A 57,671-nucleotide genomic window follows, 5' to 3' on the forward strand; every position below is an offset into this window, starting at 1 on the left:
CTGGCGCTTGAGTTTCAGCGCTGCTTCAGGATCAATTTGCGGGTCACGAATGATGTCTTCATAATGCCACTGCACGGTATCAATCCACGCTTTGCGATAAAGTAAGTGTTCTAAAAAGTCAACCTCGGTATCGTATGGATTGGTAAAAGGTTGATCAACGCGGTCTTTGATATGGTAATCGTCGACAGCACTTTGAAATATACGTTTTGCGGTATGAGTAATCATTTCTGGTGTTTTTCTAAAATGTGTAAATATTCGGTGGTGGCGTTTGCTTTATGATTTCTGTTTTCGGTTTTATCTGCCTTAAAACGTTGATATTCTTTGGTGACCAAATCATATTTTCCGTAGCGCTGCATAATTTCTTTAACTGTTGCAGCAGGCATCAAACCCTCGTTGTTATAACTTAAAAACAGGGTTTTAAAGCGTGCTTTTGCGATGAGTTCTTCGAAGCTTTTTTCAACTTCAAGCTTACTGCAAAAAGCACTTTTTGTGTACGCCCGTAAACCGGTTTTTCCTTTGGGTGCAAAGGTATCTTTTTTTGCAATAGTATTGAGCACATGATAGTTGGCTCCGTATTGGCGGGCATTGTACGGCGGGTCGAGATAGAGGATATCTCCCTCAATATCATTGATTAACACATTGCTATTGGTATTATAAACCGAATGACTTCCCGAAGTGATCTCAAAATTAGCCGGTACTAATTCTAAGGTTTTTTGTGCAGATTTTTTAAGCTTTTTAAGGTAAGCGCCATAAACCGAAGCAGTATTGGCAACCTTATCGGCACTTTCTAACAAACTTGCTAAAAGGAAAAAATAGGTGTCCTCGTTAATTCTAGACTGCTCTAACCACTCCTCGATTTTAGCGCGAATTGCATCAATTTTCTGACCGTTTTCTGCGGAAAAATAAAGTCGGTTTTCTGAACCGGTCTCGCTGTAATTATGAAAGATAAAATCCTTTCTCGGCGGAATTTCATTGAGTTCTTCAATCAAAGCAGAAGCATCAAATATCGAATTGTTCCCGATGTAATTTCGATTTAAGACATAACTATAAAACTCCAAATCGTTGGCAATAACCCTTTTTACATAAGGTTTAAACGTACGTCCCACGGCACCGGTTCCCGCAAAAAGATCACAAAATACCAACTGAGAAAGATCATCGCCGCACACGGCTTTGATATTCTCGAGCAGCCAATCTGAAAGTTTATGTTTTGAACCGATATAATTCATCGTGTCGCCCAGATGATGTCTGAAAGGGCCGTTTTATTTGTTGCGGTGGTAACGCTAATTAATTTTTCGGGCTCAAAAGTACTCACATAATTTTCAATTAAAGCTTTAAGCCAAGAAATTTCAGCTTTCAATTTATAATGCTCGCCGTTGGCGGCAAACACCACCAGAAACAGTCTGTTTTCCAAATGGAAACGGCGGCCTTTACTTTGATTTTTATAAAGCCACCTTATAAGCGCTTCAGGATGCTTTTGTGCAAATGCAAAATCCTTCTGAAAACCTTTGGGGAATTTGGTGGTTTTTAGGTCAAAACTAATTCCTTGGATACTAAAATCTTTAAGTCGGTCTCTTTCATTTAAAACCGCAATAACATTCGGTTGATCGATAAAAAGCTGCTCTACCGCTCGTGCGCTCCAGTAATTATACCATCGATTTAAACTGTAGTAGAAAAACTCCTTTTTATCAAACTGATTGTGTTGTAGCTGCATTTTGATACGTTCTATGAGCTCGTCAAAATCTTGTATGTTGTAAATAAAATTGCTCTGATTATCCCAGATGTTATTTTGCCTTCTAAACCAAACATCTCTGTAGGGCCAGCGCTTTTTGAGTTCGTTTTCTATATGTTCTAAAACTACACGCGCCAAAATATTAGAAGGATTGGAATAAGTAATGCCAGCCACATCATCATCTCTTTAAACCAAAAACTCTTGCTGGTTTCAATGTAGGTGGCCGTGATGATCGCCAGAGGTCCAAACAAAAAATACAGCTCGCTACCATCGCGTAACGGAGCTACAAAAATCGCAATGAACAGCGCTACAAGTGAACTAATGATGATTAAAATGAATGAAGCTTTTAACTTTTGAGGTACATCAGAAACCTGTTTGATATAGCGCGATCCACACCAAATGTAAAGTGCCAGAAAGAAAGATGTGGGCAACAGTAGCTTTAAAGAGCTATAGGCTCTGAAATCAAGCGTGGGCAACTCAAAATAACTTAAAGCAAACTCCTTTGCGCCTTCATAATACAGACTGAAGGTAAACGTAAGCAGCAGCACGACAAAGATTCCGCCGAGTGGCATCAGCCAGTTTCGGTATTCGCTTCGGCCATAAAATAAAATCGAAAAATAGAGCACCAAAAGAAACAAGATGCTCCAAAAGAAAAATAAAGAGGCAATGGTAATCCAAAAAGCCGCATCAAAGATTTTCTTTTTAAAATCTTTTTCTGTTTTCATGCTGATGATACGTCGCAATGCCAAGAGTATAAAAAGCCCTGAAAACACAATATCATAATTGAAAAAAGAAACCGGCACGGCAAAGGTAAAACACACAAAAAAGTACAAAATATAGGTCGTACGCTTAGAGAGCGTATTGCGTTTTACCACAAAATTGAGAACTCCTAAAGAGAATAAATAGGCCAATAAAACAAAAAATTGTCCTAAAGCCTCGAGTGTCGTGAGCTCATAAAAGTCTGATGCCAGATAAATTCCGGTGAAGTAAACGATGACTGCCAATACAATCATCGCAAAATTTATTGGTTTTGAACCGCCAAAAAAGCTTGTTAGCATTCTAGTTTTTTCTATTTTTGCACTGCACACCCTAAAATTTAAAGTGTGACCGTGGTAATCACGTTGTAAAAGTATACAATTATGGAATTGAAAGATTTATTTTACGGCATTCAAGATTTTTTTGTCAACGTTGCTTTTGCACCGTTAGATGCAATTCGTGAATTGCAAGACAGCAGCTGGGTTGCCGCAAACCTTCTTAACTTTGTTTTTATTATCATCGTATCGGTAGCATTTACCTACTGGTGTGTACAACTTAATAAATTTGACAAAGACGAGCATCACAACATTCACGGTTAATCAACAACCGTTTTAGATATAAAAAAAAGCCTGCTGAATAGCAGGCTTTTTTTATGGGTAATCTTTTAAAGATCAAAGCCTATGTCGGTACGATAATTCATTTTATCAAACTTAATCTTCTCAATATTTTTATAAGAATTTTTAAGTGCAGCTCTAAAGTCGGCATCTAGTGATGTCACTGCCATTACACGGCCTCCGGCTGTAACCACCTCTCCATCTTTCAAAGTCGTTCCTGCGTGAAATACCAAAGCATCCTCAACATCTTCAGTCCCTGTGATCACTTTTCCTTTTTCGTAAGCTTCAGGATAACCGCCACTCACAAGCATAACTGTAGTTGCAGCACGCGTGTCAAGGTCTAAAGTAATTTCGTCAAGCTTTTGCGCTGCTACTTTTTCAAAAACCTCAACAAGATCATTCTTGATGCGTGGCAGCACCACTTCGGTCTCAGGATCGCCCATACGTACATTGTATTCGATCACTTTAGGCTCGTCACCCACTTTGATCAAACCAATAAAAATAAAGCCTTTATAATCGATGTCTTCGGCTTTTAATCCGTCTACCGTTGGCTTAATGATTCGGTTTTCTATTTTTTCCATAAAGGCATCATCGGCAAAAGGCACGGGAGAGATCGCTCCCATTCCGCCGGTATTTAAGCCTTTATCTCCTTCGCCAATACGCTTATAATCTTTTGCTGTTGGCAGTGTGATGTAGTTTTTACCATCGGTCAATACAAAAACGCTGAGTTCGATTCCGTCAAGAAACTCTTCAATCACCACAGTTTCACTAGCCGCACCAAACTTTTTGTTGGTCAACATATCTGTCAATTCCGCTTTTGCTTCATCGAGATCATTCAGGATAACCACGCCTTTTCCGGCAGCAAGACCATCAGCTTTAAGAACGTATGGCGCATTAAGTTTTTCTAAAAATGCTTTTCCCGCCTCAAGACTTTCGGCTTTGAAACTTTCGTAAGCAGCAGTTGGAATGGAGTGCATCGCCATAAATTCTTTAGCGCGCTCTTTGCTTCCTTCGAGTAAAGCGCCGCGTTTTGAAGGACCGATAACTGCTATTTCGCTTAATTCCTTATCATTTTGAAAAAAATCGTAAACCCCTTGAACTAATGGATCTTCAGGACCTACAACCACCATTGTGATTTGCTCATCCAGAACCAGTTTTTTGATCGCTTCAAAATCGGTCACACCAATGGCAACATTGGTTGCTATAGCCGCGGTGCCGGCGTTTCCGGGAGCTACAAAAAGACGCTCACATTTTGAACTTTGTGCAATTTTATAGGCAAAAGTGTGCTCACGGCCACCAGAACCCAGAATGAGGATATTCATCGTAATAGCTTAAAATTTGTTTAAGCGTCAAAAATAAATGTTTGTAAATTGACCTACTAATTTTAGTCTTGTGAATTTAATCAACCTCAGCCTGCAACTTAATGGTTATGCTATCGCTACTGCGCAAAAGCAACTTCAGGAACTCAGACAGCAGGTTGAGCATAATTATGCCGCTTATACGGAAACAAAAAAGACCGAAATTTTAAAGCATCATCTACACAACACCCCTTTTTACAGGAACTTAGTAAATGATCAATATCAGACTTGGGAAGACTTGCCGGTTTTGACGAAGCCGGATTTACAACAAGCTTTAGAGAATAGATTATCTCAGGGCTTTTCAGCTAAAAATGTACACGTTCATAAAACTTCGGGATCTTCAGGGACGCCTTTTATTTTTGCAAAAGATAAGTTTTGTCACGCGTTAACCTGGGCTTCTATCACTCAGCTTTATTCAACTTCGGGAATTGATTTACAAAATTCGTACGAAGCACGGTTTTATGGAATTCCTAATCATGGCGCTGCCCGATTGAAAGAACGTTTGAAAGATCGTTTGAGCAATCGCTATCGATTTTCAATTTTTGATACTTCAGCAGCCAATCTTGAAAGCTTCATCTCAAGATTTAAAAAAGAGCCATTTGGTCATTTAAATGGCTATACCAGTGCTTTGGTCCTTTTTGCACGCTATCTCGCAGAAAAAAAGCTCGTTTTAAAAGACCTCTGCCCGAGTCTTACGCATTGCATTGTTACTGCCGAAATGCTGTTTAAAGAAGATCTTGAAGTGCTTCAGCAACAGTTTGGCGTGCCGGTGATCAACGAATATGGTGCTTCAGAAACCGGAATCATTGCTATTGGAAAAGCCGGAGACGTCCTTCATATTGACTCGAGTTTGCTCTATGTCGAGATTCTTGATGAGGCCAACAAACCAGTCACTCCCGGCACTTCGGGGAAAATTGTGGTTACTTCGTTATTTAATGAAGCGCATCCATTTATCAGGTATGAAATTGGCGATCTTGGGGTTTTAGTGTATCAAAATGGTTTACCTGTTCTCTCACAATTAGAAGGTCGTGTGGGTGATTTTGCGCTGCTTCCTGACGGAAGAAAAATTCCGGCTTTGGCATTTTATTATGTGACCAAAGAAATAATGAACGATACCGCGAGCGTAAAAGAATTCAAGATCATTCAGAATGCACCGAATCATTTCAGCATCAATTATGTTGCAGATGCTGAATTTTCTGCTCAGGATGTTGAAAAGATCAAGCGCGCTATGCTGAATTATTTAGGGATGGAAATTCAACTTTCTCTCAATAAAAAATCCATTCTTGACCGAAGCAAGCGCGGAAAATTAAAACAGTTTAGCAGAACGTTTTAACTACGGTATTTCACAAAGCCTTTATACGCCCAGCACGTCAAATAGTAGGCAGACGCCAATACTGATAATTGCTCAACCTCGCGATAAAATTGCCATTGATATTTGATCAATCCGGTTTTATTGCGCGAAAGTGAATTCCGTCGAATACGGTAAATCGCTAAGGGTTCTTGAATACCGTATGCATAATCGATTTTCTTCAAATACTGCAGCCACAAGCCCATATCCTGACGCTTTTTAATGAGCGGCATATACTTTTTACCTAAAACTTCGATATTGATAAAAGCCGTCAAGCAACTTATAGCATTGCTTTTTAAAATATCGGTATAACTCACCTTATCAGGAACGATAAAATCTGAGAGATAAGGCTGTAGATTTTCATCCAGACGTTTGTAAGAAGCAAACACAAACGAATGCTTTTTTGCTTCGGTGATACTTCGCTCTAAAAATTCGGGAAACCAGAGATCATCAGCATCCAGAAAAGTTAAATACTTCCCTTTGGCCTTTTGAATCCCAAGATTACGGGCGTGTGCAGGACCTTTATTTTCGCTAAGCGGAATACAGTGAATGCGGGAATCTTTTTCTCGTAATTTTTTTACACAGGCAACGGTATCGTCTGAAGAAGCATCATCGATAATGAGCAATTCCCAATCAGTCACGGTCTGTTTTTGAACAGACGCAATGGTTTCTGCAATAAACTTTTCAGAATTATAACTGGGTGTTACAATAGAAACTAACGGCCGGGCATCAATAGGCTTTTTTATCGCCATAAATCACTTGAAAAAATGTTTTTGCTATAATACGCAGATCCATCAGGATAGACCAGTTTTCGACGTAAAATATGTCAAATCGCACTCTGTTTTTTATATCAAGCTTTGTTTCTATTCCGCCTCGATACCCGCTTACCTGAGCAAGACCTGTGATTCCCGGTTTCACCAGATGGCGCACCATAAACTTATCAACCTGGTTTTTGAACGAATTGGTATGGCTAATCATATGAGGTCGTGGCCCAACAACAGACATATCGCCGAGTAGCACGTTGTAAAATTGTGGGAATTCATCTATGCTCGTACGCCTTAAGAATTTACCTAGTTTTGTCGTTCGCATATCATTTTTACCGGCTTGTTGATCGTTTGCCTCGGTATTGATCGTCATCGACCTGAACTTATAACAGTAAAACTCTTTCCCGTCTATACCGTTGCGTTTTTGCTTGAAAAACAACGGCCCTTTTGAGGTTGTAGGAATGATAATCGCCAAAATTGGCGTTAACCAAGAAAGAATGCCCAAGACGACCAGCGACGCAAAGAATATATCTAACGCGCGTTTTAAAAACAGATTTACTGGTGTGTCTATAGGAATCGTGCGCAGCGCCAAGATGGGTGTAATCCCATAGTATTGAAAATCCATTTTCTTTGTAAAGATATCTTTATTGTCCGGTAAAAATTTTAGCGTGACCAAGTTGTTATCTGCAAAGTTGATGAGTGCTTTGATCTCTTTATTTTTCAATTCGGCTACAGAGCAATACACCTGATGTATTTTATGCTCGATCACAAATGCAGTGATATCATCGATCGTGGTTTTTCCCCCACGCAAATCAAAATGCGCTATAAACTGAAACCCATACGCCGGATTGTAACTGAAGAAATTCTTGAGTTGTTCGGTTTTGGCATTTTCACCCAAAATGATCACGCGTATGGTATCGCGACCAAATTGTTTTCTGTATTTCTTCCGCAGGTTAAAAACAACAATTTTCAACAGCGCTATAAATCCCATACTCAAAAAAGCATATTCAAGTACAGCTAATGTTACTACATCGATTTCGTTATAAATTCCAAAAAAAGTAAAGGTGCAGATGGTAAGTAAGAAGGTCTGCTTAAACAGTAATGCCAGGATTTTTACAAGCGGTGTGAATCTATACACTTTATAAAATCCTATAACAAAAGTCGTGATAATCCAACTGAAAACCAGAAAAGGAACGAAATGCGTGTATTCTTCAGTTGACAATTGAAATAATAAAGCACAAGACAGCAATATCATTAAATCACAAAAACCCACTAGCGGCTGTAGTACAAAACTATGTTTCGTTCCGTTTTCGTTCATATATTTTTGGTTAGTTGATCTTCATGTTGAGGAATTGCCAACCTACCAAAGTTAGTAAATAATTTAGGAGTTAAAACCTTGATCGATCAAATACAACATTTAGAAAAACGTCTTGAGGTTGGTCTATTTCAATTCATGATGTTATCTTTCACAACTTCAGCGTCTTTTGATGCGCCGCAGACAAAATTTCATGAGTACTATTAAAATCGTTCACGTTGTTGAAGCCTTGGGAGGCGGTGTTTACACCTATTTTAAAAATCTTACCCACGTACTTTGCGAGCATCCTGAACTGGAGGTTACAGTGATTTATAGCGCAAATCGTACAGAAATAGATCCTCAACGCGTCGCAACAGATTTTCATCCCAAAACCCAATTGATCGAACTCTCCATGCAGCGCGAAATACGTTTAAAAGATGATATCAAGGCTTTTAAGCAACTGCGCAAACTTTTTAAAGAGCATAAGCCAGATGTACTGCATTTACATTCCTCTAAAGCGGGTATTCTGGGCAGATTTGCTTACCGCCTTTCTTGGTTACCTAAAACCAAACTGTTTTACACTCCGCACGGGTTTTCTTTTCTTCGGAAAGATATAAGCGCTCTAAAACGTTTTGCGTTCTGGAGTATCGAGTTTTTAAGTCAAAAATTTTCTGGCGGAACTTTTATTGCTTGCGGAGATACGGAATGTTTATATGCTAAAAAATTAGGCCCGGCGGTATTGGTACGCAACAGTATCGATCTAAATACGGTAAAACCGAATCTGGAAGAGAAAAATAAACACATCAAACGTATAGGAACCTTAGGCAGGATCACCTATGCCCGAAATCCCAAGCTTTTTAATGCGCTGGCGCTTAACCACCCAGAACTAGAATTTATCTGGATTGGCGACGGTGAATTGAAGCACCTGCTTACAGCTCCCAACATTACCATCACCGGTTGGTTTACGCAATATGCTTCAGGAATTGAAGCTTTAAAACAATTGGATGTTTATGTGCAAACTTCATTATGGGAAGGCCTGCCTATTGCCGTCTTAGAGGCTTCCGCCAGAAAAATACCGGTACTTGCAACCCATATTATTGGCAACAAAGACATTATCGCTCCGGGAAAAACAGGCTATTTATTTAAAACTACTGAAGCGTTTGAAGAGGTGCTTGAGAAACTAAAACCGCTTGAGGTACGTCAAAAAATGGGAATTAACGCTGCCAATCGCACTACCCGATTATTCAATAGTCGCGTTAACTTTGAAAAACTCATAGCGATTTATCGCTCCTGATATCTAGTGCGTTCTTAGTAAATATTGAAAGCCATAGTCCGCTGAAGACTATCCCATCAAAGCGTATTAGAAAGTCATCTACTAAGTTGGCGCTTAGAAATATTACAAAGAAAAACACACATAAAACCTGCTTTGAACTCCAGCCTATATATGCAAATAAGCCTATGTAAACAGCGACGACAAGTAAGCCTAGAATTCCAAATTTGATCCAAAAGTCTAAAAATTGATTGTGTACTGGAAATTTATATTTGGCTAAAAAGTGTTGGTTGGTTTCTTCAAATCGATCTATGACTGCCTGTTTTCCGTCGGCTGCTCCTACTCCAATAATCGGATGCTCTAAAGCCACTTCAAGACTGGATTTCCAAATGCTTAAACGCGTAACCAAACCATTATATGCAGAAGCCTCCGGATTGTCCAGTTCGTCGAGTTTTCCCACTTTATCTAAATGAGCAAAAGTCACTTCTGAAAACTTCTCAATGCTGTATGGAAAAATCTTTACAAAACCATAGCTCAACAAGGCAAACCCCAAAACACCCACAGCCAATAGTTTCAGCACCTTTTTTGAACGGAGTTTACGCACGTCTGCCAAGCTCACCAAAATAATCCCGATAAACGCATTGGCGATGGCAAGTCTGGTATTGATGTATAAGAGAATCACCACCGACAATACAAAAAACACAAAGCGCCAAACCACATGCGTTTTTCGTATTTGACCTAAAGCTTCTTTAAAAAAGTAAAAGTTGATCACCGCCACAAAAGCAACGTGCATATTAAGCGCCGGAGCATGTATATTGATAGATCGAGAAAAAGCATACCCCATTTCCCAAAGGTCAATTCCATTGAGGTATTTGTTGAAAAGCTCAGGATAAAAAATAACGAAACGCACTAAGCACAAAACTAAAATTGAAGTCGTTGCCAGTGCATAGTAGCGTAAAATAAGCACCGTATTAAACCGATGGTTTTGACTTAAAATAAATAGCGGAAGTAAAACTAAACTCAGTCGCTTTTCTCCGTGTTTTACAGCTTCGTTTAGCGTTGAGCTATTCCAAAAAAACAACAGGTCCAGAAGAAATGGAGCTGCGATAAGCAGCATAAAAAAGAGGCGTCGTCGGGTAAATTTCAGTTCTCTAAAAAAGAACACATTATACGCTGTAAACAATACAAGTAACACCGTAGCCGGAATCCTAAACGGAATCGAAACTGCCAAAATGCTAAGCCAAGCGTTGTAACTAAACCGGTATGTTCTTTCTGAGACTATCATAGTACAGCACAAAATAAATCAAAGGCAAGATGCCAATTTTATGTTTAACCGCCGAACCTAGATCGGGTTCAAACACCCCTTGGATAATGAAATAAGCAAAAACCAAGTAAAATCCCCAAAGTTCGTAGCGATACTTCTTTCGCTTTGCGAGACAATTTTTAAACAGAAACAAAAGGTAAACCGACAACACAAGCTGCCAAAAGACAAAAGCGATGATTTGAGGCTGTAATACGTGTTTTAAGCCGTTTACAGGCACATTCACTGAAACAAAACCATAAAGCACCCCAAAGGTCTCGCCATACCAAGTATCGGTCTTTAGCGGTGATCTAATTGCAGAATTGGTTGCTTCTTCTCCCAAACGCTCTTCGTTGAGCGCTTCGCGCGTACTTTGTGATAAGAATTCGCCTTTTACAACTCCGTACGACAAGCTTAAAAAGATGACGACAAGCAATCCTGAAAAAATTCCTGTGAGCACTTTCCGCTTAAAGTTGATCAAACTCGTTAGATAGATCACTCCGGCAATTATTGGAATAAGAACATAGTAAGGGCGGTACCAAATTCCAAAGAAGAGCAGTCCTGAGAAAATGAGAAGTAAAGTGTATTTTAGACGTAGTTTCTTTTTCAACAGCAACCACGGAATCCAAGCTATAAAGAGAAACGTTATAAACTCTTTTGAAGGCATTGACACAAAAAAGGCCAGCATTAGTAGTAAAGAATACGCTAAAAGATTGCGTACCGAAACTTTAGCGAAACGCTTGGGAACTCCCAATTTGTATAACACCCAAAGTAACAGGGGTAATTGAATTAAGGCTACCAGTGAAAATGAGAGTCGGTTTAAACCGGTTACCTCATAAAAAAGCATCGTCACGGGATAACTACGCCAAAAACCTTTCTCGTTATAGAAATCTTCGGCGATCACGATGGCATCGTTAAAAAAACGCTCGGGAAGATAAAACGGCGCCAAAACACCCAATATCAAAACCACCAGCCCCAAAAGCAAGAACAGCAATTTTGATTTAGATATGAGGAGCTTCATCAATGTAAAAATAGTTTTATTCGATCTTTTTTATAAACCCAGACCACCGCGGCAAAATTCCAAAACAAAACACTTATGGCGGAAGCGGTCGCAGCACCTTCGATCCCGTAAGACGGAATGAGCTTCCAATTGAGAAGGCAATTTATTATAACCGCCAGAATCAAAATATACTGAAGCACCACTTGCTTTTTTGTCATGTTGAGATATACTTGCGTGGTTCCGCAAAGGGTAGCCATAAAATGCCCTAAAATTAAGATGCGTAGTGCCAGAGTTGCCTGTTGGTATTCAGCACCAAAAATGCTTAATATTTCAGCAGAAAAAACAAAAAGCACCATTGAAAGTAAGGTTGAAAAAACTACGATTACCCGAACTCCGGTTTTCAATAACCGCTGCAGCTCTTGGTGATTGCTTACATACAAATCTGCAATACGCACAGCTAAAAATGAACCGATAACATTGATCACGGTAGAGATTAAAAAAATGATTTTTATCGAAGTCCCGTAATACGCCAGCGTTTCAAAATTGGTATACCGTTTCAGGAAAAAAACATCAATGCTGATGAGTAAATAAAAACCTAAAGCACTCATTGCAATGGGTAGGGTTGCTCTCAACACCGTACGTAATTTAATCGCCGGCATTTTAAATTTGGGAACCGCAAACCTTTTATAATTCAAAAAAACTTCAAGCGAAGAAACGACTGCACAAAAGAAGAATCCGCCTAAAAAAACCTCAACGAGGTACTGCTGTTGCTTCAACACAAACAAAAACAACACGCCTATTCCAAAAAGTAATTGTTTGATGATTCCGCGATATAATTCTGATTTGGCGTGCTGATTAAAAGCCCTAAAGAATTCGGTATTAAAAAGCGTTACCGCGTAAAAAAACAGGCAACATCCCACTTTCACGAGTAAGCTTCCGGATCGTGCATCATTAAATACAGCTTGATAGCTAGAGGAAGGAACACTTAAAATAATGACCAAAAACAGCAGAGAAACGACAAAAAGCAATAGCAGCATTTTGAAATATACCTTGAACAAAGCGCCCACCTGATCTGGTTTTGAGAATCTTCCTGAAAAAAACAAAATGGCTTGATCTGTTCCCAGCATGGTAAATCCTCCAATCAAAAAGAGTGCAGAGCGCACAAATTCGTAGGTTCCTACTTGAGACGCACTGTAAAAGTTGGTTAAGAAAAGGGTGATCCCAAAGAGAAAAGCAACTCCGGCGATTCGAAGCGCTATAACTTGAAAAGCCCCGCGCATCAAGTTGCCGGTTTGTAATCTATTGAATTGTTCGCTAAGTTTTTTGAACATAAGTCTTCTTCAATAGGTTGCCTGTACTAATTAAATGCTATTGTATCTCTTTGCTATATCGGTTTTTGAAGCGTAAAATAAGGTGATATAAAATAAAAATCGAGATCAGTAAAATGGGTAATATATAGATCAAAAGACTTCGTAATGAAGTTTTGTTGACCCAATTGGATTGAGAATACACTTTAAAAACACGGTCAAGCGCAGCTTCAGTTTGTTCTAAATATGCATTGCGCTTAAGAAGCATAGATTTGGTATTGACTATGGCGCTTAGCTCTGAATTTTCATTGCTTCCCATTACCGTAATTGCACCTCGATCTTGCTTCAGCGCATTAGGAACTGCACCCAACGTGCTGTCTATTTGTGTAATGGTAAATTTATTTGCTTCCAATTCTGTAGCAATACTTTTAAGCAAGGCTTTGCGCTTATCTTGAAAGTATTCTTGGTTCTCCAGGTAGTTTAAAAATAATTCAATAGCGATCGTATCTGAAGCTACAAGGGTAATTTTATGTACATCATAAGCCGGCGCATATAGCGGTTTGTCAAAAAAGTTAGACTTATCATCATAATTTTCTGAAATCCTCGGCACAATATCTACAGGAAACTCCTCAAGATTTTTGAGCACACTCGTGATATCTTCTACCGGCTCGATAGAGATTTCCTTTAAATTTACTATGGAAAAATGCTTGTTTAAGACTGACTCCTGGTCTGAAGCGCTACGGTCTAATTCTTCAATTTTACCATAGAGATACGAAGTGCTTTTTACATTAGGCGCAACCAGTATTTCTGCAGTTTTTAGCGGATTTAAAAGTTTTGATAAGCCATAGCCTGCTACAATACCAATCACAAAAAGCAGAAGAATTATTAGAATATTTCTAAAAACAAATTGAAAAAACCGCAACCCATAAATCAGGAACTTTTTAAGTTGGCCTTTGAGCCACCTAAAAAGGTCAAAAACATCAATATCCTGATTATAGTTTGTACTCATTAGTCTTTAAAGATTTGTTCTAAAATTTGCTCTGTGATCAAATATGTAGGTTTTACACCTGTAGTTCCTAATCCTCCAGAGGCAAGTGTGCTTCCGGTTTCTAAAGGGTTGTCTGAAGCGTAATATGCATAACGTACCTTCACGCTATCACTGATGCTTCCGCGTAGTTTTGCAGCAGCTTGAATCGCTTTTTGATAATGCGCACCTTCCATCTCAAGCCCGATAACATTCCACGTACTCTCATAGAAAAAGCGCAAGATGTCTCTGTTTTGCAATGAGGTACCCAAAACCGTGATCATTGCACCATCGTAAACTGAAATTCCGTGTCCTTCAAGATCCTCTTTCTTCAGTTGGTTTTCAAACGGATAATTATCTGCCGTACCTTCAAAAAGATGTGCAGAAGGTATCATAATATCGCCTTTTCCGCCTTCAAGAATTCCCGCTTTACCCATAATCGAAACCGATTTTACATCAAGATGCACCGTTTCTCTTTTATCCTCATACGGCTTCAGTAATTCTTCCATCGTTTCGTAGGCTTGCTCTCCAAAGGCATAATCCATCACGATGATCACTGGCTCTTTACCTTCAGGATATGAGGTTTTAGAACAAAAGTTATTCTGCTTAAGATCAAGCTTAGCGGTATCAAAAATTTGAACGTCAATATTGGTTCCGCTTTGATCAGGAATAAAAAGCATTCCATGTTGCTGCGCCGTTTTTTCAACGCGTGCGCGTAGTTTTCCGCTACTTGCACTGCTAAGCGTCTCATAGATCTCAAGGTTTGACTTTTTGGTCATCTCTTTTTCAAGCGCCACCGGAGCAAAAAGGGTATTCATCACACTATGCATATTGGCACTTATGATGTGTATAGGACGTCGTAAGAGACCTTTAGCATCCAATTCCTTTTTGATCGCATCTGCCCAAACTTCGCCGTGAATATGATGTCCCAAACGCTCTCTTAAAACGGGAGAAAAAGTTACCAGACGCTTATCGTTTTCTACAATCTCTTCGATCGCTCGTTTTCCTAACCAATACACTAATTTTAAAAAGCGCTTCTCATTTTTTGGCGCAGAAAACTTACTGTAGATCGTAGAAACCTCATGAAACGTACGTCCCAAAATATTTGCTGTATGCGTTAACGCAATCTCGCGTTCGGTTTGAGAAAGAGGTTCTTCGGTAAGTACTGCTTTCTCTAATTTTTGCCAGTCACGAGTTGTATGGCCTTCTTCGTTGATCACCACACGTTTCATAATCTTGTGTGATTCTACAAATAAAAACGTCAAATGCGTTAGAATATCATAGATCTCAGAGCGCCCGCGTGTGATCTCAATGTTCATCTGTTCTTCATCAATACGATAGCAATTGCGACGCCGCTTAGGTGGAACTATGGGTTTAAAATGAGAATCTTTATAGCCTTCATCGCTCGTAAGGTTGATGTATCTACACTCTTCGATACCTTCCGGAAGTCGATCGATCACGTATAATAACCCATTGAGTTCTACTTTTTCTTCGGCAATGGTACCATAAATTTCAGGGCGCAAAATAAGCAGTGCCTCTCTCAAGGTTTCGCCAGAAACGCCCATGGGTTTATAAAAGCCGCGGTTAAATAAATGGCGCATGGTAATATACATACGCTCAATCGCCGCTGAACTTTCTTGTGATCGGGTTCTATTTTGTTGTTTTATTAAACTCATTAAATCAAATATACTTTTTTAAAAATCAAGTTGATACAGCACATCTGCAATACTGCGATCATTGGCCAACCTCGGCAGCTTGTTTTGACCGCCCAGTTTCCCTTTAGATTTCATATATGCTGTAAAACCGCCCTGCGGAATTACTTTGATTTCTAATCTTTTTAAAATTTTTCCTGTTATCAAATCTTTATAATAACTGTTCTGTTGTTGCAGCGCTTCATCAATGGCTTGCGCAAAAGCGTCTAAATCTTCTGGCTGTGTGTCAAACTCGATAAACCACTCATGAAACGGAAGCCCTTCTGAAGGATTGATTTGTGGCGCCACGGTAAATTCACTCACCTGGGCCTTAAATTGGCTTGCTGTGCTCGCTAAAGCTTCTTCCACCTCCTTGCCTATCACATGTTCGCCAAAAGCCGAAATAAAGTGCTTTATACGCCCGGTAACCACCACGCGATGCGGTTTTGTTGAAGTAAACATCACGGTATCTCCTACATTATACGCCCAAAGACCGGCTGTTGTAGAAATGACCATCACATAATTAACACCAACAGCTACCTCGCCAATGGTTAAACGTTGTGGATTTTCGGTAAAAAATTCGTCTGCTTTTATGAATTCATAGAAAATACCAGAATTTAAAAGCAGCAACATGCCTTTCTCTTTCTGAGAATCCTGAAATGCAAAAAAGCCTTCACTCGCGGGATACAATTCTATGCTGTCTACACGACGCCCGATGAGGTTTTCAAACTTTTTGCGATAAGGTTCGTAATTAACTCCGCCGTAAATAAACAGATTGAAATTTGGAAAAATTTCACCTACCGGTTTGCCTGTTTTTGCCTGCAACTTTTCAAAATACATCTGCACCCACGGCGGAATCCCGCTGATTACGCTCATGTTTTCAGGCAAGGTTTCTTCAACAATGGCATCTACCTTGCTTTCCCAATCTTCGATACAATTGGTTTCCCAACTTGGCATTCTGTTTTTTTGAAGATATCCCGGCACATAATGCGCAACGATACCCGATAATCTTCCGGTTTTAATGCCGCTTTTTATTTGCAGTTTGGGACTTCCTTGCAAGAAAATCATCTTTCCATCTACAAAGCTGCTGTTTCCGCTTTCTGCGATGTAATGCAAAATGGCATCGCGAGCCGCGTTGACGTGCATCGGCATAGATTCTTTAGTAATTGGAATATATTTTGCACCAGAAGTGGTCCCGGATGTTTTTGCAAAATACTCGGGTTTTCCCGGCCATAAAATATCTTCTTTACCAGCAACTGCTTCTTCTACATAATTCTTTAAAGCCTCGTAATCCCTTACTGGAACTGCTTTTGCAAAATCTGCCGCCGTTTTTATATTTTCAAAATTATGGTCTTTTCCAAATTTTGCCTTCGCGCCTTTTTTGATCAAATACTGAAAAACCGCATCCTGAGTGGCAACGGGATTAGCGCTCCATTTTTGGGTTTTACCAGCGATATACTTAGCAAATAGTTTTGCCGAAAACGACTTAATAGACATTATTCAAACGAAATATAATTAGTAGGATCTACAGGATAACCGCTGTTCCATAACTCAAAATGCAAGTGCGGTCCTGTAGAAAATTTACCGGTAGAACCGGCAGTGGCGATAACTTCTCCTGCCTTTACCAGATCTCCCTGATCTTTGGTCAGTGAGGCGTTATGCTTATAAACCGAGATCAAATCGTTACCGTGATCTAAAATGATCACATACCCAGTTTCTGCGGTCCATTCAGAAAAAATAACCGTACCATCTGCAGCTGCTTTGATCGCCTCATTTTTAGGTACTACGACGTCTGTGCCATAGTGTTTTTCTTCGGTATCAAAACCTTCGGTAATGTTTCCTTTAACCGGCGGAAACAAAGAAAAACTTACAGTTGAAGAAGCCGGCTCAAACAGGTTATAACGATCTTCATTAGCGACCTGTTCCCGCAACAAACTATCTTCTCTTGAGATTTTCATATTGAGCCCGCTTGTATCGCGCGGCTCGAGCAACAAAATAGAATCCCGATTAAAATTTACCTCATCAACATCACCGGTAAGTACTTTTCTAATACTCGCGTAATACTGTTGATTGATGTCGAGTTGACGTTTTAAAGAATCGGTTTCAAACATCAACTCCGTCGCTTGTCGTTTTAATTTAACCGAAGAATACCCGGGAATATACTCGCGTAACGGGGTATAAGCAATGAGTAGCGTAGTTAAGGCGATTAAAATAATTATTGAAAAGCCTACAACGATAAATACATTGAGTCGCGTGAGTTTAAAAGAGATACGTTCTTCAAAAGTGTCCTCGTTTAAAATGAGCAACCTGTATTTATGTAAAAGGCGCTTTTTAAGCTTCTTTTTTTCCTTAGGTTTTGCCATAAAAATCAATGAATAAGCAAATATAAAATTTAAAAGGCGTACGCCGACTGCTAAAGTTTTACATGGAACGGTCTATTCTTATGATTTCTTGTTATATTTACCATCTAAATTATCATGATATGAATGCATTAGCAATATTTTTAGGAATGGTAGGACCCTGGCAAATAGGGCTTATCGTGGTTGTAATTCTCTTACTTTTTGGAGGTAAGAAAATACCAGAGATGATGAGAGGGCTTGGTAGCGGTATTAAAGAATTTAAAGATGCCTCTAAAGATGATGAAGCATCTCACAAATCTGACGAGACTCTAGAAGAGAAAAAATCATAAGTAGTTCTTTTAAAAAGAAATTAAAAAAGCGCTTTAGAAATCTAAAGCGCTTTTTTAATGCATTATACTGAGCTAGATTATTCGGTTTTGTCCACGAATTTGACAGATCGCAGAATAGATTCCAGCTCAAAAATATTATCTCTTTTATTTGCTGAAGGTTTGAAAACAAAGCCTTCTAATACCAAATAACGATCGTTTTCTTTATCGTCTACAGTGAAGTTTACAAATGGTCCCGCCATATATCGCCCTTTTACTTCCCACATTCCTTTCATTTGATACGCCGGTTTACCGTCTATTGTAGTTTCAGAAAGATATGGTGCAAAAGCGGCTTCTGTAATAAAACGCATTCCTTCACTTACCGTAATATTATCGCCTCCTATTGAATCACGCATTTTGATCAATGAACCAATAGTATTGGAATCCCGATCGATCATATTGTACGGAACTTCGTAAACCGTGATGTTCATATCCCCATTGGGAATGTCTTTTCTGATCCAGAAAAACCCATCATCGTCTTTAGCATAACGGTATGCAGAAGGAAATTTCATAGTGATTCCAAAAGCATCTGTCAACGGCTTATCTTCTTTAAGAGAAAGACTTACGCGTCGTATTTTCTCTGTAAATTCGGTTTCTTTAATCGTATTTACGATTTTGGCACTATCCTGCTGAATGATATTAATAATCGCACTTTCGGTAGGGCCTTTAACCAAAATACCGGTTTGAGGTCGCGCGTACTCATCGTTCACGACTTCTATTGAAGCCGAATCTGCTTGTTCAATTTTTAAAAAAGTACGTTGCTTACGCATAAAGCCAGAAAAAGCTTCGCTAGGCATTTGATTAATTGCAAACATAGGTTCTACCTGTGGCAAACCATTTACAGGTCCCGCAAGTTTCTCACGAATACTCTCTCCTACCGGTCCTTCCCACATATCATTTGGCATTACCACCGTAAGGTTATTCAGAGCCCCAGAAGAAGCCGATAAAATTTTGCCTGAAGGCTTGTCGTCACAGGCTATAAAAGCAAATAAGACAAAGGCAAGAATTAGTTTTTGCATAGCATAAAATTGTTTAGTGTTAGTTAGCTATAACCAGAGTCATTCCCGGTTTGAGTTTATTACCGCTAATATCGTTCCAAACTTTAAGGTTCTCTGCACTTACGCCGGGAAATTTGCGCGCGATCTTCCATAAACTGTCGCCTTTCTGAACAACATATTTCTTTTGACCTTCTCCGGAAGTTGATTTTGACGCACTTGAAGAGGATGCCGAAGCTACTGGTTTGCTGGGATATAAGGTGAGCCGCTGACCGATACGCAAATTATTAGAGCGTAAATTATTCCAACGTTTAATCTGAAAAACTCCTACACCATAACGCTCTGCAATTTTTCCTAAATAATCGCCACTGCGTACGCGATAGGTAATACTTGTAGGTACTTCAAGATATTTTGGTAAGGTTTCTTCGTCCCGCTCAAGCTCTTTTTTTGCGCGTTGATAGATATTATCTTCATTGGCAACAAAAGGTCCAACAGCGGTTACCGGCAAGCGCAAATAATAATTTTCATCTTCAACATACGGTATGATATCTAATTTATATGCCGGATTTAAAAACTGAAGCTCTTCAAGCGAAACCCCGGTATATGCTGAAACTTGCTGTAATGTGATGGTTTCTTTTACTTTGATCGTATCGGTTTCAAAATAATTTACATCGGGTTGTGCCGGGTGATACCCGTGTTCTTCAGCATATTCAAAAATATACATCGTTGCTAAAAATGCCGGAATATAGCCTGCCGTTTCCCGTGGAAGATGATGTCTGATATTCCAGTAATTGGTTCTTCCGCCACTGCGACGAATGGCTTTACTTACATTTCCCGGTCCTGAATTATAACTTGCCAAAGCCAAATCCCAATCCCCAAAAATCTCGTGAAGTTTAGATAAATATTGCGCAGCAGCTTCGGTAGAAAGGATAGGATCCATACGCTCATCTACATACGAACTAATGTCTAATCCGTATAATTTCCCGGTATTGAACATAAATTGCCACATCCCCGTAGCTCCTACTCTAGACTTTGCGCGCGGTCGCAATGCAGATTCTACAATGGCCAGATATTTTAGTTCCAGAGGCATATTGTGCTTGTCTAAAGTCTGCTCAAACCCGGGAAAATAGAATTGAGATAATCCCATCAAGCGTTCTAAAGTAGGTTTGTGGCGCTTTAAATAGCCTTTGATGACATTCTCTAAAGAAGGATTATACTCAACGTTAAACGGAGTGCGTGCATCAAGAGCTGCAAGGCGCTTTTTAAGCACTTCTGTGGTGAGTTCTGGGTATTCAACGTCTTCATAGTTGGTATCATCAACTAAAGACGCCATATCGTCGTAAAGTGTGTTTGTAGTAAGTTCTTCTAGCCAAAGTTTATCAACTTTAGCAGGAAATTTACGATCGTTGAGTTTTTTTGAAGTACTGTCCCATTTTACCTCTTTAAATAAGAAAGGTTCAGGAACCTTTTGTACCACATGCCCGTTAGCACTGTTAAGCTCGCGCATGAGTTGTTTGAGTTCTACCGTATCGACGATAGGTAGCGTCTGAGAAACCTGCAGCGTTGCTGCCTTAGGATTTTTCTTCTGGGCATAAGATGCCAACGAGGTCATGACTACAAATGCATAACCGAGACAATAGCGTTTTTTCATATGTGTTTACAACGATGCAAACGCTAAAGTCGTATTTTTTGTTCAAAATCTAAAACACCCAGAAGAAAGTCCTGAATACTAATTTTTATTCACGAATTGCTGCAATACCCGGAAGCTCTTTACCTTCAAGCATTTCTAGCATTGCACCACCACCGGTAGAAACGTAACTTACTTTATTTTCAAAGCCAAATTGTTTTACGGCAGCTACGCTATCTCCTCCTCCAACAAGTGAGAAGGTTCCGTTGTTTGTTGCTTCTGCAATTGCATCACCAAGAGCGATTGTTCCTTTAGCAAAAGGTTCCATCTCAAAAACACCTAAAGGCCCGTTCCAAAGAATGGTCTTGCTATTTTTTACCACTTGAGCAAAATTCTCTAGTGATTTTGGTCCTGCATCAAGTCCTTGCCATCCGTCAGGAATTTCATTGATCGGTTCTACTTTAGTATTTGCAAATTCTGAAAAGCTATCTGCTGCAAGAACATCAACCGGCAAATGAACGTTTACATTCTTTTCTTTAGCTTTTTTCAATATATCTAAAGCGAGTTCTTGTTTATCATCTTCACAGATCGAACTCCCAATTTGACCTCCTTGTGCTTTGATAAATGTATACGCCATTCCACCTCCAAGAATCAAATCGTCAACTTTATCAAGAACATTCTCGATCACGGTGATTTTTGAAGAAACTTTTGCGCCTCCTAAAATGGCTAAAACCGGACTCTCATTGTCATTAAGCACTTTATCAATGCTCTCGATTTCTTTAGCCAGTAAGTAACCAAAACATTTTTTCTCCGGGAAAAACTGCGCTACAATGGTCGTTGAGGCATGCGCTCTGTGCGCCGTACCAAAGGCGTCATTTACATAAATATCTCCCAATTGAGATAGCTGTTCTGCAAAGCCTTTATCTCCGGCCGTTTCCTCATCGTGATAACGCAGGTTCTCAAGCAATAAAATTTCGCCAGGCTCCAATTCTGAAGCTGCTTTTTCTGCTGCAGCACCTACACAGTTCTCTACAAATTTCACCTGAACGCCAATGATTTCAGAAACTTTGGCTACAATGTGCTTCAAAGAAAACTCAGGCTCATTGTTTTTAGGTCTTCCTAAGTGAGACATTAAAATCGCCGAACCACCATCTTCTAAAACTTTTAAAATTGTAGGTTTTGCGGCTTCAATACGCGTAGTATCGGTAACCTGATGATTCTCATCTAAAGGCACATTAAAATCTACACGGATTAATGCTTTTTTATTTTCAAAATTAAAATCGTCGATGGTTTTCATGTAATCTGTATTATTTGTGATTTTGGTAATTAACTAGTTGGTTAACGGCCTAACACGATATCGCTGTTAAGCCAATACTGAACAAACAAATATAACGGATAGCGCCAAAAAATACGTTACATTTCTGTTATATTTGGCGCATGCAATTTCAATCAATTCTCGGGCAAAATTTCATTAAAAAACATCTTACAACCAGTGTAGACCGCGGTCGTGTCGCACATGCACAACTCTTTGTAGGTGCTAGTGGTAGCGGTGTTTTACCGTGTGCGCTCGCCTATGCGCAATACCTTATTTGCAATAATACCGAAGGTGAAAATACAGGCGGATCTGCAGCTTGCAATCTAAAGTTTGATCATCTAGCGCATCCCGATTTACATTTTGCATATCCCGTGGCTCCTAATGACACGGTAAAATCACATCCTGTTTCTGATAATTTTGCTAAGGAATGGCGCGCATTTATTCAGGAAAATCCCTACGGAAGTTTGTACGACTGGCACCGACACATCGGTATTGAAAAAAAACAGGGAAAAATTGGGGTTGATGAAGCTCAAGATATTGTAAAAAAGTTATCACTTAAATCGTACGAAGGGGGCTTTAAAGTAATGATCATTTGGATGGCTGACAAGATGAACAATGCTGCGTCCAACAAGCTTCTAAAACTGATTGAAGAACCACCGCAAAAGACCATTTTCCTCCTTATTGCCGAAAATGAAGATCAAATAATTGACACCATCAAATCGCGTTGTCAAGTCTTGCGCTTCCCTCCTCTTGCAGCCGAAGCTTTAGAAAATGCCTTGATCAACGAGCATAATTGCGATGCTGCTGAAGCGAAAAAGTTGGCTATTAAAGCACACGGAGATTATAATCTTGCTCTACATTTATTGGACCATAGCAGCGATGAAGAAGAGTTTGAAACTTGGTTTGTAAGTTGGGTGCGCACAGCTTTTAAAGCACGCGGAAATAAAAAAGCCATCATTGATCTGATCGCGTGGAGTGAGAATATTGCTTCAAAAGGTAGAGAAACACAAAAGAGTTTTTTAGGCTACTGTGAAGATTTTTTTAGGCAAGCCATGTTATTGAATTATAATGCTAAAGAATTGGTGTATTTACAGCCGGTAACCCAATTTGAACTGGCTAAATTTGCCCCATTTATACACGGTAACAACATCAATTCACTTATCGAAGAATTGCAAACTGCAGCGTATCACATTGAACGGAATGGTAATGCCAAGATCGTTTTAACTGATCTCTCTATAAAACTCACTCGTTTATTACATACAAAAGCATAAAAAAAGGCAGCTCTTAAGAGCTGCCTTTTTAAAACCAATTGGTTCAAATATTATTCTGCAGAAGTTGTGTCTTCTACTTCTGTTGCAGGAGTTTCTGCAGGAGCACCACTGTAAGCAGTATTTAAAGCTTTTAAAACTTCATCTGTGATATCTAATGCTGCTTTTCCGTAGAGAATATTTCCGCTATCATTTTTTCCGTAGATATAATCATAACCGTTCTCTTCTCCGTAAGTGTCGATAAAATCGCGAACCTTTGTAATTACAGAATCAACAGCCGCTTGACTCTCTTGCTGAATTTGTCCACCACGCGCTTGTTGCATTTGCTGAATTTCTTGCTGTAATGCTCCCAATTCTTGCTCTTTGGCCTGGCGCTCTGACGGACTCATAGATTGTGCATTTTTCTGATATAAATCGACTTTTATTTGAAATGCCTGAATTTTAGGCTGAAGCTCTCCGCGGATCTCTTCGCTCAATTTATTGTACTTATCCTGAACTTCGGTCATCTCGGTGTATTCTTCAAAAAGTTTCTGCGTATCGACAAAACCAGATTTTGATTTTGAACAACTCGCCAAAACAAGGGCAATTAATAAAAGACTGAATTTAGTTTTCATATTAGATTTTTAGATTTTGTTGCAAATGTAATTAGTTGGTTCAGATAAGTACCATTTTACTGCAAAATCTTAGTTATTGTAAAAACAAATAGTAAAACTCCTTGTAATAATTAAATCTTATTATTTTTAGGTTTAAATAAGATGATTTAAGCTGTTTTAAGAATTTCCACATATAAATAGTCGTATTAAAGCACAGAAAGCCCTAAAAACGCTTTATTTTGATTATTTACTCAATTTTAAGACATAAATCAAGGAAGAATACTCACCAGAGCGTCTTGCACTCCAATTTGATCGTAAACCGGTTAAAAATGCTGACCAAGGTTGAAAGAAAGAAGATGCCTTATATTTTTCAGATAACAGACTTACATAAAACGAATCAAAAACTAACGGCTTACTTTCTTCTAAAATAAATCCGTGTGCTTCAAACAAGCTTTTTATACTCTTTGCAGAAAAATGATGTAAGTGTCTTGGTACGTCCCAAGCAGCCCAAAAATTTTTATAATGTTTCGCGTCTAAAGAATTGAAATTGGGAACAGCAACAAACAAAACACCATTTTTATTTAAATGATTTTTTAACCATTCGATTTGATGTTGTAAATCTGGAACATGTTCTAAAACATGCCACATCGTGATCGCATCAAATTTTTGCGTGCTTACCGCATCTATATTTTGAAAAAGCGCGATTCCTTTTTCCGAAGCTTTTTTTCTTGCATCTGGCGAAGGTTCAATTCCGGTTACCTTCCACCCTTCATTTTTTGCTTGTTTTAAAAAATCACCGGTTCCTGCTCCAATATCTAAAAGTGCTCCTTGAGCTACTCGAGAAGAAACTAATTGCAATTTTTTCTTCAGCATAAATCGCTTAATGAAGTGATATGCTTTTTCAAAAAGACCTTTTTTTGAATCGGTGTGCGAAATGTAATCCTCACTTAAATAATACTGATCCAAATTTTCTGGAACAGGAAGTGTAGCATACTTATCTAACTTTTCATCATAAATCAAATCAAATTCTTCTTTAGAAACAGAATAATCTTTGATTTTTAAATTGGTCTTTTTAGTCAACGAATGAGATTTTTGAAGAAATAAATGAAAAGTGTTTCACGTGGAACTAAAAAATTAGCGTCCCATATAAACGAGCATTACCGAAATATCACTCGGAGAAACACCACTTACCCGTGAAGCTTGAGAAATAGTTGTTGGCTGAATTTTTGTCAACTTCTCACGTGCTTCATACGAAAGCGATTTTAGTTTAGTATAATCAAAATTGTCTGGAATCTTGATATTTTCTAATCGCTGTAATTTATCTGCGTTCGCCTTTTCCTTTTCAATGTAACCCGAATATTTGATTCGGATTTCGGCTTGTTCTAAAACTTCAGTCTCGAGATTGTTTTCAGCAACGTATTCCTTTACATCTTTAAATGAAAGCATATCCTCTAAAGCTATCTGAGGTCGGCTAAAAATCTTAACCATTTTATCTGATTGCTTCATCGGTGTTGTTCCTTTTTCAGCTAAAACCGGATTGGCTTCTTCAGGCTGAATACTAGTTGTATTGAAAAATTCAACAAGATTTACCGCTTGTGCTTCTTTCTTCTCAAGAGCTTGCATACGCTCTTTACTAGCCAAACCAACCTCAAAAGATCGAGGAGTAAGACGAGCATCGGCATTATCTTGACGTAATAACGTGCGATATTCTGCTCGCGAAGTAAACATACGATACGGCTCTTTGGTTCCTTTGGTAATCAAATCATCTACCAAAACGCCTATATACGCTTCATCTCTTTTCAGGATGAACGGATCTTTTTCCTGAACTTTTAAACTCGCATTTAATCCTGCAACCAGACCTTGAGAAGCTGCTTCTTCATAACCCGTGGTTCCGTTAATTTGACCAGCGAAATATAAACCGTCAACCAATTTAGTTTCTAACGTATGCTTCAACTGCGTTGGTGGGAAGTAATCATATTCGATCGCATAACCTGGTCTAAAGAACTTCACATTTTCAAAACCTGAAACTTGACGCAATGCCTTAAACTGAACTTCTTCTGGCAAGGAAGTAGAAAAACCATTTACATAATATTCAATAGTATTCCAACCTTCAGGCTCAACGAACAATTGATGACGATCTTTATCTGCAAAACGATTAATCTTATCTTCTATCGAAGGACAATATCTTGGCCCTGTACTTTGAATTCTACCATTAAACATAGGCGAACGGTCAAAGCCTTCACGAAGCAAATTATGCACCTCGGGACTCGTATAACTCATTTGACAAGAACGCTGTTTTGTCAATGGCTTTGTTGCATTACTAAAGCTGAATTTTTGTGGATCTTCATCACCAGGCTGCTCGATCATTTTTGAAAAATCAAGACTTCTACCATCAACACGTGGAGGTGTTCCGGTTTTCATTCTACCTGAATCAAAACCTAAATCAACTAATTGTTCAGTAATGCCAGTTGCCTTACGCTCCCCTGCTCTACCACCTCCAAATTGTTTCTCACCAATATGAATGAGTCCGTTTAAGAAAGTTCCGTTAGTCAGAATTACCGACTTAGATTTGATCTCGATTCCTAAAGAAGTACGCACGCCAGCAACCCGATCACCTTCGACTAAAAGACCATTTACCATCTCCTGATAAAAATCAAGATTAGCAGTATTCTCTAACATCAAACGCCATTCTTCAGCAAAACGCATACGGTCACTTTGCACACGTGGACTCCACATTGCAGGTCCTTTACTTTTATTAAGCATCTTAAATTGGATCGCAGTTTTATCAGAAACAATTCCGCTATAACCACCTAGTGCATCAATCTCGCGTACGATTTGTCCTTTTGCAATTCCTCCCATAGCAGGATTACAAGACATTTGCGCGATGGTTTGCAAATTCATCGTAACCAATAATGTTTTGCTTCCAGAATTGGCAGCCGCAGCTGCGGCTTCACAACCTGCGTGGCCACCTCCCACAACAATCACATCGTATATATCTTCAAAAAAACTCATTGTTCCACGTGAAACATTTAATTATACTTCCTTAAAAAATGGGCGCAAAGATACTGAAAATTAAAGGGAAGACCATAGCCTATACAGCCCATAGTGCTAGATACTCATCTTCCTTCTTGCGCATATTGGATTTCTCATCATCGGTCTTATCACCGTAACCGCACATATGCAACAAACCGTGTATGATTACACGGCGCAATTCTGTGTCAAAATCTACATTAAAATCCTTTGCGTTATCAGCAACACGATCGGTACTAATGTAGATCTCGCCATTTAAAATAGTACCTTCGGTATAATCAAAAGTGACTATATCTGTTAGCGTATCGTGGTCTAAAAATTGCTGATTTATTTCTAAAAGAAAATCATCTGAACAAAAAACATAACCCAAACTATCTATTCCATAAGACTCTTTAAGCGCTGCTGCTTTTAGCCAACTTTCAACACGTTCAGACTGTTCTAAAACAAAATCATTTTGACTACTAAATTCAATCATTATCCTTCTTGAAGTATCGTTTAACTTTTAGTTTATAATTATCCTGTAAAGGCAATTTGTCTCTATTCAAAATCTCTTTGGAATTAAAATAGCGCTTCGCTTCAGGAATGGCATTTGACGTTGTATTATTGTATACCTTACTAGTACTTTCAGATTCCCTTTGATTGTTTTGATCCTTCTCCTGCTCCGCTTCTTCCATCTTTAAAAACTGCTGAATTACTTCATTCATCTTACGCTTAGCCACATCGGAATCGCCACTCAACAAATCATCTTCAATCGACTCTAAATATTGTAATACTCGTTGGGTTTCTTCGTCCATCCCAGTTTGCTGAAGCATATCTTCTAACTGATTTCTTATAGCTTCTTGCTGTTTATAAATCTCATATTGTCTGGCTAATTCAGACTCAGATGAACCGCCTTCATTTTGTCCTTGTCCTTGATTTTCATCTCCAGATTCACCACCAGCTCCTTCACCTTCTTTACCCTCTTTTCCATCTTCCCCTTGATTCCCACTTTCACCGGTTTGACCCTCCTTTTCTCCTTGACCCAATTTTTCTTGAAGTTGTTTCTGCGACATAATGATATCAGATAGTTGTTTTCCGCTACCTTTTCCTCCACTAGGGAACGGCATAGGTGCACCAGAGCTACCAGAACCCATTGCAAAAGATAATTCTGCTTGCATATTATCTAGAATATCTGAAAGCATATCTGCTAAAGTATTTGCTCCAGCAAAAACATATTGTTCACTAGCTACCCCTTTTACAATATCATTGTCTGCTAGACGCTCCAAACTTTGATCAAGATTGTAGGTAATCTCTGTTAATTGCTCATTTATGTCCTCTTGAATGCTAGGATTGCGTAATGACAATACAAACAAACTATCATCAATGTGTTCAAAATTCTCTCTCAATTGATTCTGTTTGACCAAATATTTAGAGAATGAAGGATTGCCATTATCAATATTTGAGAACTTATCTTTTAAATCCTCCTGATCAAAAGAAAAAATAACCAAATTATCTAAAATCTGTCTCAACATTTCGACATCCTCTTGTAATTGCTCAACATCACCTCCACCGCCAGAAGCCATTTGCTGCATCAACTTTTGACCCATTTTCTGCATCTTCTTCCCTGCGTTCTTTTGACTGGATTTTGCATCCTCTTGAGACTTTGAATCTTCAGGATTCTCTAAATTTTTCACGGCCTTTTCTTGCGCTTGCTGAATCTCTTCTTCTAATTTTTGATCTTCGGGAATATCTATGGGTTTACTTAATTCTTGATTCTCTTGTTTCAAATCAGCAAGTTCCCTCTTCAAGCTTTCAAAAGATTCATAAAGTTCTTTCTGTTTATCTAATTGTGGATTATCACTACTTCCTTCTTTCTCTTGCTCACTCCCTAATTTATTTAACGAACGCCCTATTCGTTCACCTTTAGTCTGTACAAAAAAGCGCTTGGTAAGTTCGAGTAATTGATTCATAGATCGACTCGAATTCTTAGAATTCTTAGCCATCTCATCAAGCTTATCTTTGAGTTCATCTTCCTCCATCAAATTCTGAAGTTTAGATAACTCATCTACAAGTTTTTCTTGCTCTTTAAGTTGCTCCTCGTTCTTTTCTAAACGCTCTTTTAAAGCCTTACTTTTTTCTGAGGGTGACTCTGAAAGTTCGTCTAAAGCATTCAAGCTTTTTTTCAACTTTTCAGCATAAGATTGCATCATTTCCTCTTGTGCCTTTTGTCTACTTAAAAATGATTTTATTTTGCGCTTATCATTAAAATCTAAATTTTCCTTCTCCTTCTGAAGGTTCTGTAATTCTTTTAAATCACGTTCTTGATCCTGCATACGTTCAACAGATTTATCAAGACCATCTAAAGATGTTTTTTGCAATTCGAGTTGTTTATCAACGGCGGCTTCCTTTGTCAAAGATTGAAAGGAAAACGTCTCAGAACGCGTGCTTTTAAAACCATGCAATGCGTCATTATCCCGTACTTCAAAATAATAAGTGTAAGAAACCCCACGAGTCAATTGCAAATCACCCGGAAAGGCAAAATAAAATTGATCAACCGTGGTCTTTTTGACCGGAATATTAATTGTAAAACTATTATCTATCTGATTTTCATTATAATAAACCAATTTAACATCGCGTAATCCATAATCGTCTGCTACATTTCCTCTAAAATAAGTTTCATCATCACCAAGTGTATCCTTTCTTACTTCAAGATCTAGTTCAGGATACCCGTCACGTATGACCTCTATTTGATAATTTAATTGCTCATAACGCTCTAAACCATCGTTACTCGCAGCAATGCTATAATCCACAGAACGGAATAACTGACTGTCAAAAGTAAATTCATTTATGTCCTGTTTAAAAACATACGCCGAATCTGCAATCCATTCTACCTTATCGGTGTTTCGGGTATCTAACATCCATTGCACTTGGGTCCCTTCAGGAATGGTGATATTCCCTGTATTTTCAACCAACTCATCGGCTCTATTCAAATATTTAGGAAAATCCAATTTCACGCTCAAGGTTGAAATCGCTGGGGTATTCACTAATGTATAGCGGTAATTCCTTGAACTGAATCCATTCCCTTCAAAATAAAAATCAAGATCTTCAGAAGCTTGCGCTACGATATACTCAAAGATCCCAGTGCCTTTTTTCTGCATAAAATAAGACACTCCATTAAGCTCGATCATTACCTCTTCTGGTAACTTATCGCCTTCCACCTCTACCTGAATATCTACAGGCTGACCTTCAATAACTTTTTGTCCGGGATCTTTCAAATGAAAAGAAAACGGTGCCGGTGGTGAATAATGGGTTTTATAATCCAGCACTCTGTTTGCACTCTCACTAAAAAGAGAAACTCCGCTGCTTAAACTGATTCCCACAAAAATGAGTACCGGAATAAGCGCGTATTTCAAGTATTTTAAATTCTTTTTGTAATCAATGGCCAACGTAAACGGAATTGGCTCGAGCTCTTTACTTTTTTGTAAAACACTCGCCCTAGCCAAATCTGAAGTTTGAGCGGTCGCTTGTAATTGTAACGTATTTAATAATTTATCTTTTACTTCGGGAAAATGATTTCCAATCAATTTTGAAGCTTCACTGTAGTCGATTCCCTTAGATAATTTAAACAAACGCAAAATCGGGATCCCAATAAACCGAATCAACAAAAGCGCTTCTATCCCTCCAAAGGACCAAAAAAGAATTCCCCTACCCCAAGTGTTGAGCCAAAAGAAATATTCGATACCCAAAACCAACAGTACATAGGCCAGGCCAATCGCGATAAAAAATAGCAATCCTCTAAGGAGTTCATCCTTGTAATATTTTCGAATAAAACGCTCTAATTTGGCCTCTAATTGGTGCAAAATGGCTCTGATTTAATCTATTTATATTTCAATAACTAAAACTACGATAATATATTATAGCCGCTACGCATGAAATACACAAGCCTGTAAACCTAAAAATCCTTGATTTTAAGCTTATTAAAATTATATCCTTAAGAATACGTAACAGTGAACTTGTGATGTGCGACACTTGCTGATATTAAGTACCTTTGCATCCTAAAATTTCTATATGCATCAAAATGTACGTGTGCGTTTTGCACCAAGCCCTACCGGACCTTTACACATAGGTGGTGTAAGAACAGCATTATATAACTATTTATTTGCCAAAAAAAATAACGGAACCTTTGTTCTTAGAATTGAAGACACCGATCAAAACCGATACGTTGAAGGCGCAGAAAACTATATTGTTGAAGCGCTAAACTGGTGCGGAATTCCTTATGATGAAGGACCAGGAAAAGAAGGTGGTTTTGGTCCTTATCGCCAAAGTGAGCGCAAGGATAAATACTTTGCTTTTGCTGAAAAACTCATCGCATCAGGAGATGCTTACTATGCATTTGATACTGCTGAAGCTCTTGATGCACATCGCAAAGATCACGAAGAACAAGGCAAAACCTTCATCTACAATTGGCACAACCGTGAGCAATTAGATAATTCTCTGAACCTGTCTCCTGAGGAAACTCAAAAAAGAATTGAAGCCGGAGAAGATTATGTGATTCGGTTTAAATCACCGCAAAGCGAAATCCTGGAACTCGAAGACTTGATTCGTGGTTCGGTTGAAGTGGATACGAGCTTACTTGACGATAAAGTTTTATTTAAAGCAGATGGTATGCCAACGTATCATTTGGCCAACATAGTTGATGATCACCTTATGGAAATCACACACGTAATTCGTGGCGAAGAATGGCTTCCATCTCTTGCTTTACACGTTATGCTTTATCGCGCTTTTGGTTGGGAAACTCCACAGTTTGCGCATTTACCTTTGATTATGAAACCCGTAGGTAAAGGAAAATTGAGCAAACGTGATGGTGATAAAATGGGATTCCCTGTTTTTCCTCTTGAATGGAAAGATCCTAAATCTGGAGACCTATCAGCCGGATATCGTGAAGATGGCTATTTGCCGGAAGCGGTAGTAAATATGCTTGCCTTTTTAGGATGGAATCCAGGTACCGAAAAAGAAATTTATGCTTTAGAAGAACTCATTCAGGATTTTGAACTGAGCCGCGTACATAAATCTGGAGCCAAATTTGATCCTGAAAAAACAAAGTGGTTTCAACAACAGCATTTGCACAATGCTACTGATGAATCATTAGTTTCAGGTTTTCAAGCCATTTTAAAAGAAAAACGTTTTGACGTTGACGATGCGTATGTAAAGCAGGTAATTCATCTGGTTAAAGAACGTGCTGTTTTTATTGCAGACCTTTGGGAACAAGGTAATTTCTTTTTTGAAAGACCAACTTCTTATGATGAAAAAGCAGCCAAAAAAGCTTGGAAAGAAGATACCGGCACGATTATGACCTCCTTGTCAAAAATCATTTCAGAAACTGAAGATTTTACTGCTCAAAACCTTTCTGCTAATGTAAAAGGCTGGATTCAAAATGAAGGTCTAGGTTTTGGTAAAGTAATGCAACCTCTACGTTTAAGTCTTGTAGGTTCTATGTCTGGACCCGATGTGTTTGACATTGCTGCGACCATTGGTAAAGCAAAAACTTTAGAACGCATTCGCTTTGCGATAGAAACGCTATAGATATAACACGATTCCTGCAGTAATAAGTCCTAGATTTCCTTCAAAGTTTGTTGCTGCAGGATCTTTTAATTCTAATCCCTCATCATTCAGCTTGTTCAAAGCATTGGTAAAACCGTATTGGTAATTTGCAGTCAAACGCACATGTGTAAAACCTGCGCTCAAGCCTACGGTTACTAACCCATTTACACGAGACCACTCCTGTATGTCTTCAGCTGTTAGACTTGTATAATTTTGAAGTACAAAATCACTTTGATTTACATCATCTAATTCCATTTTACCATTAACCTGAACTATTGGTCCTACTTCTAGACTTAAATGATCTCCTGCGATCAAATAGCTCAGCAAAAGTTTAACCTGTGCCCCACTCCAAGTATATTCAACTTTTTCAACAGTTGAAGCTTCTCCTCTGGCATTCATACTTATAGAAGTTTGCATAAAATCTACTCCAAAAATCAAATCGAAGTTGTTATAAAATGCAGATCGTTTAGATAAGCCTACTAAAAAACCGGCTTCCTGATTGGTCTCAAAATTTGAAGAATTAAGGTCGAGCAGTGCATATTGACCCTGAACGCCTATTCTATTAGAATCATATTTGTGACGTTGTGCGTGAATTGAAAACGTACTTAGAATTAGAAGAAAAAAGAAAAAAGGCCTCAAGTGTTACGAATTTTTAAAATGGGCGACAAATGTATTGTATTTTTAGTAAGAATATACTTGCCTTTTTTAATAATTAAAACTTATAATATGAGCTATTTTGTGCCTATTTTTCTGTTTTTAGGGATAATTGTCTTGATTTCAGCAGTTTTCATTGTCAAACAACAAACGGCTGCAATTATCGAACGCTTCGGAAAATTTACCAGTGTTAGAAATTCTGGAATTCAGCTTAAAATCCCTTTGATCGATAAAGTTGCCGGTCGTGTGAACTTGCGTATTCAGCAATTGGATGTGATCGTTGAAACTAAAACTAAAGATGATGTTTTTGTTCGATTAAAAATTTCGGTACAGTTTCAAGTTGTAAAATCAAACGTTTATGACGCCTTCTATAAACTTGAAGATCCTCAAAATCAAATCACTTCTTATGTATTTGATGTTGTTCGATCTGAAGTTCCAAAAATGAAATTGGATGATGTTTTTGAGCGCAAAGACGATATTGCGATCGCGGTAAAAAGCGAACTGAATCAATCGATGACCGATTACGGTTATGACATCATCAAAACTCTGGTTACCGATATTGATCCTGATCAACAAGTGAAAATCGCAATGAACCGCATTAACGCTTCAGAACGAGAAAAAGTTGCTGCAGAATATGAAGCCGAAGCAGAACGTATTAAAATAGTCGCTAAGGCGCGCGCAGAGGCCGAAAGTAAGCGTTTACAAGGTCAAGGTATAGCAGACCAGCGTAGAGAGATTGCACGCGGTCTAGAGGAGTCTGTAGAGGTTTTAAACAATGTAGGAATCAATTCTCAAGAAGCTTCTGCATTAATTGTAGTTACACAGCATTATGATACCTTACAATCAATAGGTGAAGAAACTAACAGTAATTTGATCTTACTGCCTAATTCTCCACAAGCGGGTAGCGATATGCTTAACAATATGATCGCGAGTTTTGTCGCTTCAAACCAAATTGGTGAAGAGATGAAAAAGCGTAACGAGCAATTGGGTTTAAAAACACCAAAAAAGAAAGATAAACCGAAACCAGAATCTGGCTATGATGATGATTTTGATGACGATCTTTCTTCGTTATAATTTGGGATCGTTTTTAAATTAACTTTTTCAAGTAAAGCCTTCAGAGTATTAAATACTTTGATGTAGCAAATAAAAAAACCGGAGTATAAACTCCGGTTTTTTTATTTTTCTATTTCAATAGCAATTTATTTCTTGTCGTCTATATTCTTGACCTTAACTTTCTTGATTCCTAATATTTTATTTACTGCTTTTAAAACCAGTGTTTTCTGAACTATAGCTCCAACAGAACTCGCCACAAAACTTACCGGTGCAAAAGAATCCTTAGTCTCTTTGATACTTAGCTTAAGTTGCTCTTCATCTATCCGTTGTTGCAACTTTAAAATTTTAAGATCTTGATTGATCTGGTCAAATGATTTGTATACCTTCATAGTTACTCCTGTAAGTGTTTGAATTCTTCATCTAAAACATCTTCCTGCGTTGAATCGTTGAAGAAAACTTTAGAATACTTCTTTAAAACAATTTCTGTAATTAAAGGTTTTCCAAATAATTTGTAAAGTATGAATAATAGCAAATAAATACCCGCTACTATAAAATAACCATAACTTAAACTACCTAAAGATTCTCCTATAACGATAGCTACACCTACTGATATAAAGAGTATAAAAATAAGAAAAATACTACCGCTTACCATTAGGTTAACCAAGGATACGGCACCATCCATCATTTTTTTGAAACTATCTAATTTGTAGTACTCTAGACTACTGTTTAGATATTTTTTTGCATCGTCTGATACTTTACTTATATGCTCTGAAATATTGAATATCGACATCCACGCTTATGCTTTTGCAGTTGGTACATCAACATCTTTTACATCTTCAACTACCTCATCTGTAGCTTTAGCATTTTTCTTTCTTAACTCTTCAAGCTTTTTTTCCATAGAAACCAAAATGTTGTCTGCTTTTGAACTGGCAGTTCTTAAGGTATCTTCTAACTTTTCATCAAAAGACTTCTTAGCATCTTTTGCTGAAGCTGATAAGTGATCTGAAGTTTCTTGAATTTGCTTTTCTAATTTCTTCTTAGCTTCTTTAGCATTCTTAGAGATTTTCTTTCTGGTTTTATCTCCACTTTCTGGTGCGTATAAAAGACCAAGTCCTGCTCCTATTGCTGCTCCAGTTACTAATGCTAAAATGGTGTTACTTGTTTTTGACATGGTGATTGTTTTTTGTTATACTCAAAAGTAAGAATGTTAAATTCTAATCTCCGTTAATAACCGGTTAATAAATTGACTATTAACCTTAAAGGTATGCTAAAAAAGGGCCGCGAGGGCCCTTTTACTGTAATTATTATAAGACTAAATTATAGGTTGTTAACCGAATTTTCTAATAGTTCGTTTCCTGAGGTTTTCATTTCTTCAAGATAAGCAGCAACTTCTTCTTCAGCTTGATCTACTTTATTTAATTGAATTAAAACAATTAAGGTTTCTAAGACTGCTAGACGGGTTCCTATTTTCTTTGCTGAAGTATTGAAAAGTTCTTTCAACTCTTCATAATCTACATCTTTAGCCAATTCACGTATTCTCGCAATCGCCTTTACCCGCTTCTCATCTGGCACTTGCGCCAGCTTCTTCCCTACTTTTTTAATTTCATTTAAAGCAGGAATTTGCGGAATTTGCTTTTTTGGTGCTGCTTTAGGCTGCTCTTGTTTAGTAGATTTTGATGCTACTTTGGCCCAAGTATCTCGTAGACCCACCGTTTTATTAAATACTAAATGCTCAGCGGTACTGTCTTTATCAACATTGAAATAGCCTAAGCGCTGAAACTGAAAAATATCCATCGGCTGTACCTCGCTAAGACTTGGTTCTAAATAACCGGTAATGGTTTCTAAAGAATTTGGATTAAGATGCTCCATAAAGTCAACATCTTTATCACCATCTGGAGACTCGTGATTGAACAGGCGATCATACAAGCGCACTTCAGCTTTAATAGCATGCTTAATTGAAACCCAATGCAAGGTTCCCTTTACTTTACGCAGACTTGCTTCGGTACCGCTTCCACTTCGAGAATAGGCATCGTATGTACAATGAATTTCAGTAATGTTTCCGTCAGCATCCTTAACTACAGACTCTCCTTTGATGATATAGGCATTCTTTAAACGCACTTCTTTACCTAAGGTAAGTCTAAAGTATTTGCTGTTTGCGTTTTCTTTAAAATCCTCTTTCTCGATGTATAATTCTTTAGAAAAAGGCACTTTTCTATAGCCTGCACTTTCATCTTCCTGATTATTTTCGGCTTCTAACCATTCTTCCTGATCTTCAGGATAATTGGTGATTACCAATTTTACCGGATCTAAAACAGCCATAACCCGTGGCGCTGTTTTATTAAGATCTTCACGAACATTGAATTCTAAAAGCGAAACATCGATCACATTGTCGCGTTTTGCAACCCCAACGGCATCTATAAAATTACGTATAGCAGCAGGCGTATACCCACGTCTTCTAATTCCCGAAATGGTAGGCATTCTTGGATCATCCCAACCGCTTACGATACCTTCTTGCACAAGCTTAAGTAACTTACGCTTGCTCATAATCGTAAAACTCAAGTTTAAGCGCGCAAATTCACGTTGTTTGGGTTTGATACCGTTTGTATACACATTGTCTACAAACCACTCATAAAGTGGTCTGTGCGGCTTAAATTCAAGCGAACATAAACTGTGTGAAACTTGTTCTACATAATCGCTCTCTCCGTGTGCCCAGTCGTACATTGGGTAAATATTCCAGGTATTTCCGGTACGGTGATGCGCCTTGTTTATAACACGATACATTATGGGATCACGCAATAGCATATTAGGCGATTGCATATCTATCTTAGCACGTAAAACGTGTACCCCTTCAGCAAATTCACCTTTTGCCATTTTCTCAAACAGCTCTAAATTCTCTTCTACGGAACGCTCCCGATACGGACTGTTAGTTCCAGGCTCTGTAGGAGTTCCCTTTTGCTCAGCCATCGCTTCACTAGACTGTGAATCGATATACGCTTTGCCTTCTTTTATAAGCTGAATGGCCCAATCATACAACTGCTGAAAGTAGTCTGAAGAATAACAAACTTTATCCCACTTGAAGCCTAACCATTTGATATCTTCCTGAATTGCATCTACATACTCCTGTTCTTCCTTTGAAGGATTGGTATCATCAAATCTCAGGTTAACCGGTGCATTGTACTTCTCACCCAGTCCAAAACTGATGCAAATAGCTTTACAATGCCCAATGTGTAAATATCCATTAGGTTCCGGTGGAAATCTAAAGCGTAAATCTTCTTTAGGAAATCCGTTAGTAATATCTTCTTCTACGATCTGCTCTAAAAAATTGAGCGCTACATAATCTTCTGCCATAGCTTAATAAATGCTGAAAAAATAGAATTACTCGTCTATCGAGCTTCAACTGTGGTACATCATTGTTTAAATAACATACGCTATAAGTTGCCAAAAATACTAAAAATACACGTGCTGAAACGTGATTAGCAGTCTATTTAAACCTCTACAATCAAGTTCCTGCTCTGCTTTATAAATAATATCTTTACGCTATAAAAAATAAGCTGCTATGGGCGTTATAAAACTCAATCGCGTAAAAGTATATGCATACCACGGTTGTCTGGTAGAAGAAGGTCAAATAGGTTCTGATTATCTCGTAGATCTTAAAATTAATACAGATATCTCGCTACCTGCTCAATCAGATAATTTGAGTGATACCGTAGATTATGTACATCTCAATAAAATCATTAAAGAAGAAATGGCACAACGTTCTAAACTTCTAGAACACGTATGTGATCGTATATTAAATCGTTCTTTATCAGAACTTTCAACAATTACAAAAGCTAAAGTTACTGTGCGCAAGATCAATCCGCCCATTGGTGGAGATGTGGCTTCGGTGGGAGTTACTATGAGTAAAAAGCGCTCGTAAAATCGATCTGACTGCTGCGCTACTTAGGATTATCTCTTGAATAGCTTTTATATCTAAAGAAAAAACTTAAATTTGCAGTCCTAATTAAAAAGGGTGTCGTGGCCGAGTGGCTAGGCAGTGGTCTGCAACACCATCTACAGCGGTTCGAATCCGCTCGACACCTCAACAAAGACTCTTCTATTAAGAAGGGTCTTTTTTTATGCCCTAGCATTTTATTTAAAACGGAATAGAATCTCCCTCTATAAACTCATTCTCCGGCGCAATATCTTCAATACGCTTTTCTATCTGTTGAATTTCTGAAGGAAATAAACCTTTTGAAATAAGGAGTAAACCAAATAAAAACATCAATACACTAATGATCTTCTTGATCACAGCAATGCGGGTAGGTGTAAGTTTGCTGCGTAGTTTTTTAGCAAGAAGAATTTTAATAATATCAATGATCAAATAGGTAGTGAGGATAGAACCAAAAAATACCGTTAAACGTTCGGCATTCATATCTAATTGAGGCCCGGCAGAAATTAAAATGACCAACCAAAATCCCAGTACTCCAATGTTAATAAAGTTGAGTAAAAACCCTTTTACAAAAAGCCCTAAATAGTTGCGCTTACTCATTACAACGGTAGGATGCTCATCATCGTCAAGCTTATTTTTTTTGACCCGTAAAAAAGACATCACTCCATAGACTGCGAGTAACATCCCGCCAAAAATGTAGAGTGCAGGATCATCTTTTAATTTGTCTAAAAGCTGACTGGTACTAAAATAGGCTATTAATATAAAAACCGTATCTGCTGTAACTACACCTATATCAAACAGAAAAGCTGCTCTAAAACCTTTTAAAGCAGCAGTTTCTAATAACACAAAAAACACGGGTCCTACCAGAAATGCGAGTAAAAAACCCAGTGGAATTGCTGTTGAAATATCTTGTAGCATTTAGGAGTATGAAGTCTTGAATTTCTGAAAGTTCAGAAAAAAATTATTCTTAGAATAATTAGATTAAGATGCTCACTTTTGAAAACCAAAAGTCTATACTCACAAAAGTAACGAAATTGAATCAAATTACTCCATCACCCGCACGCGACCTCCTATAAACTTGTTTTTGATCAATTCGGTTGGGTTGCCGTAAACATCTACATCACCACCGGCTCTGATCTTAACCTCTGCGGTTCTTCGTGCAAAAATATCAGCTTCTCCCCCAGCCTGAATACGTATCTTGGTATCAGTGGTTTCAAGAGATTTTCCTTCAAAGACTCCACCAGTATTAACTTCAACATTTTGATTGATAGCGCTTCCGCTTGCGGTGATAATTCCGCCGGTAACGGCACGCATTTCAGCATTTTCAACTTTTAAACCTGCAGTAACTTGAGCACCTTCTTGCACTCTAATCTCGATCTTAGGCTGTTCAAGCAATTCGTTTACCACAATCTCTGCACCTTCATTACCATCAATCACTTTTAGATCATTATAATGCACTTCTACAAAAGTCTCATTTCCATCAAAGATCTTGTCAAAATCCATACGTATTTTTAAAACGCCATCTTTATTAACAAGTTCAATGTATTCTGTATCCTTTCCTTTAAGGTAAACTTTATTTTCTGAGTCTTTGATAAGATTGACGCGCATGCGGTCAAAAACTTTTACTTCGGTAAAATCGCCTACATCTTTGGTATTGTCTTGTGCAAAAGTTGCACCTGCAGTTACCAATAGAACTGCCATGATTAGTTTTTTCATAAGAATTGATTTTTCGTATTTAAAAGACCAATCGCTTTTTGATTTGTTACAGTAAGCCCTTTATTGAATCGCCTCTTTAACTTCAACCAAAGTAAAATCAAGGTGCTTTTTAACAAGATCTGCTTCTTTTACTTTTACATAAACCTCATCGCCAAGCGTGATCGTGGCTCCGGTTTTACGACCTACAATAGCGTATTTCTCCTGATCAAAATCAAAATGATCGCCTTTAATATCTCGTAAACGAATCATTCCCTCACATTTATTGTCTACGATCTCTACATAAATTCCCCATTCGGTAACTCCGGAAATAACACCCAAGAAGGTTTCATCTTTATGATCTTGCATAAACTTCACTTGCATGTATTTGATAGAATCACGTTCTGCACTGGTAGCCAGATATTCCATATCGCTACTGTGTTTACACTTCGATTCATATTCTTCTTCTGAAGCAGATTTACCTTGATCTAAATAATGTTGTAAAAGTCGATGTACCATTACATCAGGATAACGGCGTATTGGCGAAGTAAAATGGGTATAATAATCAAAAGCCAACCCATAGTGCCCAATATTTTCTGTACTATACACCGCTTTACTCATCGTACGTATAGCAAGTGTGTCTATCAGGTTTTGTTCTTTTTTACCAACAACATCAGTAAGAAGGTTATTTAAAGAAGCAGTGGTACTTTTTCGATCTTTAAGATTCATTTTATAACCAAAACGTCCTGCGATAGTTTGCAAAGCTGCCAGCTTCTCATCGTTTGGTTCGTCGTGAATACGATAAACAAATGTTTTCTTTGGTGATTGCTTACCAATAAATTCTGCAACTTTTCTATTGGCCAAGAGCATAAATTCTTCAATTAGCTTGTTAGCATCTTTTGAAGATTTAAAGAAAACTCCAACCGGATCATTTTCTTGATCGAGTTCAAATTTTACTTCGACTTTGTCAAAAGAAATCGCTCCATCTTTCATGCGTTGTCTACGCATAATTTTTGCGATTCTGTCTAACTCTAAAGTTGCATTTACAATTGCAGGATCTACGTTATATGACTTTCCGGTAAGTGAAATGTCTTCCGGAATTAATCCTTCTCTGGTTTCTATAATTTGTTGCGCTTCTTCATACGCAAATCGCGCATCACTATAGGTTACTGTGCGCCCAAACCATTGCTTTTTCACTTTACCCGAAGATTTGTCTAATTCAAATACTGCGGAAAAGGTATATTTCTCTTCATTAGGTCTCAACGAACAGGCATTATTTGATAAAACCTCAGGGAGCATAGGCACCACGCGATCTACCAAATACACCGAAGTTGCCCGTTCATACGCTTCTTCATCCAGAATGGTTCCCGGTACAACATAATGCGAAACATCTGCGATGTGAATTCCTACTTCATAGTTTCCATTTTCTAAAACCTGAAAACTCAACGCATCATCAAAATCTTTTGCATCCTTAGGATCTATCGTAAATGTAAGAACATCCCGCATATCGCGACGTTTAGCGATCTCCTCTGGTTTTATACTCGTATCAATAGTATTGGCATAGGCTTCAACCTCATTAGGAAAATCGTGCGGTAAACCATATTGTGCAAGAATAGAATGAATCTCTGTATTATGTTCTCCTGGCAAGCCAAGAACTTTAATGATCTTACCAAAAGGAGAATCGGCCTTTTCCGGCCAGTCTTCAATCTTAACAAGTACCTTTTCACCGTCTTGAGCTCCGTTCAATTTATTCTTCGGAACAAAAATATCGGTACGCATCTTTCCTTCTGCGGAAGTATTTACAAAGGCAAAATTCTTTTGCATCTGCACTACACCAACAAATTCATCGGTTTTTCGCTCAAGGATCTCAACGATTTCCCCTTCATGCTTTTTGCTTCGGCGTTGCTTGTAGACATATACTTTTACCGTATCGCCGTGCAAGGCCTTATTCATATTATTTTTTGGAATATAAATATCTTGTTCCATCCCATCTACCACAACATAGCCGTCACCTCGTGAGGTCGCATCTAGTTTTCCTGTATGATAATGAGAAGTCGCATTGAAGCTATACTTACCTCGATCTTGTTCCTCAATGTGCTTTTTTGCTTTGAGTTGAGCGAGTTCCTTAACGATTTGATTGCGACTGTTGGGATCATCGACCTGAAGTTTGGCCGCGATTTGCTTGTGATTAAAAGATTTACCGGGTTCTCGTTTTAATATCTTAAGTATTTTTTGTGTGAGGTTCCCGATTTTGGAATTTGAATTTCTTCTACGTTTTTTCTTTGGCATTAAATGCTTTTATTAATTACTGCAAAATTAGCGTTAATCGCTAAAACAAAAGGTTTCAAGACGTGAAGTTTTAGTTAATCTTAGTATTTCATAATCAAATAAATAGACATTTAACACTAGGGTAATTAAGATTTAATTTTAAAAACTTTGTTTTTGTTAAATAAATCTTAATTTTATTCTATTCATTAATCAAAACTTTTTCGTCATGAAAACGTTTAAATTGAAAAGATACCGAATAGCCTTTCTTTTTATAGGCATTTTTATTCTGGGATTTGTAGCAGTACTCTCCTACGTCAATTCAATATTTTAATAAGATAATCATTTTTAAAAATTAAAAGGGACTCTTAACGGGTTCCTTTTTTTTATTGGCACCGCCAATGGGTTTAATACTCCGAAGCTTGGCTCAAAATTGAAAATTCGTTTCCAAGCGATTTCTCAAGGGTTTGCCCTGAGGTAGTTTATTGATATCATCAAAGAATACACTACGCTGAGTCTTACTTTAATCTTTTCCTTTCAAATTTGAAAAATAGGATCTCTAAAAATCAAAGCTTAAAAACAGTTTTCAACAGTATACATATATATCATTTTTCTTTTTTAAAATTTAAATTAAAACTGTTTGTTATTATAGCTTGTTAATAGCGGTATAACTTTAGGTATTTAAAATTTGGTTTTTAATTTATGGGTAGATATTAACGGGTTATTCAAGAGTTTTTAGCATAAATTTTACTTGATTTATAAGTGCTTATAAAACGCTATTAACAAATGTTGATAACCTTAATTATCAGGTTTTTTTGAATAAGTCGTTATCAACATTTATTAAAAATGACGTTTTATTTTGCTCATAAACGGAAAAGAAAAATCCATAAAATTTTCTTGCATGATATTACCCATGAACTGCTTTGTAATTTTTTCTGAATAAAGCAATTTTCATTTTACATTTTTGACGACAACTTATAAACAAGCATGTTAACTATATGTTAACTCGTTGAAAATGAGATTTTATTATGGATAAGTATAAAATTGAACGTGTCGCTATTTTGTAACTTTAAACATGTTTTTTAATTGTTATAAATGGGACACGCGCACCATCATCACGATCATACGCATGCAGCAGATTTAAAAGGCCGAAACCTCTTAATTAGTATAGGATTAAACGTGTTAATAACTCTGGCACAAATCATAGGAGGCTTGATTTCCGGGAGTTTAGCACTTTTGTCAGACGCTGTTCATAACCTTAGTGATGTGATCTCCTTGATCATAAGCTATATCGCACAGCGCTATTCAAAAAAGGAAGCTTCTACCCATAAAACTTTTGGGTATAAACGTGCAGAGATCATCGCTGCGTTTGTGAATGCCGCCACGCTTATCGTGATCGCAGTACTTCTTATGAAAGAAGCCGTTGAACGATTTTTAAATCCACAAGCTATTGCATCTGATCTTGTAATTTGGTTGGCCGTTTTAGGTATCGTAGCTAATGGGTTGAGTGTTTTGCTTTTACAAAAGGACAGTAAAGGCAATATGAATATGCGCTCGGCTTATCTTCATTTATTAACCGATATGATGGCTTCTGTAGCAGTGTTGGTTGGTGGTATTTTGATGTATTTTTTTAAAATTTACTGGATAGACAGCTTGTTAACATTAGCGATAAGTATTTATCTAATTGTTATGGGATACGGTTTATTAAAATCTTCCTTTAAAGTACTGATGCTTTTTTCTCCAGAAGATCTTGAAATTGATGATCTCATAAAAGAGGTTAAACAGTTAGATGCGATCAAAAACATTCATCACATACACATCTGGCAACTTAATGATGACGAAGTACATCTTGAGGCGCATATTGATTTGAAAAACGATATTAAACTAAGTGCTTTTGACGCAATTCTCTTAGAAATTGAGCATATTGCGATGCATTATGGCATCAATCATATTAACATACAACCAGAATATGATAAGGATGATGCTAAAGAAATTGTTGTTCAAGACTAATCCCTATGGAAATTAAAATTTTAGCTTTTGATGAACTTACTCTTTATAGTTTATATGAATTGCTCCAACTGCGTGCTGAAGTATTTGTGGTAGAACAAAACTGCCCGTATCAAGATGTAGATGGTAAAGATAAAAAAGCACTACACGTTCTAGGCTATCAAGATCATCAACTGGTTGCCTATACCCGAGTTTTTAAACCCGGTGATTATTTTGAAAATGCAAGTATTGGTAGAGTAATTGTTAAGGAAAATGCCCGTAAATACGGTTTTGGTAAGGATATTATGAATGCCTCAATTGCCTTTATAGAAAAGGAGTTTAAACAAGATAAAATTGAATTATCTGCGCAAACCTATTTAAAGAAATTCTATAATGATCTTGGTTTTTATGAAGTAGGTGAAGCTTATCTTGAAGATGATATTCCGCATATAAAAATGATTAAAAACTAAAAAAAGCCGCGAGAAGCGGCTTTTTTTAATACTGTATAACTAAAATTTAAATCTTAACCGGTGTTTTATCTAAATTGATACTATTCAAGGTATCATCAGTAAATTTATAATGACCACGAGTTGTAAAAATTTTAAACTTAAAATTTTTCATCGAACTCAAGGTATCCAGAAATAACCATTTAGATTTTAATAATCTGGGTTTTTTAGATTTTAAACTCAGTTCAAAAATATGTTTTTCGCCATCGCGTTCTGCTACAATATCTGGTGTGATCGATACTTCGCTTCCGCGTCTGATATACGATTTAGGAGACTCAAATCCTTCTGTATCTGCTTTGATATTCTCAAATCCTCTGTCTTCTAAATAGCTTATCGCTGTTCCTAAAATTTCTGTGTTCTTATCAGTATCCTTATCTATAGTTATCATATATATAACATAAGAGATAGACTTTAAATTACTATTAAAATTAAGTTAAAGAGCTGATTTACAACGTTAAAATACTTATATTCTATGCTATTTTATAAATAAAACACAGGAATTTAGAATCTTCTGGTTAATTATGGATTAGTTTAAAAATCAACAGATTATGTCTAGTTTAAAAAATCAGCCTTGTTTATCTGTTTAAGATTTTACGATACTTAGGAGCATCTTTTAAAATCTTCTTGGCTTCTTCTAGCTCTTCGTTATGCGTGATCTGATATTCATACAAGCCTTCTCGATAAAAATAGCGTTTGATAAGTTCGTCAATAATCAACTTTGAAATTTCGCGTTCTCGCGTATTCAATTGCGCTTCTTTAGCGTTGTCAATAGTTCGCATCAAATTTGCATAATCGCTGCTTATCGCGTCCTGTAAATTGTCTTTTGAGGCATCTAGAAATACTTCTTCAAGTTCTTTTTCGGTTTGCGTTTGATATTCAAAACCTTGCGCATCCAAAAACTTTTTAAAGTCAGTATAATCAGCATTTGTAAATTTAAAGTTGTCAAGCGATTCATAATCGTGCTTATAAAAGTAATCTGTAGCAAAATCAAAAATAGCCTGATCGCGCAGTAAAGCTTCAGTAATAGCACTCATTTCGGCAGATTCTACTTGAATATCCGGCAAAATTCCACCGCCATCGTAAACTTTTCTTCCGGTACTGGTTTCAAATTCGTTGTAATCTGCGGCATTGGTACGCACCGCATTACCTTGCTCATCCCGATTCCAATAATCAAGTGCTTGTATACAACGACCACTTGGGGTATAGTAGCGCGAAATAGTGATTTTTAACTGCGTCCCATACGTAAGTTCTTTAGGGCGTTGTACGAGCCCTTTTCCAAAACTACGCGCGCCAATAATAACAGCTCTGTCGTAATCTTGTAGCGAACCAGAAACGATCTCACTTGCAGAAGCGCTACGACCATTTATGAGAACAGCCACCGGGATTTCGGTATCAAAAGGTTCATTACGGGTGTAATATTCCTGATTGTATTTTTCAATTACCGATTTGGTGTTTGTGATCAATTTTCCCTTCGGAAGAAATAAATTACTCACATTAATGGCTTCGGTTAATAAACCACCCGGATTTCCTCTTAAATCAAGTATGATCGAAGTTGCACCTTGTGCTTTCAGATCTTCAACAGCCGCTTTGGTTTCTGAAGATGCTTTTTTATTGAATTTAGAGAGGACTACATACCCTATAGACCCGTCGATCAAGGTGTAAAAAGGTACTGCTTTGATGTCTATCTCTTCTCTTTTAAGACTCGTAGTTTGTAATTTTCCCTGGCGTTTATAGGTAATAGGAATACTGGTTCCCGGAGCGCCTTGTAACAAATCACCGGCATCTTCTTCAAAATCTGCGATGTTGATATCTCCGATTTTTACCAACTCATCCCCTGCTTGTAATCCTGCTTTATCTGCGGGATAATCTTTATATGCTTCAAGAATCGTTATGGTTTTATTGCGTGTTAATACCGAAGCGCCAATACCGGTATACTCACCGCTATTGCTTATGCGTGCATCTTCTACTTCTTGCTCTGTCCAGTATTTGGTGTACGGGTCAAGATCTGCCAGCATTCCTTCAATCGCGCTATCCATCAACTGGCCGGGATTCACCTCATCAACATAATTCATGTTGAGTTCTTTAAACAGCGTGGTAAAGATTTCGATCTGTTTAGCTATTTCAAAAAAGTCACTTTTAAAACTTACGGTCGTAAAAAGAATAACGACTGCCGTTGCTGAGATGAGTATGCGCTTTTTCATAAGATTTCTTTTTAGGTATTCTTTTGAAAGATACTAAGAATGCTACCAAATTTAAAGTGGAGTATTTTGATTTTCAGAGGTTACCTTTGTATTGAATTTGGTAATTAGTTTCACCATCGCCTTTTCAAGTTCGTCAATTACGGGTACTTCTCGACCAGTATAGATAAACATAAACGCATAAGTCTTGTCATTTGTTTGAAACTGCGTCTTATTTTTTCGATAAACTTCGCGCATTAAGCGTTTTATACGGTTTCGGATAACGGCAAGTTTGTGGTTGCGCTTGGCTACCGAAACTCCGGCCTGAATTTGCACCTCTTCTTCAGGCAAGCTGGTTTCCACATAAAATAATAACAGCGGATAAGCACTTATTTTATTCTTTTCAGCAAAGAGCTTGTCAAGAATTTTCTTGCGTTTTAGATGTTCTTTTTTAGGAAAAGTCTGCTTCATTATTTTGCCCTTGGCCAACCGTTTTGAGCTGTAAAGATAGCATACTTCTTTGGTGTGCGTTTTTTGCAGCCTTGTTTAGATCTGTTATTTGATCTTTGAACGCCGGCGATGCAAGCGATCAAGATCATCTGTAGCTTGATATAATTTGTTTTTCAACACTTGGTTTAAATCCGGGTTTGCCTCCAGGAATGTTTCTCTAATTTGATAAGCTTCTTCAGATGTATAACGTCCTATCGTTGCATTCAACCAATTTTTAGGAAAGAAAATATCACCGGTTAACTGAATTTCCTCAAGCAGTTCTAAAGACATTTTAAGGTGTTTTACGCCGCTTTCTTGGCGTAGTGGATGATTGATATAGCCAAGTGCTGAAAGTACCCAAGATTCCTTCTCTCTGTTCTTAGCCTCTTTTAAATCGCTCATAAAAGCATCTCTTGTACGTTCATCTGCGGCTAGTGCAGGTTGCAAATATTGAAAGCGTCTTTTTTTATCTGGATTTGAAATTTGGCTTGCTGCTTTTTGAAGGATTTCTTCAGTTTTATGATGACCAAATAACGCAAGTTGCATCGCCATTCCTGTGTAATCATCTTCATTGAGTTTAAGAGCATCAATTTTGGTCTCTTTATTCCAGATCGCATACAAACGTTTTTTTCCAGATTCGGAATATGCGATGGACTCAAACAGCCCAAAAAGTGTTTTTTTGATCGTTGCAGGAAGGTCTTTTTGCAGTTGTGCATAAACCAGATCTTCTAATTCTTGCTGATGCGATTCCCGTTGCATATCGCTGAGATAGGTCCAAAATAAATTTTGGGTTTGACCGCTTATGCGGCGTAAGATCAACGCATTTTCTTCGGTGGTTAATCCCTCTTTGTACAATTCAAAAACCGACATAGGATCAAGACCGGCATTTAAAAGATTTTCGTGCGTGTTGATATAACTGTAACCCCGAGCTACCGCGTCAGGTATTTGAGCAATGCTTTGTAAAACGCTTTCTTGCTGCGGAAAAATTCCGTAGCCCATGCTGTCATAGTTGTAAATGATCTGTTGAGGTTTTGGGAGTCCTGTTGCTTCTTCTAAAACTAACTCTTCATCAATAATAGCGGCGGTGATCACGTGTGTTGAATCTGAATAAACCAATCCTATTTTGAAGGTTTGCGGCCAGATTTTAGCACTTCCATCTTCAGCATTTTGAGTAAGCTGAAGTTTTTTAATCGCACCATTAGAGTCATAAGTTACTTCTTCAGAAAAAACGGGACGACTGCTCTGGTTTACCCAAACCTCGCTCCATTGCTTAAGATCAATTTCGGTTTTAGAATCTAAAATAGAAACAAGATCGTTCCACACCGCATTATCGTTTGCATACGTTTTTATATACTCTTGAATTCCTTCTTGAAAGGCTTTTTTACCGGTGGCAAGCTCGAGCTGGCGCATCATAATGGGCGCCTTGTGGTAAATGATATTTCCGTATAACGAACCTGCATTTTTGAGGTTGTCTAGATTTTGCCTGATGGGGTTTGCACCTTGGGTACGATCTTCTGCATACGCACTGGGATAATGACTCAATACAAACAGCAAGTCGTGGTTGACTTCAGGAAACGCCGGATTTACGATCTTATCTGCCATAAAATTGGCAAAAACCTCTTTCATCCAAACATCATTAAACCAGTTCATAGTAACCAGATCGCCAAACCACATATGCGATGTTTCATGTGCGATAAGTTTAGCTCTGCTCAACAACTGACTTTCAGTAGCGGTTTGATCTAGAAACAAAGTAGATTCCCGATATTGAATAGCGCCCACATGCTCCATTCCGCCATATTGAAAAATAGGAATCGCAGCAAAATCAAGTTTTTGAAATGGAAAAGGATATGCAGTGTACTCTTCTAAATAATCTACTGCACCAGCGTGCAATTCAAAAATAGGATCGAGGCTTGATGTTATTTTAGCACTGTCAGTCTCGCGGTAGAGCAACGTCATAGGAAATGCTACTGAATTCTGCTCGACTTCGCTGAATTTTCCCGCGACAAAAGAAAATAAATACGAACTCATTTTATCTGAAGTTCCAAATTTATGCGTGGTGTACGCACCTGTTGTTTCGGTACTGATCTCTGGAGCTCCTGCAAGAACTTTCCAATCTTTATGAGCAGTAATTGTTAAATTATAAAGCGCTTTTAAATTGGGCTGATCAAAAACCGGAAACAAAGTGCTGGCACGATCGGGAACCAAGAGCGTGTATAAAAATTCTTCATTACGATTAAGCGATTGTTCGCCGGCAATAAAATCAATTTCAAAGGTATTGGCGCCTCGTTTTAAATGCGCTGAAGGAATGATCAAATGTTCTTGCTCGTGATGAATAGTGATTTCCTTTCGGTTAGCGATGACGTTTTTGACGTGACCTTCTGGCACATTAAAATCCAGATATAGTGGTTTTAAATGATTGTCAATGGTCACTTCTAAAAGCAATACTGCAGGAATTGAATCTTCTAATTTTTCTGGAATAGCAAAGTCTAAGTTGTAAACAATCTCACTGAGTTGCTCTTTTCTAAAATCGGCCAATTCTTTTGAAATACCTGGGCTGAGTAAGTCGGGTTTTTTTGAAGTGTTCTGGCAAGAAAATAAATTAAAAACAAGTACAGCGAGGAGAATACGTAGCTTCATTTAGGGAATATGGATTTTTGAAGTCTTAAATATCGGTAAAAGCGGGTATACGCGGGTTACATAAAATAAAAAAAGCCGTTTTCAAATGTGAAAACGGCTTTTTAAAATAAGTGTATTCTAAAATTATTCTGCGTCTTTAGACCAGCTGTTGTTGCTTCGGTCTATATCTGCCATCAACTGTTGTGCGTCGATCGTCATGGCGTTAATTTCAGAAAGAGGCTTGTCTATCGTCAACGTATAGGTTGGGAATGCCCAAGGCCAGTCTTCTAGCTGTGTACGTTTCATATCAGGAAACGGATTTGCTTTCTCAGCACGCATCATACGTAATGGGATGTAATATGCTTCGTTAGTACCATCTGCTGTATTGATATAAAAATCAACAGGCATTGGCATCAAGCCTTTACGCTCAAGAGTAACTTCGGTTTTACCATCTACCTCTTTAACCTCTTTAATCGCATAATCGATCGTATTGGTGGTCTGCGTCCAGTCTACAAGGTACCAGTCTAGTTGCATGCCGCTTACTTTTTCTGCTATGCGTTTAAAATCATTAGGCGTAGGATGTTTAAAGTGCCATTCATCGTAGTACTTTTTCAAAGTTTCATCAAGGTTTTCTTTCCCTATGATGTATCCTAATTGTGCAAGAAAAACAGCTCCTTTAGAATATGCTGAAGCGCCATATGCAGCATTTAATGCATAACGATCTGCATAAGTGGTTTGTGGTTGTTCAAAACCGCTTTTAGCCAATCTGAAATAGGAAGAATAACTACCTGCTTGTGGATTAGGTTTTTCTTCATTCAAAATTACATTTTCGGCTTCGCTAGAAATGTAAGAAGTAAAACCTTCGTCCATCCACTCGTGTTTTTGCTCATTGGTTGCCATTAAAAACTGAAACCATGTATGTGCAAATTCGTGTGCTGTAACGCCTACCAGGCTACCAAAATTTCTTCCGCCGGTGATCAATGTACACATCGCATACTCCATACCGCCGTCACCACCTTGTATCACTGAATATTGATCGTATGGATACTGGCCAATATGCTCATTGTAATAGGCTAAAAGCTCGGCTGTTTTAGGCTGTAATTTCTTCCAGTTCTCAATGATCTCTTCGTCATTTTTATAGAAGAAATGAAGCACGGTACCATCTTCTGCAGTAAGCTTGTCGTGAATGTATTCAGGATCTGCAGCCCAGGTAAAATCGTGCACGTTAGGTGCTACAAAATGCCAGGTATATTTTCCTTTTGTAGGCTTAATTGCCTTTTGATTAGGTTCGCCATACCCGTGACCAATTTCAGGATTTTGAAGATATCCTGTACCTCCAATGGTATAGTCTGCATCGATAGTGATTTTTACATCAAAATCTCCCCAAACCCCGTGAAATTCACGTGCGATGTAAGGATCTGCGTGCCATCCTTCAAAGTCATATTCTGCTAATTTAGGATACCACTGCGTCATAGAAAGCGCTACACCTTCGGCACTGTTACGACCGCTTCTTCTAATTTGAATAGGCACTTGCCCGTTAAAATCCATATTAAACGTGGTGCTTGCTCCCGGAGCAATAGGTTGCGCCAGATTCACTTCAAGAACGGTCCCTGCAACATTATAGCTCAAAGCGGTTCCATCTTGAGAAAGTGCATTTACTTTTAAAAAGCCTTCTTCTTCAGGCTCTAATTTTGAAATGCGATCTACAACACGACGATCTGGATCTTTGATGTTTAACGAGCGTACATCCATCTCGCTTCCCGGTTGAAACGCATTAAAATAAAGATGATAAAATACCTGTGTTAAAGTATCTGGAGAATTGTTTGTATACACCAGTTCTTGTTTACCGGTGTAATTATAATCTTCAACATTCATATCAACTTCCATCGTGTAGTCAACGTGTTGTTGCCAGTAAGAAGTATTGTTTTGTGCTTGCGCCAATGCGAAAACACTAAAAAAGGAAAGACTTAAAAATGCTTTTAGCTTCATAAATAATTAGTTTTTACTTGATAATTCAGCCATTTTAAAGGCGTTGTACATATTAACCATTTTACCTGATTTTGAAAGCTGAGAAAATGATTTTACGTTTTCTGGATCGCCACCTGCAGATACCTGAATGTTTGTACTTACACCGGTTTGCATAATGATCTTTTTGATCTGAGCAGCGCTAAATTGTGGGTAGTATGAACGCAACATTGCTGCAACTCCGGCAACTTCTGGAGAAGCCATTGAAGTTCCTTGTAAGAATTCATATTCATTACCCGGGATGGTTGAATAAATCTGAACTCCCGGTGCAAAAACGTCTACATTAGATTTACCGTAGTTTGAAAAGCTGGCAACAAGTTTACCGCCATAGGTTTCATTTAAAGCACCTACAGAAATTAGGTTATCGGCAAATTCAGTTTCATTATCTAACTGATCATTTGGGTAAACCGTGTCACCCGTGTCCAGATCAATACCTTCATTACCGGCTGCATTTACGATCAAAACATCTTTTTTGGCAGCATATTTTATAGCATCATAAACCCACTCAGGATTTGATGCGAAATATTTACCAAAGCTGGTGTTGATCACTTTTGCACCGTTGTCTACCGCGTAGCGAATAGCGAGTGCGATATCTTTGTCACGCTCATCCCCGTCAGGAACGGCTCTAACGACCATAATTTCAACATTATTAGCAACGCCATCCATTCCTATCCCATTATTGCGTTCTGCAGCAATAATACCCGCTACGTGTGTTCCGTGGGTAGCGGCATCAGGATCAGGACCCATCACATTGTTGTTTCCGTAGTCTGTATCTTTAATATCATCAGGATCATCACCTAGAACAGCTCTGTAATTTCCTTCAAGATTATAGTTATGGTTTAGGCGTTGTGCCATACTTTCTAACTGCTCATTGATCATTACCAAAAATTCTGGAATGGTATCCTCATAATTCAACATCTGCGTTAAGATGGCTTTATTACGCTGTTCCATTTCGGTAGTCGCTTCAAGTGCCTGAAGTTCTTCAGCGGTGTAATCTTCTTTTCCTAAGCGTTGAGAAACTGCGGTATGCGCACTTTTTACGGCAGCAACGATCTGATCATACTGCATTTTTTGTTGCAGAAGTTCTTCTTTTTCAGTTTCTACTTGCTTTTTAGCTTCGGTATAGGTTTTAAAAAGTTCTTTTTGCGAAGCTGGAATTTGGTCTAAAGTTTTCCCCTTAAATTGAGCATCATACTTTTGAACAATTCTACTTTTTTCAAGCTGCTCGTTCACGATATCTCCAAGGAAATTCCAACCGTGTACATCGTCTATATAACCATTCTTGTCATCATCAATTCCGTTACCGGGAATTTCATCTTCATTGGTCCAGATCACACCATCAAGATCTTCGTGCTCAATGTCTACACCACTATCGATCACAGCCACAATGACTGAAGATCCCGTGCCTTTGATCAACTCGTTATACGTTTTTTCGACACTCATCCCGGGAATAGTATCTGCAGTAATGTCTTTTGCAGGCCAACTTTTTTCTTGAGATTCGTTTAGTTCTGAAATTTTTAAAGGAAGTTGGTCCACGTTTTCAGCAGGAATGCTGATTAAAGGTGCTGTGGTGTCACAACTAGAAAGAAGCATTGCAGCACCCAAGGCTGCAAGAACTGTTTTTTTCATATTTAGGAGTTATTTTATGTTTTGGCTTTGTGCCTTTGTGTGAGGTATTGTGATTATATATTCTTTAAACCCTCAATTTTAAAGAATATCTGCAATATTAAATTTTTCGTTTAAGCGAACCCCTTTTTCGGTATGCTTTACCGTAATTACAGGATTATGAGCATCGTGTTGCAGCCATAAATAATAGTTTTGATCTGCGGCTTCATTGAGAAATTTCTCTTTTTCGCTCAGTGTTAACAGCGGTCGGGTATCAAATCCCATAACATACGGTAAAGGTAAATGACCGGCTGTAGGCAATAGATCTGCTGCAAAAACTATGGTTTTTCCTTTGTACGTAATATGTGGAATCATTTGCTTATCGGTATGACCATCAACAAATAAGATACCAAAATCAAGCGCTGAGGTTTTAGCAAAAGCTGAATCAGGTCTCTCAACAAATTTTAATTGACCACTTTCTTCAATGGGTAAAATGTTTTCTTTTAAAAAGGAAGCTTTCTCTCTGGCGTTGGGCTGTGTTGCCCATTCCCAATGCGCTTTGTTGCTCCAGTAAGTAGCATTTTTAAAAACAGGAATTGGTGTTTTACCATCTTCTGCCCATTTGATACAGCCACCGCTATGGTCAAAATGCAAATGCGTCAGGAAAACATCGGTCACATCATCAGGATGAAAACCCTTTTGTATAAGTGAATTTTCAAGTGTTGCTCCTCCCCAAGGATGATAATAGCTGAAGAATTTTTCACTTTGTTTATCGCCCATTCCTGTATCTATTAAAATCAGGCGATTGCCTTCTTCAATAAGCATACAGCGTGCACCAATATCAATCATATTGTTGCTGTCTGCAGGATTTGTGCGCGTCCATAAGGTTTTAGGAACCACACCAAACATAGCGCCGCCATCGAGTTTAAAACTGCCGGCATCTATTGCGTGTATCGTCATAAATTTTAAATCTTGAACGTTTTAATTTATTAGCATTCTATCGTAGAATGCTGAGTCATTTAAGCGGCTATAGTTAGCAATAGGATTAAAACAGAAGATAAATTCCTGAACTTGTATACGTATTTCCGCCAAAATAATCTAACTCTTGATTATCAAGTAAAGTCTTGCAAAATACTAAAACCACGTTAAATCAAATTTTTTGCCCCGAGTAATTAAGCTATATTTAACAAAGAATCGCTTTTGACGGCTTTAGTATCATACAATAAAGCCGTATCATAGCAAAAAATTGAATACATGTTAGAACTGGGAGGAATCATCATTCTAGGTATCTTGGCGCAATGGGTAGCTTGGAAATTTAAGATACCGGCAATCTTACCCTTAATATTGATCGGGCTTTTTGTGGGGCCTATTTCAACTTTATTTACTTACGACGGCTCTAAATGGATTGAACCTATTTGGGACGGGGAAGTGGGTATTTTTCCCGGAGAGCGGCTCTTTAATTTTGTGTCGCTTGCCATCGGGATCATTCTGTTTGAAGGCGGACTTACCTTACGCTTTAGCGAGATAAAAAATGTAGGTCCGGTAATTACAAAACTGATCATTATTGGTTCGCTGGTAACCTTTTTTGGTGCAGGTGCAGCAGCCTACTATATTTTTGATCTAAGCCTGCGCATTTCCTTTTTATTTGCTGCCTTGATCATTGTAACGGGACCCACCGTGATCACACCGATCTTGCGTAATATTCCCTTAAAAAAGGACATTTCAGCAATTCTTAAGTGGGAAGGGATACTTATCGATCCGATTGGGGCTTTGGTAGCCGTATTGGTTTTTGAATTTATCAGCGTGGGTGCCGGAAGCGAATTTACACTGACTGCCCTTGAGGAGTTTGGTAAAATTGTGCTCTTTGGGTTTACGTTCGGGTTTACATTTGCACATGCTTTGGCTTTGAGTATCAAGCGTAATATCATTCCGCATTATTTATTAAATGTGTTCACACTCGCTTGCGTTTTGGGTGTGTTTGTACTTTCAGATCTTTTTGCGCACGAGAGCGGATTACTTTCTGTGGTAGTCATGGGTATGGTAATGGGAAATATGAAATTACCAAACATCAAAGAGCTTCTTTATTTCAAAGAATCGCTTAGTGTGCTCTTGATTTCGTTGCTGTTTATTCTGCTTTCTGCAAACATTGAAATGCAGGACCTATACTTAATTTATACCTGGAAAGCCGTGTGGCTTTTTGCCGTTGTGGTTTTTGTATTAAGACCTATAGGAGTTTTTCTTAGTGCTAAAGGTTCAGGCTTAAAATTCAACGAAAAGCTTTTTGTAAGCTGGGTAGGACCACGGGGTATTGTTGCTGCGGGTATCGCTTCGCTTTTTGGACTTCAGCTGGTAAGTGAAGGTGTTGAAGGAGCAGAATATATTACTCCTTTGGTATTTATGATCGTGCTTGGTACCGTGTTACTAAATGCAACTACCGCGCGTCTTTTTGCAAAAATCGTGGGTGTTTTCCTAACGGAATCAAAAGGTATTGTGATCATAGGAGCTTCTAAAGCTTCTCGTATCATTGGGGAATACTTGATGCAAAATGGGCGTCACGTCGTACTTGTTGACAGCAACAGTTATAATATTGAAAAAGCCAAAGAACGCGGTCTTGAAGCTATTGAAGAAAGTATTTATTCAGACAGTTTGATGAACAATATAGAACTGAATGACGTAGGATATCTTATGGCTTTAACCGGTAACGGTGACATTAATGATTATGCTATAAACCGTTTTAGAGATATTTTTGGAGAAAATGGAGCCTTTAGACTCATCACTCCCGATGAGATGAGAAGTTCGCAGTCTTCTCCTCATGAAGGACTCTTCTCTCCTACCGATGATTTCATTCGCCTTACAGAAGTTGCGCGTGCACATCCTACCATTCAAGAGATTGATATTGATTCAAAAGAAGCTTTTGAAAAACTGGTAAAAAGCACACGTGAAGATGAGAACGTTGTGCCTATTTTCTTGAAGAAAGAATCTGGCGAACTCGAGATTTTAAAGTCTAATCTCGATGAGGTAGAGGTTGAGAATTTTACCAATACTAAACTTGTGTACTTAGGAAAACCATTTGATCCCGAAGAAGTTGCTATAGCAAAAAAAGAGGTTGAAGAACCTGAATCTGATGATTTATAAAACCACGCTTTAAGCTTTAAAAAGGGATTCTTTAATGAATCCCTTTTTTTTACAAATAACAGATTTTAAGCTTATTAAAATTTTATTAATAATTCAGTTTTAAGAATTTGATATGTGATTGTTGAGTAACTTTCTACAAAACAAGCTTATGAATAATAGACGCAGCTTTCTAAAAAATACCGGACTAGCTCTTGCCGCGAGCACCTTACCACTTCCCTATTTTGCTCACGCTAAACCTCAAAAGAAACTTGGAGTTGCGCTCTTAGGATTAGGTGGCTATGCTACAAATAATCTGGCGCCCGCACTTATGCAAACCAAGCATATTGAATTACGCGGGATTGTAACCGGAAGCCCTGAGAAAATACCGGTCTGGCAAGAGAAATACGGGATCAAAGATCAAAATGTTTATAGTTATGAAACGCTCCCTGAAATTGCCAATAATAACGACATAGATGTGGTGTACATCGTTACTCCTACTTTTTTGCATAAAAAATTTGCAGTGATGGCTGCAAATGCGGGTAAGCACGTGTTTTGTGAAAAACCAATGGCGATGACCGTAAGTGAGTGTCAAGAAATCATAGACGCTTGTGAGAAGAATAATGTGCGCCTTGCGATAGGTTATCGTATGCAACATGAAAAAAACACCCAAACCATAATCAATTGGGCAAAAACCAATCCGTATGGGGCATTACAGCGCGTTCATACCGAAGCAGGTTTTAGAATTGGAGCTTCGGGCGGTTGGCGTTTAAATGGAGCCAAAGGTGGCGGCGCTATTTATGACATGGGTGTTTATCCTATCAACGCTATGCGATACGCTACGGGATTAGAGCCTATCTCACTCACTGCCTCACACGAGACACAAAGACCCGATTTATTTTTAAACGGAGCTCCGGAAATCACTTATTTTGATCTTGAATTTCCTAACGGAATAAAGGCTAAAGGGCGCGTGACT

Annotated in this window: 49 protein-coding genes and 1 tRNA gene (1 of these 50 running past the window's edge); 13 read left to right on the forward strand and 37 right to left on the reverse strand. The window is 38.1% G+C overall.

All coding sequences use genetic code 11. From position 1 onward, the window contains the following. The 4 genes from MED217_RS17930 to MED217_RS17945 all read right to left on the reverse strand — a co-directional run. On the reverse strand, nt 1-225 hold a 225-nt coding region (locus tag MED217_RS17930; protein ID WP_009781982.1), incomplete at its 3' end, for a DUF4254 domain-containing protein. Beyond that, complete coding sequence (locus MED217_RS17935; RefSeq protein ID WP_009781983.1) at nt 222-1,226, reverse strand: DNA adenine methylase; 1,005 nt, start codon at nt 1,224-1,226, stop codon at nt 222-224. The genes MED217_RS17935 and MED217_RS17930, both read right to left, overlap by 4 nt. Then, a complete protein-coding gene (locus tag MED217_RS17940; RefSeq protein ID WP_040533048.1) occupies nt 1,223-1,903 on the reverse strand; it encodes a hypothetical protein in 681 nt (226 codons plus the stop codon). Before MED217_RS17940 ends, MED217_RS17935 begins: the two co-directional genes overlap by 4 nt. Then, nucleotides 1,855-2,787, reverse strand: a complete 933-nt coding sequence (locus MED217_RS17945) for a DUF6427 family protein (protein ID WP_009781985.1) — start codon at nt 2,785-2,787, stop codon at nt 1,855-1,857. The genes MED217_RS17940 and MED217_RS17945 overlap by 49 nt, the downstream gene beginning before the upstream one ends. Nucleotides 2,788-2,868: 81 nt before the next feature. Here MED217_RS17945 and MED217_RS17950 point away from each other — a divergent pair, with 81 nt between their 5' ends. Further along, entirely contained in the window at nt 2,869-3,084 is a 216-nt protein-coding gene (locus MED217_RS17950; protein ID WP_009781986.1) for a DUF6341 family protein, read from the forward strand. A 65-nt stretch (nt 3,085-3,149) separates the two neighbouring features. Here MED217_RS17950 and purD read toward each other — a convergent pair whose 3' ends face one another. Continuing rightward, nucleotides 3,150-4,421, reverse strand: a complete 1,272-nt coding sequence (gene purD / locus MED217_RS17955; protein WP_009781987.1) for a phosphoribosylamine--glycine ligase — start codon at nt 4,419-4,421, stop codon at nt 3,150-3,152. A 70-nt stretch (nt 4,422-4,491) separates the two neighbouring features. Between purD and MED217_RS17960 the strand changes: the two genes are divergently transcribed. Next, complete coding sequence (locus tag MED217_RS17960) at nt 4,492-5,790, forward strand: phenylacetate--CoA ligase family protein (protein WP_009781988.1); 1,299 nt, start codon at nt 4,492-4,494, stop codon at nt 5,788-5,790. On the opposite strand, the gene MED217_RS17965 is transcribed toward MED217_RS17960, so the two are convergent. Then, nucleotides 5,787-6,557, reverse strand: coding sequence for a glycosyltransferase family 2 protein (locus MED217_RS17965; RefSeq protein WP_009781989.1), 771 nt, complete (start codon nt 6,555-6,557; stop codon nt 5,787-5,789). The genes MED217_RS17960 and MED217_RS17965 overlap by 4 nt on opposite strands. Further along, nucleotides 6,535-7,887 carry an exopolysaccharide biosynthesis polyprenyl glycosylphosphotransferase gene (locus tag MED217_RS17970; RefSeq protein WP_009781990.1) on the reverse strand — a complete coding sequence of 451 codons (1,353 nt, stop codon included), beginning with the start codon at nt 7,885-7,887 and terminating at the stop codon, nt 6,535-6,537. Before MED217_RS17970 ends, MED217_RS17965 begins: the two co-directional genes overlap by 23 nt. 190 nt (nt 7,888-8,077) lie before the next feature. Between MED217_RS17970 and MED217_RS17975 the strand changes: the two genes are divergently transcribed. Further along, nucleotides 8,078-9,157: a glycosyltransferase gene (locus MED217_RS17975; protein WP_050759342.1), complete on the forward strand. Its 1,080-nt coding sequence runs from the start codon at nt 8,078-8,080 to the stop codon at nt 9,155-9,157. Here the strand turns inward: MED217_RS17975 and MED217_RS17980 are convergent. Genes MED217_RS17980 through MED217_RS18010 form a run of 7 tightly spaced genes read right to left on the reverse strand, consistent with a single transcriptional unit; the run spans nt 9,135 to nt 17,818 of the window. Next, nucleotides 9,135-10,418: an O-antigen ligase family protein gene (locus MED217_RS17980; RefSeq protein ID WP_083778056.1), complete on the reverse strand. Its 1,284-nt coding sequence runs from the start codon at nt 10,416-10,418 to the stop codon at nt 9,135-9,137. The genes MED217_RS17975 and MED217_RS17980 overlap by 23 nt on opposite strands. Further along, nucleotides 10,387-11,454: a hypothetical protein gene (locus MED217_RS17985; RefSeq protein ID WP_009781993.1), complete on the reverse strand. Its 1,068-nt coding sequence runs from the start codon at nt 11,452-11,454 to the stop codon at nt 10,387-10,389. The genes MED217_RS17980 and MED217_RS17985 overlap by 32 nt, the downstream gene beginning before the upstream one ends. Next, on the reverse strand, nt 11,454-12,764 hold the full coding sequence (locus tag MED217_RS17990; protein ID WP_009781994.1) for an MATE family efflux transporter: 1,311 nt from the start codon (nt 12,762-12,764) through the stop codon (nt 11,454-11,456). Before MED217_RS17990 ends, MED217_RS17985 begins: the two co-directional genes overlap by 1 nt. A gap of 37 nt (nt 12,765-12,801) precedes the next feature. Further along, nucleotides 12,802-13,749 carry a hypothetical protein gene (locus MED217_RS17995; protein WP_009781995.1) on the reverse strand — a complete coding sequence of 316 codons (948 nt, stop codon included), beginning with the start codon at nt 13,747-13,749 and terminating at the stop codon, nt 12,802-12,804. Continuing rightward, nucleotides 13,749-15,440, reverse strand: a complete 1,692-nt coding sequence (locus MED217_RS18000) for a DUF6909 family protein (RefSeq protein WP_009781996.1) — start codon at nt 15,438-15,440, stop codon at nt 13,749-13,751. Before MED217_RS18000 ends, MED217_RS17995 begins: the two co-directional genes overlap by 1 nt. An 18-nt stretch (nt 15,441-15,458) precedes the next feature. After that, the gene (locus tag MED217_RS18005) at nt 15,459-16,952 is read right to left on the reverse strand and encodes a GH3 auxin-responsive promoter family protein (RefSeq protein WP_009781997.1); all 1,494 of its coding nucleotides are present in this window, start codon (nt 16,950-16,952) and stop codon (nt 15,459-15,461) included. After that, entirely contained in the window at nt 16,952-17,818 is an 867-nt protein-coding gene (locus tag MED217_RS18010; protein WP_040533051.1) for a M23 family metallopeptidase, read from the reverse strand. The genes MED217_RS18005 and MED217_RS18010 overlap by 1 nt, the downstream gene beginning before the upstream one ends. A 119-nt stretch (nt 17,819-17,937) precedes the next feature. Here MED217_RS18010 and MED217_RS18015 point away from each other — a divergent pair, with 119 nt between their 5' ends. Beyond that, nucleotides 17,938-18,144, forward strand: a complete 207-nt coding sequence (locus MED217_RS18015; RefSeq protein ID WP_040533835.1) for a Sec-independent protein translocase subunit TatA/TatB — start codon at nt 17,938-17,940, stop codon at nt 18,142-18,144. 77 nt (nt 18,145-18,221) lie between these two features. Here the strand turns inward: MED217_RS18015 and MED217_RS18020 are convergent, their stop codons facing one another. From MED217_RS18020 to MED217_RS18030, 3 genes are all read right to left on the reverse strand, one after another. Then, nucleotides 18,222-19,199, reverse strand: a complete 978-nt coding sequence (locus tag MED217_RS18020) for a DUF4837 family protein (RefSeq protein WP_009782000.1) — start codon at nt 19,197-19,199, stop codon at nt 18,222-18,224. Nucleotides 19,200-19,218: 19 nt separating this feature from the next. After that, nucleotides 19,219-20,826, reverse strand: coding sequence for a lytic transglycosylase domain-containing protein (locus MED217_RS18025; protein WP_009782001.1), 1,608 nt, complete (start codon nt 20,824-20,826; stop codon nt 19,219-19,221). Nucleotides 20,827-20,911: 85 nt separating this feature from the next. Further along, nucleotides 20,912-22,099 (reverse strand): phosphoglycerate kinase, encoded by a 1,188-nt coding sequence (locus MED217_RS18030; RefSeq protein WP_009782002.1) that lies wholly within the window; start codon nt 22,097-22,099, stop codon nt 20,912-20,914. A gap of 140 nt (nt 22,100-22,239) precedes the next feature. Here MED217_RS18030 and MED217_RS18035 point away from each other — a divergent pair, with 140 nt between their 5' ends. Further along, nucleotides 22,240-23,388: a DNA polymerase III subunit gene (locus tag MED217_RS18035; RefSeq protein WP_009782003.1), complete on the forward strand. Its 1,149-nt coding sequence runs from the start codon at nt 22,240-22,242 to the stop codon at nt 23,386-23,388. 50 nt (nt 23,389-23,438) lie between these two features. Here the strand turns inward: MED217_RS18035 and MED217_RS18040 are convergent, their stop codons facing one another. The 5 genes from MED217_RS18040 to MED217_RS18060 form a co-directional block, all read right to left on the reverse strand. Continuing rightward, the gene (locus tag MED217_RS18040) at nt 23,439-23,999 is read right to left on the reverse strand and encodes an OmpH/Skp family outer membrane protein (RefSeq protein WP_009782004.1); all 561 of its coding nucleotides are present in this window, start codon (nt 23,997-23,999) and stop codon (nt 23,439-23,441) included. A 222-nt stretch (nt 24,000-24,221) separates the two neighbouring features. Further along, nucleotides 24,222-25,058 carry a class I SAM-dependent methyltransferase gene (locus tag MED217_RS18045; RefSeq protein ID WP_009782005.1) on the reverse strand — a complete coding sequence of 279 codons (837 nt, stop codon included), beginning with the start codon at nt 25,056-25,058 and terminating at the stop codon, nt 24,222-24,224. A 54-nt stretch (nt 25,059-25,112) separates the two neighbouring features. Further along, a complete protein-coding gene (gene mnmG, locus MED217_RS18050; protein ID WP_009782006.1) occupies nt 25,113-26,990 on the reverse strand; it encodes a tRNA uridine-5-carboxymethylaminomethyl(34) synthesis enzyme MnmG in 1,878 nt (625 codons plus the stop codon). Nucleotides 26,991-27,069: 79 nt separating this feature from the next. Next, nucleotides 27,070-27,483: an rRNA maturation RNase YbeY gene (ybeY, locus tag MED217_RS18055; RefSeq protein WP_009782007.1), complete on the reverse strand. Its 414-nt coding sequence runs from the start codon at nt 27,481-27,483 to the stop codon at nt 27,070-27,072. Continuing rightward, a complete protein-coding gene (locus MED217_RS18060; RefSeq protein WP_009782008.1) occupies nt 27,476-30,847 on the reverse strand; it encodes a coiled-coil domain-containing protein in 3,372 nt (1,123 codons plus the stop codon). The genes ybeY and MED217_RS18060 overlap by 8 nt, the downstream gene beginning before the upstream one ends. A gap of 208 nt (nt 30,848-31,055) precedes the next feature. Here MED217_RS18060 and gltX point away from each other — a divergent pair, with 208 nt between their 5' ends. Beyond that, entirely contained in the window at nt 31,056-32,570 is a 1,515-nt protein-coding gene (gene gltX / locus MED217_RS18065; protein ID WP_009782009.1) for a glutamate--tRNA ligase, read from the forward strand. On the opposite strand, the gene MED217_RS18070 is transcribed toward gltX, so the two are convergent. Then, on the reverse strand, nt 32,565-33,227 hold the full coding sequence (locus tag MED217_RS18070; RefSeq protein WP_009782010.1) for a hypothetical protein: 663 nt from the start codon (nt 33,225-33,227) through the stop codon (nt 32,565-32,567). The genes gltX and MED217_RS18070 overlap by 6 nt on opposite strands. A gap of 87 nt (nt 33,228-33,314) precedes the next feature. On the opposite strand from MED217_RS18070, the gene MED217_RS18075 reads away from it, so the two are divergent. Continuing rightward, nucleotides 33,315-34,316, forward strand: coding sequence for an SPFH domain-containing protein (locus tag MED217_RS18075; RefSeq protein ID WP_009782011.1), 1,002 nt, complete (start codon nt 33,315-33,317; stop codon nt 34,314-34,316). 125 nt (nt 34,317-34,441) lie between these two features. On the opposite strand, the gene MED217_RS18080 is transcribed toward MED217_RS18075, so the two are convergent. The 4 genes from MED217_RS18080 to MED217_RS18095 all read right to left on the reverse strand — a co-directional run bounded on the left by MED217_RS18080 (nt 34,442) and on the right by MED217_RS18095 (nt 37,643). Then, nucleotides 34,442-34,684: a DUF6327 family protein gene (locus MED217_RS18080; protein ID WP_009782012.1), complete on the reverse strand. Its 243-nt coding sequence runs from the start codon at nt 34,682-34,684 to the stop codon at nt 34,442-34,444. A 2-nt stretch (nt 34,685-34,686) separates the two neighbouring features. Beyond that, nucleotides 34,687-35,085, reverse strand: a complete 399-nt coding sequence (locus tag MED217_RS18085) for a hypothetical protein (protein WP_009782013.1) — start codon at nt 35,083-35,085, stop codon at nt 34,687-34,689. A gap of 6 nt (nt 35,086-35,091) precedes the next feature. Next, entirely contained in the window at nt 35,092-35,466 is a 375-nt protein-coding gene (locus tag MED217_RS18090; RefSeq protein WP_009782014.1) for a YtxH domain-containing protein, read from the reverse strand. Between the two features lie 146 nt (nt 35,467-35,612). Continuing rightward, nucleotides 35,613-37,643: a glutamine--tRNA ligase/YqeY domain fusion protein gene (locus tag MED217_RS18095; RefSeq protein WP_009782015.1), complete on the reverse strand. Its 2,031-nt coding sequence runs from the start codon at nt 37,641-37,643 to the stop codon at nt 35,613-35,615. Between the two features lie 208 nt (nt 37,644-37,851). Between MED217_RS18095 and folB the strand changes: the two genes are divergently transcribed. Together folB and MED217_RS18105 are read left to right on the forward strand one after the other, a co-directional pair. Continuing rightward, nucleotides 37,852-38,211, forward strand: coding sequence for a dihydroneopterin aldolase (folB, locus tag MED217_RS18100; protein ID WP_009782016.1), 360 nt, complete (start codon nt 37,852-37,854; stop codon nt 38,209-38,211). A gap of 92 nt (nt 38,212-38,303) precedes the next feature. Then, a tRNA-Cys gene (locus tag MED217_RS18105) sits at nt 38,304-38,374 on the forward strand. Nucleotides 38,375-38,427: 53 nt separating this feature from the next. On the opposite strand, the gene MED217_RS18110 is transcribed toward MED217_RS18105, so the two are convergent. From MED217_RS18110 to rnr, 3 genes are all read right to left on the reverse strand, one after another. Next, nucleotides 38,428-39,141: a LysE family translocator gene (locus tag MED217_RS18110; protein WP_009782017.1), complete on the reverse strand. Its 714-nt coding sequence runs from the start codon at nt 39,139-39,141 to the stop codon at nt 38,428-38,430. 126 nt (nt 39,142-39,267) lie between these two features. Further along, complete coding sequence (locus MED217_RS18115; protein ID WP_009782018.1) at nt 39,268-39,939, reverse strand: head GIN domain-containing protein; 672 nt, start codon at nt 39,937-39,939, stop codon at nt 39,268-39,270. Nucleotides 39,940-39,999: 60 nt separating this feature from the next. Further along, nucleotides 40,000-42,204, reverse strand: coding sequence for a ribonuclease R (gene rnr, locus MED217_RS18120; protein WP_009782019.1), 2,205 nt, complete (start codon nt 42,202-42,204; stop codon nt 40,000-40,002). A 1,071-nt stretch (nt 42,205-43,275) separates the two neighbouring features. On the opposite strand from rnr, the gene MED217_RS18125 reads away from it, so the two are divergent. Next, nucleotides 43,276-44,190, forward strand: coding sequence for a cation diffusion facilitator family transporter (locus MED217_RS18125; RefSeq protein ID WP_009782021.1), 915 nt, complete (start codon nt 43,276-43,278; stop codon nt 44,188-44,190). 5 nt (nt 44,191-44,195) lie between these two features. Then, complete coding sequence (locus MED217_RS18130; protein WP_009782022.1) at nt 44,196-44,636, forward strand: GNAT family N-acetyltransferase; 441 nt, start codon at nt 44,196-44,198, stop codon at nt 44,634-44,636. 46 nt (nt 44,637-44,682) lie between these two features. Here the strand turns inward: MED217_RS18130 and MED217_RS18135 are convergent, their stop codons facing one another. The 7 genes from MED217_RS18135 to MED217_RS18165 form a co-directional block, all read right to left on the reverse strand. After that, the gene (locus MED217_RS18135) at nt 44,683-45,060 is read right to left on the reverse strand and encodes a hypothetical protein (protein ID WP_009782023.1); all 378 of its coding nucleotides are present in this window, start codon (nt 45,058-45,060) and stop codon (nt 44,683-44,685) included. Between the two features lie 187 nt (nt 45,061-45,247). After that, complete coding sequence (locus MED217_RS18140) at nt 45,248-46,873, reverse strand: S41 family peptidase (RefSeq protein WP_009782024.1); 1,626 nt, start codon at nt 46,871-46,873, stop codon at nt 45,248-45,250. 51 nt (nt 46,874-46,924) lie between these two features. Further along, entirely contained in the window at nt 46,925-47,320 is a 396-nt protein-coding gene (gene rnpA, locus MED217_RS18145) for a ribonuclease P protein component (RefSeq protein ID WP_009782025.1), read from the reverse strand. A gap of 84 nt (nt 47,321-47,404) precedes the next feature. Further along, complete coding sequence (locus MED217_RS18150) at nt 47,405-49,975, reverse strand: M1 family metallopeptidase (protein WP_009782026.1); 2,571 nt, start codon at nt 49,973-49,975, stop codon at nt 47,405-47,407. 123 nt (nt 49,976-50,098) lie between these two features. Continuing rightward, entirely contained in the window at nt 50,099-51,943 is a 1,845-nt protein-coding gene (locus MED217_RS18155; RefSeq protein ID WP_009782027.1) for a M1 family metallopeptidase, read from the reverse strand. Between the two features lie 6 nt (nt 51,944-51,949). Then, complete coding sequence (locus MED217_RS18160; protein ID WP_009782028.1) at nt 51,950-53,608, reverse strand: S8 family peptidase; 1,659 nt, start codon at nt 53,606-53,608, stop codon at nt 51,950-51,952. A 78-nt stretch (nt 53,609-53,686) separates the two neighbouring features. Beyond that, nucleotides 53,687-54,544 (reverse strand): MBL fold metallo-hydrolase, encoded by an 858-nt coding sequence (locus MED217_RS18165; protein ID WP_009782029.1) that lies wholly within the window; start codon nt 54,542-54,544, stop codon nt 53,687-53,689. 294 nt (nt 54,545-54,838) lie between these two features. Between MED217_RS18165 and MED217_RS18170 the strand changes: the two genes are divergently transcribed. Beyond that, nucleotides 54,839-56,719, forward strand: coding sequence for a cation:proton antiporter (locus tag MED217_RS18170; RefSeq protein ID WP_009782030.1), 1,881 nt, complete (start codon nt 54,839-54,841; stop codon nt 56,717-56,719). A 148-nt stretch (nt 56,720-56,867) separates the two neighbouring features. Continuing rightward, on the forward strand, nt 56,868-57,671 hold the 5' portion of the coding sequence (locus MED217_RS18175; protein ID WP_009782031.1) for a Gfo/Idh/MocA family protein. The gene runs 291 nt beyond the window's last position; the window shows 804 of its 1,095 coding nt (coding positions 1-804); the start codon lies at nt 56,868-56,870; its stop codon lies beyond the right edge, outside the window.

This window comes from Leeuwenhoekiella blandensis MED217, from assembly GCF_000152985.1.
Classification (GTDB): domain Bacteria; phylum Bacteroidota; class Bacteroidia; order Flavobacteriales; family Flavobacteriaceae; genus Leeuwenhoekiella; species Leeuwenhoekiella blandensis.

What these genes read in the sequence shown, in the direction of transcription:
- MED217_RS17935 (WP_009781983.1), bottom strand. Translation starts at nt 1,226, where the DNA reads ATGAATTATATCGGTTCAAAACATAAACTTTCAGATTGGCTGCTCGAG.
- MED217_RS17945 (WP_009781985.1), bottom strand. Translation starts at nt 2,787, where the DNA reads ATGCTAACAAGCTTTTTTGGCGGTTCAAAACCAATAAATTTTGCGATG.
- MED217_RS17950 (WP_009781986.1), top strand. Translation starts at nt 2,869, where the DNA reads ATGGAATTGAAAGATTTATTTTACGGCATTCAAGATTTTTTTGTCAAC.
- purD (WP_009781987.1), bottom strand. Translation starts at nt 4,421, where the DNA reads ATGAATATCCTCATTCTGGGTTCTGGTGGCCGTGAGCACACTTTTGCC.
- MED217_RS17965 (WP_009781989.1), bottom strand. Translation starts at nt 6,557, where the DNA reads ATGGCGATAAAAAAGCCTATTGATGCCCGGCCGTTAGTTTCTATTGTA.
- MED217_RS17970 (WP_009781990.1), bottom strand. Translation starts at nt 7,887, where the DNA reads ATGAACGAAAACGGAACGAAACATAGTTTTGTACTACAGCCGCTAGTG.
- MED217_RS17975 (WP_050759342.1), top strand. Translation starts at nt 8,078, where the DNA reads ATGAGTACTATTAAAATCGTTCACGTTGTTGAAGCCTTGGGAGGCGGT.
- MED217_RS17980 (WP_083778056.1), bottom strand. Translation starts at nt 10,418, where the DNA reads ATGATAGTCTCAGAAAGAACATACCGGTTTAGTTACAACGCTTGGCTT.
- MED217_RS17985 (WP_009781993.1), bottom strand. Translation starts at nt 11,454, where the DNA reads ATGAAGCTCCTCATATCTAAATCAAAATTGCTGTTCTTGCTTTTGGGG.
- MED217_RS17990 (WP_009781994.1), bottom strand. Translation starts at nt 12,764, where the DNA reads ATGTTCAAAAAACTTAGCGAACAATTCAATAGATTACAAACCGGCAAC.
- MED217_RS17995 (WP_009781995.1), bottom strand. Translation starts at nt 13,749, where the DNA reads ATGAGTACAAACTATAATCAGGATATTGATGTTTTTGACCTTTTTAGG.
- MED217_RS18000 (WP_009781996.1), bottom strand. Translation starts at nt 15,440, where the DNA reads ATGAGTTTAATAAAACAACAAAATAGAACCCGATCACAAGAAAGTTCA.
- MED217_RS18005 (WP_009781997.1), bottom strand. Translation starts at nt 16,952, where the DNA reads ATGTCTATTAAGTCGTTTTCGGCAAAACTATTTGCTAAGTATATCGCT.
- MED217_RS18010 (WP_040533051.1), bottom strand. Translation starts at nt 17,818, where the DNA reads ATGGCAAAACCTAAGGAAAAAAAGAAGCTTAAAAAGCGCCTTTTACAT.
- MED217_RS18015 (WP_040533835.1), top strand. Translation starts at nt 17,938, where the DNA reads ATGAATGCATTAGCAATATTTTTAGGAATGGTAGGACCCTGGCAAATA.
- MED217_RS18020 (WP_009782000.1), bottom strand. Translation starts at nt 19,199, where the DNA reads ATGCAAAAACTAATTCTTGCCTTTGTCTTATTTGCTTTTATAGCCTGT.
- MED217_RS18025 (WP_009782001.1), bottom strand. Translation starts at nt 20,826, where the DNA reads ATGAAAAAACGCTATTGTCTCGGTTATGCATTTGTAGTCATGACCTCG.
- MED217_RS18030 (WP_009782002.1), bottom strand. Translation starts at nt 22,099, where the DNA reads ATGAAAACCATCGACGATTTTAATTTTGAAAATAAAAAAGCATTAATC.
- MED217_RS18035 (WP_009782003.1), top strand. Translation starts at nt 22,240, where the DNA reads ATGCAATTTCAATCAATTCTCGGGCAAAATTTCATTAAAAAACATCTT.
- MED217_RS18040 (WP_009782004.1), bottom strand. Translation starts at nt 23,999, where the DNA reads ATGAAAACTAAATTCAGTCTTTTATTAATTGCCCTTGTTTTGGCGAGT.
- mnmG (WP_009782006.1), bottom strand. Translation starts at nt 26,990, where the DNA reads ATGAGTTTTTTTGAAGATATATACGATGTGATTGTTGTGGGAGGTGGC.
- ybeY (WP_009782007.1), bottom strand. Translation starts at nt 27,483, where the DNA reads ATGATTGAATTTAGTAGTCAAAATGATTTTGTTTTAGAACAGTCTGAA.
- gltX (WP_009782009.1), top strand. Translation starts at nt 31,056, where the DNA reads ATGCATCAAAATGTACGTGTGCGTTTTGCACCAAGCCCTACCGGACCT.
- MED217_RS18075 (WP_009782011.1), top strand. Translation starts at nt 33,315, where the DNA reads ATGAGCTATTTTGTGCCTATTTTTCTGTTTTTAGGGATAATTGTCTTG.
- MED217_RS18080 (WP_009782012.1), bottom strand. Translation starts at nt 34,684, where the DNA reads ATGAAGGTATACAAATCATTTGACCAGATCAATCAAGATCTTAAAATT.
- MED217_RS18085 (WP_009782013.1), bottom strand. Translation starts at nt 35,085, where the DNA reads ATGTCGATATTCAATATTTCAGAGCATATAAGTAAAGTATCAGACGAT.
- MED217_RS18090 (WP_009782014.1), bottom strand. Translation starts at nt 35,466, where the DNA reads ATGTCAAAAACAAGTAACACCATTTTAGCATTAGTAACTGGAGCAGCA.
- MED217_RS18095 (WP_009782015.1), bottom strand. Translation starts at nt 37,643, where the DNA reads ATGGCAGAAGATTATGTAGCGCTCAATTTTTTAGAGCAGATCGTAGAA.
- folB (WP_009782016.1), top strand. Translation starts at nt 37,852, where the DNA reads ATGGGCGTTATAAAACTCAATCGCGTAAAAGTATATGCATACCACGGT.
- MED217_RS18110 (WP_009782017.1), bottom strand. Translation starts at nt 39,141, where the DNA reads ATGCTACAAGATATTTCAACAGCAATTCCACTGGGTTTTTTACTCGCA.
- MED217_RS18115 (WP_009782018.1), bottom strand. Translation starts at nt 39,939, where the DNA reads ATGAAAAAACTAATCATGGCAGTTCTATTGGTAACTGCAGGTGCAACT.
- rnr (WP_009782019.1), bottom strand. Translation starts at nt 42,204, where the DNA reads ATGCCAAAGAAAAAACGTAGAAGAAATTCAAATTCCAAAATCGGGAAC.
- MED217_RS18125 (WP_009782021.1), top strand. Translation starts at nt 43,276, where the DNA reads ATGGGACACGCGCACCATCATCACGATCATACGCATGCAGCAGATTTA.
- MED217_RS18130 (WP_009782022.1), top strand. Translation starts at nt 44,196, where the DNA reads ATGGAAATTAAAATTTTAGCTTTTGATGAACTTACTCTTTATAGTTTA.
- MED217_RS18135 (WP_009782023.1), bottom strand. Translation starts at nt 45,060, where the DNA reads ATGATAACTATAGATAAGGATACTGATAAGAACACAGAAATTTTAGGA.
- MED217_RS18140 (WP_009782024.1), bottom strand. Translation starts at nt 46,873, where the DNA reads ATGAAAAAGCGCATACTCATCTCAGCAACGGCAGTCGTTATTCTTTTT.
- rnpA (WP_009782025.1), bottom strand. Translation starts at nt 47,320, where the DNA reads ATGAAGCAGACTTTTCCTAAAAAAGAACATCTAAAACGCAAGAAAATT.
- MED217_RS18150 (WP_009782026.1), bottom strand. Translation starts at nt 49,975, where the DNA reads ATGAAGCTACGTATTCTCCTCGCTGTACTTGTTTTTAATTTATTTTCT.
- MED217_RS18155 (WP_009782027.1), bottom strand. Translation starts at nt 51,943, where the DNA reads ATGAAGCTAAAAGCATTTTTAAGTCTTTCCTTTTTTAGTGTTTTCGCA.
- MED217_RS18160 (WP_009782028.1), bottom strand. Translation starts at nt 53,608, where the DNA reads ATGAAAAAAACAGTTCTTGCAGCCTTGGGTGCTGCAATGCTTCTTTCT.
- MED217_RS18165 (WP_009782029.1), bottom strand. Translation starts at nt 54,544, where the DNA reads ATGACGATACACGCAATAGATGCCGGCAGTTTTAAACTCGATGGCGGC.
- MED217_RS18170 (WP_009782030.1), top strand. Translation starts at nt 54,839, where the DNA reads ATGTTAGAACTGGGAGGAATCATCATTCTAGGTATCTTGGCGCAATGG.